A 57,671-nucleotide genomic window follows, 5' to 3' on the forward strand; every position below is an offset into this window, starting at 1 on the left:
TCTTTATTGTCTGCAATGAAGATGGCTTAGCATTAACGCAAGCACAACAGGTGTTATTGAAAAAACAACTTATCATTAAACTCGACCAACCGGAAGTGAACACAGCAATATGACTAGAACAGCTCAAGAACTAGCGCCAATAATTGAACATGCCTTTGATACGCGAGATACCTTTACCGCACAAACTGCCACTGACGACTTAAAAAATGCAGTGACTGAAACCATCGCCCTTTTAAATACCGGAGAAGCACGCGTTGCACAAAAAATAAACGGTAATTGGCAGGTGAACGAATGGTTGAAAAAGGCCGTGCTCTTATTCTTTAAACTTAATGATAATCAAGTAATGCCCGGCGCAGAATCTACTTTTTATGACAAAGTCCCATTAAAGTTCTGCGATTATGATGCCCAGCGTTTTGCTAAAGAAGGCATGCGAGTCGTGCCACCTGCGACCGTGCGTACTGGCACATATATCGGTAGCAGCGTTGTGCTTATGCCCTCTTATGTCAACATTGGCGCGTATGTAGACAGCGGCACGATGGTGGATACTTGGGCAACGGTTGGTTCGTGTGCGCAAATTGGCAAGAATGTCCATTTGTCTGGCGGCGTTGGGATTGGTGGGGTACTTGAGCCACTCCAAGCGAGTCCAACCATCATTGAAGATAACTGCTTTATTGGCGCACGCTCTGAAATAGTGGAAGGCGTGATTGTTGAGGAAGGTGCGGTAATCTCTATGGGGGTATACATAGGGCAATCGACTCGCATTTACGACCGCGAGACAGGCGAAGTACATTATGGACGAGTGCCCGCGGGCGCTGTAGTGGTCCCCGGTAACCTACCCAGTAAAGATGGAAAATACAGCCTTTATGCTGCAATTATCGTGAAAAAAGTGGACGCCAAAACACGCGCTAAAGTGGGCATAAATGCCTTATTGAGAGGCGCAGAATAGTTAATTTAATTGAGCAAAATGAACTAAGCCTTGCCATTCGCGTTAGATATGCCGAATGCGATGCGCAAGGTGTCGTCTTTAATTCACGATACGGTGAGTATGCTGATTTGGCCGGCACCGAATACATGCGCGCTTTGATTGGTGATTATGCGAAGTTAACTAAGCAAGGCTTTGAAACTCAGGTGGTGAGTTATCACATCGATTGGAAAGGCTCAGCAAAATTTGATGATGTGCTTCTGTTGAAGGTATCTACGTGTCACGTGGGCAATACATCTTTTACTTTTGGGATTCAATGCTTTAAAAGACAGCGCGATGGCGGTATCGAAAAACTTGCTGAGATGAAAGTAACTTACGTTATGGTAGACGCTGTTCATTTCAAAAAATGTACGATACCCGGCTCACTTAAACAAGCCTTTGCCAAACCGTTTAGACGGTCCGTAAATCAGGCAGGATAAACCTCCTCAACGCTGGATCGTCTAAACGTAACTTGCCTTACTCGGTAAGTTCAGAGAGCTGTGTTTTAACCCAAGGCACAACCTCTTCTTCTGGGGCAAGCGTTTCCATTGCATCAACTTCAAATAACTCACTGACTGACTTTCCTTGAAGCTCATTAAGCAGCTCGAAAAATTGCCTGCCTCCCCCACAATAAGAGTCGCCGTAGCTGCTATCGCCCAACGCGACCACTGCAAAGGGTTTTCCGTCCATCAGAGGAAAAGTATCGCGAAGCTCTGAGTGGAAAAATTCCAAGTTAGGTGGAATGTCGCCTTGTCCAGTGGTTGAGGTGATCACAAGCACCGATTCGGCCTCTTTAAAATCATCGACAGATGGGTCAGTAAACACCTCACATGAGGCGCCCTCGGCCTCAAGCATAGTTTGAACCTCTTCGGCAACGTGTTGGGCATTACCGTAAACTGAACCTGCAAAAATACTGACACTGCGCATCTTAACTTCCTTTAACGATTTCTATTTGTCTACCATTTTCAATTTGTATGACACTTTGAGGTGTGCTTACGGATGTTTGGCTTTTTTCGATTAATTCAAGCCTTAACCCGCGCTAATATTGCGTGCGTTTAATATGAATAGTGCCTGCTTAACATCCTCATCTAATTCAGTAGATAAGGTCAAAGGCTCATGGCTTAGCGGATGTTTAAAGCTTAGACTCGTTGCAACAAGCGCAAGACGGTTCAAACTTAAATGTTCTCTCGCGTAGCGGTTTTGCCTACCATCACCATGAGTAGTGTCACCGATAATTGGATGTCGAAGATGCGCCATATGTCTTCGAAGCTGATGCTTTCGACCTGTGCGTGGTTTGAGCTCAACCCATGTAAAACGACTGGTCTTATAACGAGATACAGGAAAGGGCAATTCAAAATGTTCCACCGGCTTTATACTGGTGATGGCTTGTTTCGCTGGATTAGCTTTACTGAGCTTGTCTGTCATTTTGTCCAAGTCTTCTACCAAAGGATAGTCCAGTACCTGTGCATCATGCAGATATCCACGAACGATAGCGTGATAACATTTACTGACTTCCCCTTGTTCAAATGCAAAACTTAATAGCTTAGCTACTGCCGAAGATAAAGCAAAAACGATAAGGCCTGATGTGGGTTTATCTAAACGATGAACAGAGTAAACATAGCATCCAATTTGATCACGCAATTGCTGCACCAAAAATTGGGTTTCACGCTTGTCTATTAAACTGCGGTGAACTAACAATCCAGAAGGCTTGTGGACAACCACAATGTGCTCATCCTGAAAAACGATGTGTAAATCATGTTGAGTAGACATTGAATATATACATGTTTGCCACAATTGATAGAATACAAGATGAGTCTACACGAAAAGCAATCAGCAATGTTAGCGCTTATGTGTTCAAGTTTCTGCTCACATCACACATCAACAACTAGGATCGCATCCCATTCATGAGCACGACAAAATCCTTTGGCACATTAAGCGAGTTTTTAATGCAGGCTGGCACCGAATATATTATCTATGACATTAGCCGAGCTCGCAGATTAGTTAGCAATCAAGAGTTCTTCGATTACGAATTAAATAATGAGCCCTTTCCGACTCCGCGACAGGCTCACGCTTGGTTATGTATAGTCTTTTGGAATAAACAAATCCGCAATAAAAATAATGAGCAAGAGCACTATATCTGGTTTATTAAGTTACCCATTGATGAGCGAGGTCTAATCATGCAAGCCGCCCGCGATCAATTCTTGCACATTGTTGTGGAGGCACTTGGTCAAGATATGCAGCGTGCAGATGAAAAGCAAGCCCAGCTTCCAGAGAACCCTTTCGTTTTTGCGCCAAGTCAGCAGCAGCTAGCGGATTGCAACGCGAGTATTCGGAAACAGTTGAAACTGCCTGAAAGGGAGGGATTCTCCAAAGCAAAGCATTATATAAGTGCGCCAAGCGTGCAGTCTTGGAATGACCTGTCGGTACAAGATATGTCCGACTTGGCTGTCAACATAAACGCGCCAGAGATTGCGAATGCTTTAGCGCAAAATTTTGACATTTTGCCCACACCCGTGGCCATTTGTTTATGCAGTACATTCGAAGGGATACCGCTTCCCCCGAGGGTCAGCGACAGCTTGCTTGCATATCATACAAGGTGTGAAACCTCACTTGCACCAATGGTTCTGCGCGCACTAGCGAGCACCAATACCGTTACGGTTGACAAGCACATCGAAGCGCTCATTTTAGAAAAGAACTTAGATACCGAAACGCTAATTGTTATCGCTGGACGTCATTGGCAGCGACTGATTCCCAATGGAAAGACTGATGATTTGGCAGATTCGCTTTTAGCAAGCTATTTGGAGCAACTCGCAAATGCAGACTCGAGCTACGCATTATTCAAAGGTGTATTCGCTGATTTAGTCAGGTTGCCTTCGCTTCGTACGTTTTTGCTTGCGATGATACGCCAGCCTCTTGGCAAAGACGCACTGCAACTTGCCGTGACGCATCTTCTTTCTGAAGCTGAGTCAGCTCCAAAAAACGCTCACAATTAAGGCGTAACAATATGGATATGTATAGTCTGATTATTCTTTTATGTCTGTTAATGATCGGTCTGCAGTTTTGGAGATTGCGAGGAATTGCTGAATCAACGATAAGCTTCGCACAGCGCTATTGCCAGAAGGAAGGATTGCAATATATTTCACTCGCTAGGGTTAAAACGCGTATGAGCGTAAAAAGAGGTAAGCCTGACTGGCATATTATCTACCAATTAGAATTCAGCAGCGATGGTGAAACCAATTACACTGGCAGTATCACCACACATGGACGTAAAGTAATGAAAGTTGAATTACCCGTTTACCGCCTAGCCCCCGACGCTAATTAACCTGGGCTCTGGATAATAGACAGGCACAAAAAAGCAGGCCATAAGCCTGCTTTTCTGTGAAATTTTGAGCATCCTTCTCGGCGTTCCATTGCTAAAACATCATCCCGATAAAATCCTTTACACCCCTTTCCATTTTCATCCCACTCTTCCTAAGCAGGCAACATATCCATATGCCGATCCCTTTTCCTTTCCTTTACCAGCGTTTTCCCTTTCCGCTCGCGACACATCCTGCATCTGTTTCGTCCATGTGAGTTTACATCCTGAAACTCTTGTCTTCGTCGCTTCTTGCTTTCCCTGAAGACGTGATAATCATATCGAAGACAGATTACGAAAAGTAAAATAAATTTAATATAAATCGATGTAAGACATACGTGCTGATGGGAAGAAAAGAATTAAGATTATGATTTTGTTAATTTTTATTCTAAGGCATAAGCAATTGGTGGACTAACAAAAGCACGAATACCGACGAACAGGTAGGAGATATCTTACGTAGTGCTATGACAAATAAGAAGCTCATTTCTAAAGCATCTAAGGTGCTGTTGAGCTTCACTGTATGAAATTTAAACCGATGTCGGTCGAAACATCACTTTACCAGTGATATTACCCACTTCAATATCGTCCACATGCTTGAATTGCGCGTCTTTAAAAAAGGATAAACACTTCGGCAGTGTGACTAATACACCAATCCCTTCAGATTGCATATCTTCATCTAGTAAAGATAACATTGCGCTCATTAGAACATGCCCCAGGCCAATATCTTGATGATCCGGATGCACGCCTATGAGGGAGAGCATGTAGTAGTTTTGAGCAGGGATTTTATCTCTGACCTTTTCTTCTTTTGCGATCATTTGTTTAGTGCCCAGGTACCCAGCAGTCAAAAGCATCTTTAGTCGCCAGTGCCAAAAACGACCTGCACCAAAAGAAGCATCGGGGCCTATCATACAAGAAACCGCTAACAAGCGACCGTCATCATACAATCCAATTAGGGGTTGTTCAGACTCCCAAAACGTATTGATTTCCTCTCGGATAGCGCTTCGCAGTCTTGCTTCGTAACCCTCTCGCTCAGCTTGGAAAATATCAACAAAAAGCGGATCGTCAAAGTAAGCGTTATATAATATTGACGCAGCTACTTTTAAATCATCTGCACCAAGATATGCAGGTGTGACGGCTGCCAAATCCGGTTTGTAAGCTGATACGGTCATGCGATATCTCCAAAACTTAAGTCAAGTCGCTGTGAACATAGCGATAAGTCTTAAGTGTAATGTACGCAGTAAATTTTGTAACATCTTTTTTACAAAAAATTACTGCGCGCCATGATTCCCGAGGACGTAATAGCTTTTTTGTATAGTTTGCTCCAAAGGAGCTAACTATAATGTTACTTAGAGGTGGCTAAGCGCGGTTTCACCCCAGCCAATCAGCTCATTGTTCATAAATACAAGCGGCGTGCATTCATCTTTAGTGGTGATACCATCGTTTTCCCGATGCTGCGTTCTATACCAGAGTAATTGATATTCTTTATCGCCTTGCTTTAATGCTTCGTTAAACGCTGCGGGTCCCATTTTATCAGTGATACTTTGCTTGGATGCACCTAGGCTAAGGTTAGACACATGTTCACGATTCGCCTTTTGCTCTTTTTGCCAACTTGAATAATGGTGGCCTGCGAAGTCCGAATCAAAGCCATCATCATCAATCGAAATGACACATGCGCTTAGTGAAAAAGCAGTAGCGATCACGATAGCTGACATCGCGAAATTTTTCGTTTTATTCATTTTACTCTCCCAGAGTTTTGTTAGTTTTATAGAGCTGTTTTGGCCGTATTAGGGCTTATTAACCTGAATCCGCTTGTGACTATTAGCTTGATTCCCTAGGCAGACATCGCATTTGAAAGCATCGAAATCATGGACGATTTCGCTGAGCGCCCAAGGACGGGTTCACAGCGGCTTTCAAATGCGATGTCTGCCTAGGGAATCAAGCTAATAGTCAAACTCTACGGCACTACAGGCTTAGGAACTCACTTACACATGCCGTGCCAAAGAAACAAATCCTATATAATACAGTTAGTTACACAAAATTTCGTTGGTGTGCCAAATATCGTGTTGCAATTAAATGAAGAAACAGGCTATTTATTAGGGAAATTAGCCACTCTTTTAAGCTACTATGATCGTTATTATTGTGAGGATATTTAATTTTGTAAACCATGTCCCAAAGCGCATCCGAGACGATTATACAAATTTGCCAAGCCCTATATTCAAAAGGCTTAACACCCACCACGGCGCTGATTAAGTCGAGACTGCTTGAACCTCTGCCATTACCAAGCATTATTTCAGGCTTGCGCGCGTGGCAAGCCTCTGCTCACAAAGGGGGAGCTGTTGACGCAAACGAGAACTTGGAGCGCGAAAAAAATAGGCGTGTCACAGACGAAGCAGAAAACATCGCTGACAAAGGTGAAGCTAGCTTAAGTCTCAAAGTAGAAAGGCTAGAATCACAAGTTAAAGCATTGCAGGCGACAGTTAAAGCATTACAAGCTGAGGTAGCGGCTTTAACTCGCCAATAAATGTCACTAGGTTGTCACTAATAATTTCGAGCTTAGGCTTACCAACCTGCTCAAGCACTACATTTTCGCTGTTCGGCTCCACTGAAATAATAAAGTCGTCTTCATCGGTGACTGCGAAAAACAGGGTTTCTGTTTGTTTCAATCGTCGCTTCATGAGCACATGTGCGATAAGGTTTTTTTGTAAACGCTCAAAATCTGCTTGATTGAAAGCTTGAAGCAAAGCAATCTTGCCTCTTGGATGTTCGGCATTAAAGTCCAAACTGTAGTATGTACAGAAATAGTCGCTAAGGCTTTGGGGTATATCCATCTCCAGTGCATCCGCGATATTGTTTAAATTGGCGCTGTCATTGCGTTTGTGCGGCAACCAATTCACTTCATCTCCGTTGTTTTGCCCTGTAGACAGGTTTTGTAAACATGGAGAAAGCCACTGCGAATCATATTCTGTTATCAAACCTTTGTTTTCACTCGTGGATTGCTCGATGTAGTCCATTACAAACTGCGTAAAAGTCGCGCTTAAGTCATTCATGTGTTTGCTCAGCTCAGTAGAGTATGGGTTCGCGTCATAACGACCAAGTAAAAAATACGCTTTAGCTTAGCACGCGCTGGCATTTGCACCATCATTTGTCCATAAAGTGAAACGCAGTTGGACTGATGCAAAGACATATGCGTATTATCTATAGTCAGTTCAACACATAACATGGTAATAAAAGCAACCTCAGTATGGAAAATTTATCTTTAGGAAAGACGGTCGAATATAAAGAACATTACGCTCCTGAGCTATTGCAGGGCGTGAAGCGTTCGCTTAGCCGAGACAATATCAATCTTCCAAAGACCTTGCCCTTTGACGGTATTGATATCTGGAACGGATACGAGCTTTCTTGGCTAAACCTTAAAGGCAAACCACAGATTGCAATTATGCGATGTTACGTGCCAATCCAATCACCCTTCTTGATAGAATCAAAATCGTTCAAGCTATACCTGAATAGTTTTAATCAAACCCGTTTGTCGTCGATTGATGAGGTGAAAAAACGACTATCGAATGACTTGAGTCAGTGCGCTGGCGACCCCGTACGTGTTGAACTCATTCCGTTTGATAAGTTCAGCAACATTCAGATGGGCACGCTTGACGGTACACTTTTAGATACCCTCGACATAAGCATGGAAGACTATGAAATATCTCCTTCCATATTGCGTGCAAGCGAAAGTCCACAATCCACGTCTCATATCAAAGAGCAAGATGTTAGCGAGACATTGGTCAGTCATTTGCTAAAATCAAACTGCCTAATTACTAATCAGCCGGATTGGGGCAGCGTGTTAGTTAAATATATAGGGCCACAAATTGATCATACTGCGCTTTTGAAGTATCTCATTTCATTTAGACAGCACAACGAATTTCACGAGCAGTGTGTGGAACGCATATTTTCCGATATCCTTCACCATTGCCAACCCAAGTCATTAACTGTTTACGCTAGATACACAAGACGGGGCGGATTAGATATAAATCCATTTAGAAGTAATTTTGAAGCGCCATATGCCGATATAAGGCTAGCACGTCAATAGAATTATAGACTTTAACCGACTTCTTTCCTTGCGAGACAAACGTAAATGAGTTCAGCTACGCCAAAACAACAACTAATGATTGCTCGTCAACACCTTGATAAGTTGGCTATTTTTATAAATAGCATGGTCGATTTTTTCAACGGCGCAAACCCAGCCATAGATAAAGAACTTAAATCGATCAAAACGTTACTCGCCGGCAAACCAGATTATGAGCGAGCGGCGGAATTGTCGGCAACAATTAATAGTGAAATGAAGAAACAAAGCAAGTACATGCGACAACATAATCTTGCTACTCTATCTCAACTGCAAGACTCACTGAGGAAAATAAACGACCTTGATGCAGTTGACGCAGACACAAAATCTCAAATTAAACACTTTATTCAAAGTCTCGCACCAGAAAGTAGCAACGTGACCTCTCCTATCGCGCAGTTTGAAAAAGCGCTTAGTCTTTTCAAGCAAGCGCTTTCAAATAATGTGGTAACGCGCTCACAGCAAGATTCAAAGGATCAAGAAAAGCTCCACCAAGAAATTATCCAGGAACTGCAAGAGCTTATTTCCCCATACCATGCCAGTGAATCAGAGAATAAAACCATCGCCGAACTTCGGGAAAAGCTGCAGTCGGGTCTAGCGCATCGAGAATTGCTTGAGTGCTGTCTTGTGATGATTCGTTTTGTGATGCGAGACGTGATTAAAGAAGCAAGCACGGCGAACAAGCTGATAAATGATATTCATAAAAGCTTAAGCAAAATCAATGTGGGCATTAAAACCACGATTGCAAAATCAAAAAACCGAATGCAGCAAAGAAGCGCACAAAATAAAACAATGCGTAAACAAATTGATGCGATTGAAGCGACCTTGTCCGATAGTCAGCGCATTGAAGATTTAAAACGCGAAGCGCAAACGCATTTAACAAAAATGCAAAGCTCGCTAAAGGCATCAGAGGCGGATGAGCGGGCTGAACAAGAAAAGCTCATTGTCTTACTTGAATCGATGCAAAAAAGACTTAGCGAATTAGAAGACAAAGCGCAAAACTACAAGCAGAAATTACTGGATCAGCGCATTCAGGCGATGACCGACACGCTGACCAAACTGCCAAATCGCATGGCCTATGAAGAAAAAGTTGAAGCGACTTACAAACAAAGCAAACAGTCACAAAACGAGCTTTGTATGGCGATTCTTGACATCGACCACTTTAAACAAATCAACGATAAATACGGGCATTCAGTAGGCGACAAAACGCTCCAGATCATTGCTACTCAGATTAAAAAGAATCTCAATGACGATGACTTCGTCGCGCGCTGGGGAGGCGAAGAGTTTGTAGCTTTGATGCCTAAATCTAGCCTCACAGATTGCTTTGAAAGACTCGAAGCCATGCGCGAAAAAATATCGCAACTGCCATTCATGTTCAAAGGCCAACGGGTTAGCGTCACCGTGTCAATTGGGCTCACTGACATGCTTGAATATAGCAGTATCGAAAAAGCCTTTGAGCAGGCTGACGCGCTACTTTATGAAGCGAAACAAAACGGGCGCAATCAAACAAAAATAAAGGATGCCATACATGAGTAAAAGCTACCAGCTAAGTCCTGTGGGATGGATGAGTCAGCTATCACAACTAGAAGTGGAACAGTTAGAGACATCCACATCTGCTGATCACTATAAAATGTTCAGAAATTGTTGTTTAGCGGTGCTTAACAGCGGCGTAGAGCAGGACGATTCCGAGGCCTTGTTTGAACAGTTTGCTGATTTTGACGTACGCCTTGTAAGGCGTGAGCGCGGTGTAAAAATGGAGCTTATTAATCCGCCAGAAGTGGCGTTTGTTGACGGAACACTGATTGCAGGCGTGCATGAGCATCTATTCGCAGTGCTTCGCGACATGCTCTATATGAGCAGTAAACATCAACAGTACAGTGGCGAAGGAAGGCGTCAATCAGACGCCCAAGAGGGTCCGTTTATTACCCATATGGTGTTTGACATGCTACGCCACGCAGATGCATTGAGCTCGGTTGAGCCTGCAAACATGATTGTATGCTGGGGCGGTCATTCCATTAAGCATGATGAGTATAAATACACTAAAGCAGTTGGGTATGAACTTGGTTTGCGCGGCTTTAATATCTGTACAGGCTGCGGCCCAGGTGCGATGAAAGGACCAATGAAAGGCGCCGCAATTGGACATGCGAAACAACGCACAAAAACTGGGCGCTATGTGGGCATTTCAGAACCCTCGATTATTGCGGCTGAACCGCCTAACGCAATCGTAAATGAACTCATTATCATGCCGGATATCGAAAAGCGCTTAGAAGCGTTTGTTCGCGCCTCTCACGGTATTGTTATTTTTCCTGGTGGCGTGGGCACGGCGGAAGAATTGCTATATCTCTTAGGTTTATTGTTACACGAAAAAAACCACGACCAATACATACCGCTTTTATTAACAGGTCCAGAGAACCGAAAGGAATACTTCGAAGCGCTTGACACATTCATAGGACTTACCCTAGGGGAGCAAGCGCAAAGTAAGTATCAGATTATTACAGGGGACGCAGCTACCGTGGCTAGTGAGCTTAATGCAACTAAAGAAAAACTGCATCAGTATCGCCAAGATACGGGAGATTCTATTAACTTCAATTGGCGTTTGCATATTCCTGAGGACTTTCAACGACCCTTCGAGCCAACTCATCAAAGCATGGCAAGTCTGAACCTTTACCTTGATCAGGCGCCGGGTGCGCTTGCTGCGAATTTAAGAAAGTGTTTTTCAGGGATTGTGGCGGGCAATGTGAAAGCAGAAGGAATTCAGCAAATACAGGCGCACGGCCCCTTTCAACTCAGTGGTGACCAAAAACTTATGAAAAGCATGGATGCACTTCTAACGTCATTTGTGCAGCAAGGAAGAATGAAGCTACCGGGCAGTGAGTATCATCCGTGTTATGAGCTTAAGCTTTAGGCAAACAGTTGATCTTTAGCAAAAGGCGAAAAAGCACATGAAAGGCCGAGACTTGTCATGTAGAATGCGCCGCCTAGCTATATTTCATTAGGAACGAGCATGACACAACAAGCAATTACAGTGATTCGCGGAGATGGCATTGGCCCTGATATTATTGATTCCGCTATCCAGATCTTAGATAAAGCGGGCTGCAACTTTTCTTATGATTATGCAGATGCCGGTTTAATGGCACTTGAAAATCATGGTGAGTTATTGCCTGATGAAACAAAGGCTCTTATCGCAAAAAACAAAGTGGCGCTGAAAGGTCCACTTACAACTCCGGTTGGGGAAGGCTTTACTTCTATTAATGTGAGCCTGCGCAAACAATTTGAACTTTACGCTAACCTGCGTCCAGTACTGTCCTTTAAAGGTACTAAAGCACGTTACGAAGACATAGATATCATCACCGTGCGCGAGAACACACAGGGTATGTACTCTGGCCTCGGACAGGTAACCTCTGACGACGGTCAAGAGGCTGAAGCCTTAAGCAAAATAACGCGAGAAGGTGCAGAAAAGATTGTCGTATTTGCCTATGAGCTAGCTCGCAGAGAAAATCGTAAAAAAGTCACAGCTGTGCACAAAGCGAACATTTTAAAATCTACCTCAGGTCTATTTTTAAAAGTCGCAAGAGAAGTGGGCGAACGATATCCTGACATTGAATCAACTGAGATGATTGTTGATAACTGCTGTATGCAACTGGTTATGAATCCTCATCAGTTTGATGTCATCGTCACAACCAATTTATTTGGCGATATTTTGTCAGATTTATGCGCAGGTTTGGTGGGTGGTTTAGGCATGGCACCGGGTGCGAATATCGGCAAAGATTGCGCTATTTTTGAGGCGGTGCATGGCTCTGCACCCGATATCGCTGGTAAGAATCTAGCAAACCCAACTTCAGTGATCCTTGCGTCAATTCAAATGCTTGAATACTTAGACATGGCTGATAAGGCGGATAAAATTCGCAGTGCTTTGAAAGATGTCATTGAGTCTGGTGATAGAACCACGCGTGATCTTGGCGGGGAATCTGGCACGACTGACTTTACTCAAGCCATACTGGAGCGCCTGTAAGCTTAAACGCCTAATAAGCTGAACTTTGGACAAATAGTTTTTAAAAGAGCGCACTGTGCGCTCTTTTTTATTTTACCTGAATCTTCTTTAACCTGAATCCTGTTTAAGAAACGGGATTCAGGTAAATTGACTGAAGATGGTTGGCAGTTTAAAAACCATACCGATAGACAAGTAGCAACTTAATGCAATCTCATCCTAGAATATCCACTCCCAATAAAGAGCGCACTGCGGCGTCAAGTGGGAGTGAACACTGTGCTAATTGCACATGGATTTTATTTAAGGAGAAACCTATGAAACTAAAAACATTACTTGTCACATGCCTAGCTTGTGCGTCTTTGCTCAGCATTCCAGCGCATGCTGCTTCGTCTCAAAGTGATAGCAGCTCAACGAATGGTGGCCCTGCTTTTACACTGGTTAATATTAATAAAGCGGACAGCAGCGCGCTCACTAGTCTACCCGGCATCGGACAGAAAAAAGCCGAGGCCATTGTCAGTTACCGTGAACTAAACGGTGAATTTCAATCTGTCGAAGAGTTAGGCAATGTGAAAGGCATTGGTAAACGCATGGTTGAGAGACTTGCGACTAAAGTGACTATCTAGACACACTGTGTCAGGAACATGAAAAAGGCCAGTCACTTCATCTTGACTGGCCTTTTTCACTCACTATGGCGGAGAATCCAAGGCAAATTAATTCGCCATTAAATCCTTCAAGAATTGAGTAAACTCCTCGCCAAGCTCTGGATGACGCAAAGCATACTCAATATTCGCTTTCATGTATCCAAGCTTACTGCCGCAATCATGACTATTACCTTTCATGTAATAGGCGTCGACTTGTTCATGTTCCATTAAGGCATCGATAGCGTCAGTTAGCTGCACTTCGCCACCGGCTCCCGGGGGCGTCTTGGCAAGCAGGTCCCATATTTTTTCAGACAATACGTACCGACCCACTACGGCTAAATCGGAGGGTGCATCTTCTAACGATGGTTTCTCGACCATCTTGTGCATTTTGCCGGACTCACCCTGCTTCAATTTACGCCCCTCCAAATCAACGATACCAAACTTAGGCACGTCTTCTTCTGGCACCTGTTCTACCATAACTTGACTCACTCTGCTGGTATTAAACTTAGCAACCATGTCGGCTAAGTTGTCTTTTTTAGGGTCGCTTGTGACATCATCAATGATTACGTCAGGCAGAACAACCGCGAAAGGATTGTCGCCAACTAAGGGTAAGGCACATAATACGGCGTGACCCAGTCCGCTTGCTACGCCTTGGCGAACATGCATTATGGTCACATCCTTCGGACAAATTTGCTGTACCGCTTCCAACAACTGTCGTTTTACACGCTTTTCTAATGTGGCCTCTAATTCAAAAGAGGTATCAAAATGGTTTTCAATACTGTTTTTACTGGCGTGCGTCACTAATATAATTTCTTTTAGCCCCGCTTTTACACATTCATTTACCACGTACTGGATGAGTGGTTTATCTACCACAGGCAGCATTTCTTTTGGAATCGCTTTAGTAGCAGGTAACATGCGTGTTCCAAGCCCGGCGACGGGTATAACAGCTTTTTTAACTTGACTCATATTGTACTTCTCGTCCTTATTATTTTGTTTAACTGGCTTCCTTCACGGATTTTCCACGGCCAATACCATAATAATGCAAACCGTATTCCGACATCAGCGCGGGCTCAAATAAGTTTCGCCCGTCAAATAGCACTGTATCATTTATCTCGGACTTTATAAGGTCGAAATCGGGCGCTCTAAATGCTTGCCATTCAGTACAGATTACTAAGCAGTCTGCACCAGATAAAGCCGCTTCTTTTGTTCCCATCAAGGTTAAATCTGAACGCGTACCATAAATACGCTGAGTCTCTTCCATCGCCTCGGGATCAAAGGCCTGCACGCTTGCACCCTGCTCCCACAGTTTTTCCATCAATACACGACTTGAGGCCTCACGCATATCATCAGTATTGGGTTTAAAAGAAAGCCCCCACAGTGCAATGGTTTTCCCAGTTACATTACCGTTGTAATGCTTCATGATGTAGTCGAATAATTTCTCTTTTTGACGATAGTTCACCGCCTCAACTGCTTCTAGCACTTTTGCTTGATAACCCACTGCCGTTGCACTACGAACGAGCGCTTGCACATCTTTGGGGAAACACGAGCCGCCGTAACCGCATCCAGGGTAAATAAATTGATAACCAATACGCGAATCGCTGCCGATGCCCTTACGGACGTTCTCTACGTCTGCACCAAAACGCTCAGCTAAATTGGCAATTTCATTCATAAAGCTGATTTTGGTCGCCAACATACAATTAGCAGCATACTTGGTTAACTCTGCACTACGTACGTCCATCACAATTATTTTATCGTGATTGCGGTTAAAAGGCGCGTACAGCTCCTTAAGCTTCTTTTCAGACAGCTCACTCTGGGTGCCAAGTATAATGCGATCTGGTCGCATACAATCGCTTACCGCTGCCCCTTCTTTCAAAAACTCAGGATTTGAGACGACATCAAAGGAAACCTCTTTATTCAAATCTGCTAAAACTTCGGACACTCTCGCGCTGACTTTGTCGGCAGTGCCTACCGGAACCGTAGACTTATTAATAATAATCTTGTGTGCCTGCATGTGCGTCGCAATCGTTTTTGCAACGGCAAGGACATATTTTAGGTCTGCAGAGCCGTCTTCATCTGGAGGAGTACCCACGGCAATAAAAATAAGGTCACCGTGCGTGATACCTTTTTCCGCATCAGTGGTAAAAGTCACTCGGCCCGCTTCGTGATTAGACTGGACAAGTGGCGTCAATCCAGGCTCATAAATTGGAATAATGCCCTTTTTTAAATCATCGACTTTGTTTTGGTCTACATCAACACATACTACGTCATGCCCGACTTCCGCTAAAACGGCGGCCTGCACCAGTCCTACGTAGCCAATTCCAAATACTGTTACCTTCATTTACGCTTCCTTTTGTGTGCCGAATGTTCTATTTTCAAACGCGCCGAGACGCGATCTTGATATTTTGAGTGAGCCTGAATATACCACAGCCAACTTAGACGAGAAATACCGAAAACGAGTTTGGATACACTTCGATATGCTTGGTATCACCGCAATGGACCTGCGACACCTTTGAGGCCATCCTTTAAACCACGAAGCATAAAACGGCATCTTGCTTTTCCAGATGTTTCCAGCAGAGCATTGATTAAAAAACGAGGAGCAATTGCGCTTAAATTTCTCAACTTCCAATATCGCGGCACATAGTCTCGTTTTGAAAGCAGAATAATGTTTCGAAACTGATAATACAGGCGGCGTTCCGAGGTTTGCTTATAGGGGATCCCAAAAATGCGTTTTCGACCGTCACCCAAATAATGCTGCATATGAATTTGCTTCGCGATCCCAACGTGAAAGCCTTTTAAGGCTGCTCTCCAACACCACTCGTGATCAACCCCATCGATAAATAAGCGTTCATCTTTCAATCCAACTTCAGGCAGGCAAGTCAAAGATAAAAACATACCAGAAGAAATAATTTGACTCACTACAGTAACATCCACGTGGTCTCTGATTGGTCGTTGCAGAAGCGGCTTGACTTTTTTTTCGGTATAGCGGCAAATGATCTGTGGACCGATGGCAATGATAGATGCCTCTTCTTGTTTTATTGATTGGAAGCTCTCCCACATCATGCGACCGTAGTTTGGAGCAACCGCAGAGTCTTGGTCAAATAAACAAGCCCATTCACATCCTCTTTCAAGCAAATACTTCAAACCCGCGTTTTGAGCAACCGCGACTCCGACATTTTCGGCAAAGTGTATATATTTAAAATCTTGGGCTGATTGACTGTCAATAAAACTCAGTAGCCAGTCATCTTTGCGTGGAGAGTTATCTACGATAACCAGAGGAGCACACTGATGCGCTAAGCATTCTAAGAGTGGTTTTGAAATCGCTTCGCTTGGATTAAAGAGAACAACAATTGCTGCAACGTTCATTCAACGCTCTGGACACTAACGATTGAGCACATATCGGTCAAACTTGTAGGCAAGTTTTACCAAGGGTGCAGGCATACAGCGAACACAAAGCACACCACAAGCATAAACCACGTATCGAATCCGCATTCGTTTTAATGATTTCATAGCAAAAATTCGAGCTTTAAATTCATTCACCGATTTGCCTAAACCACGCCGCTTATAAAAGTCATTCACCCGTCTGAATTTCAACAGCGGCTCCTGCAGATTGTGAAACTTTATGCCGTCAGCAATCAGCTCTATCCAGAAAAAATAATCTTGCGTATTGCGCAATTGCTCTTGGAAGCGGTAGCCCTTTTCTATTACTGAGTAGCGCATTGCAACGGTGGGATGATTTATGGAGCATCTGCGCGTGAGCATCTTTTTTATTTTTTTATGCGACGCTGGCAAGGTTCTAAAGCCTACTTTTTCTCCCAACTCGTTTATTTCAACCAGCGCGCTTCCAAGTATGTCGATATCTTCGTGGGATTTAAAATAATCTACTTGCGTCGCAAATCGATGTGGCATGGATACGTCATCTGCGTCCATACGAAAAAAGTATTTGGGATGATAGGGCAAGCACCAGTCCATCACGAAATTCATACATCGACTTAAACCCACGTTGGCATCAGATTTGGCCAATACGATTCGCGGATCACGCTTCGCGGCATATTCAACAATCGCCGATATATCTTGATCTACTGGTCCATCTACCACAATGACAAAAACAAAATCAGAATAATCCTGCTGTAGCACACTGTCGATGGCATCAGCAAGCCACAATGGATTGTCATCAGCAAAGGTTGCCATCGCGACCACACTCTCGAAATTGTAGTCTATTGAAACCGCTTCTGTGAAATAAAAAGACTTTGGCAAAAAATCTCCAAACTAAGGCATACAGGCCAAAAAAGACGCCAAGTTAAATTATGAAAACTATAGCATTATTAAAGTGAAATTGGCTTTAAATTCTCGTCAATTGAGAAATTTTCATACTGTAAGGTTAGGTTTGGATTGTAGGCTGGATCATGTTTTATATATGCATCCCACTTAGTTTGCAGGTACGTCACTTCCGCTTGAAAGCGTTTTTGCTTTTCGACGGTATCTTCGTGTCCCCTAGATATAGACTCATGATGATAAAGCAGAGCCTCTGCAACCCATACATTGCGCTTTCCGAGCCCGCATATACTTAGGCAAAAATCGACATCATTGAACGCGACCGTTAAGTCGGTCTCGTTTAATCCACCTACTGCATCATAGTCTGCGCGTGTCACTAGCAAACAGGCTGCTGTGACTGCACTGAAATTCTGAGTCGCTACTGCCCGTTGCATATAACCGCTGCGATGACATGGTAAATACTTGTGTGCGTGACCTGCTCCTCCACCATAGCCCATGACGACTCCTGCATGCTGAACAAGATCGTTGGAATATAGAAGTTTGGCGCCTACACAGCCGACATCTTCCCTACAAACGTGATTAACCATTTTTTGAAGCCAATTAGGGGTGATAACTTCAATATCATTATTTATTAGCCCAATAATTTCTCCGCTTACGCGTTTAACAGCAAAATTATTGATAGCGGAATAGTTAAAAGGATATGGAAAATCCAGCACTTCCACCTTCGTATGTAATGCAATCTCTGACAAGTACTCAAGCGTCTCTGGATCGTCTGAATTGTTATTTACAATACAAATTTCATAATTGGCGTAAGTTGTTTTCTTTATTATTGAGTCAACACAGTCTTTTAATATTTTAACCCCGTTATAAGTAGGAATTATGAGACTTACTAAGGGTTTATGTTCATTTTCAAACATGATGCTGGTATCAATAGGGGCCAGTCTCGGAGTGGATTCTGACGATACGTGTACCAATATGAAGGGAATATGGTCAATGTCGCAGTATATGTTATTCAAGTATGTACTTTTGATGTATTCAGAAACTGAATTATTGCAGTTAATTAGTTCATTTAATTGCAGCATTGGATTGAGCAACAAAACCGCACGATTAATGTAAGCAGTTGAAAGCAACAAGTCCGGATTCCAATCGGGCATAAAAGCGGGATCATAGCGTTGGCCATCATCAATCCTATCGACATCTGTATAGGCCATATCTGCCGTTAGCGTAGCTCTATTTAATGCTATCAACGCTAGAGGATGAAGCAGGTCACCGTGACAAATCACAAAAACGGCCTGAGCATCTTGCTCCAATAGCGCCGAAAATCCTGCAGGCAGTCTTCGGCTGCGAACATCATTACGATCAATGATTTTGACTTGTTTATAGCGACGGTTGATCCGCCCCAGCTTTTTCTTTTCACCTGCACTAAAGCACAACACAATTATATGTTCGACAGATTCCTCTGCCTGAGTAACACTGTTAATGGAATTCTCAAGCTCATCGTCGCTTCTTGAACTATCAAACAAGATGACAACAGCGCTAACATGGCGTTTGTGAGCTTTTTCTGCTTTAGCCATTTCTAAGAGGGAATAATGATGTTTTTGACAAGCTTGGTAAAGGCTATCTCCTTTAGCAACAAATTGATGTGTATTAGCTATCTTTGGATTAACACTAGGATGCAGTTTAACTCTGCAAAGCCACGCAGTATAGAGTGCCGAAAGCGACATGTTTGTACGTAAACGGTGGCGAAAGTTTTGGGGCATGAGTTTTACGATTAACTGCACGACCCTCATAAACATTCTGAGCATGGCTATACTACACTTCGTGTTGTTTATCAGGTACCGATATGTACTCAGAAAGTTGGTGAGCTAGGCGCTCTAAACAAGCATGAACCTCAAAATCCAATAACCAATCAGTCGCTGGAAACGCTGCCTCTTGATTTTTGGTGTTAGGCTCATAATTTATGAGCTGCTCACTGTACTGTTGTACCATTATTTTTTCAGCGCGAACATCTACTGCATAGTTACCAACCCGCTCAGGACTAATATACTCTTTGATGCGATTATGAACATACAACAAGTCTTCTTGCGATAGAGCTTTGATATGCTGTTGATAAAATGAGCGCACAGTGCCGTCTGAGGCTTTGTCGCTCAAGATATAATTAAGTGCTCTAACCGTTTCTACGTCCTCTACACTCATGCTTTGGTTGCGAACGTTGCTTTGAACAGTTTGGCTATTTAATGCAGATACTAGCTCTGAATCGCTTGAATCAAGACAAATAGCAGTGAGAAAATCTTCGAGCAAACGTTTATGTTTGGCACTTGCGTCATAGTCGATGACAATAATGTTTTCTTTACCGAACACAGTCGCGAACATAGAGAGCTTCAAATCTGGAGATAGCATTTGACTCATAGCCGGTCTTGCTAAATGCTCATGATAATACGCGAAAAAATCTTGCGTTCCACCATGTTTAATTACCTCTTGCCAAATAGAATAAAGCTTGAAGCTTGCGCGCCTCCAAGAGTAAATAACGCGCACCTGCAAAAATGGCAAACTTTGTTTTAGATAGGTGAAGTCTGATTTGTTTAAGGAAATTAAGTCTTCGCTGGATATAACGAAGTCACATTCACTATCTTTGAAAAAGGCAATGTCCTCTTCATCAAGAGTGCGCTGAGATAATTTATCTCTGAATAAGTGCTGTCCAAATATCCGCATATACCTTTTGGGGTATAGAATTCCCTTTTTAAATATGACAGATTGATTATCCAGCATGAATTTTTGAATGGCAGTCGTGCCGGTTTTATGTGGCCCTACGTGTAAATATAGATATTTCATCTCAATTTCCAAAGAAAGGATATCGACCAAACTTACTCATCAGCGCACCCCACTTCATATTCTCACGCTTCACATTTTCTCCTTGTGTCACTGCATTTGGCCCTAACCCAGCGGCCAACCATTTATCTTTTGGATGCAAAATATGCATGTTAACAAGACCAAAGTCGCCACATAACTGCGCATCCGACCGAACGTTATCACCAATATGAATAAATGACTTCCCACTCTCATCAACTAAACGACGAATCTCTTTCCACATGGATGTATTATCTTTTCTAAGCCCAAGTTCTGATGAAACAAATAGACGAAAGCTGACCGCCAAGCCGCAGTGACGTAATATCGTGGATATTTGCTCTTCGCTATAGTACGTATCCGTCACCAACCATATTTCTCTTTGCATATCAGATAAGCGATTGACAATTTGTATTATGTCCGTCTTGCCATTCATTGAATGTAAATCGTATTGAAATTCTAACTCTTCCCACTCTCTCGCTTGTTCAATATCGCAACCTAATTGTTGTGCCAAAGCGTCATACACTTCACAGAGTTTCACATCACCTACATGGTTTCGTGAGATGCGAATATCGGTCTCTGTATCGTTCCTTAGTCCAACAAATACCTCAGGGCTTGCAACTACATCTAGCTGAGTTAAGTATTCCCCTAAAAGATATTTGGCGTGATCAGGCGCGACATATTGTCTAGTGATTAAGGTATCAAACACGTCAAACGAAACAATTTCAAAGTTACTAATCTCACTTAAAAACTGTCCGGGTGATTTCATGTAATTGATGTAAATGTAAGTCTTGTCGCATGTAAACTTTGACTCAGGTGGGTAATAAAAAAACTGCTTAAACCCCTGTTTTTCCGTTAAAACACCCAGAATACGTTCAAGCGCATGCAAGTAAGAACCATCGTTTGGCAAAGGTTCCTCTGGAAAGTCTTCATACTGATAGCTTGCTTCAAGCAAAGGGGCAAGTGCTTTTGGCCTTGCCCAAAACATACCACCTACAGGATAGTTTACAAAATCACTGTCAATGTCTAGACCAAAACTCTCTACAAAAGGAGCAGCGTGCACCTTATTACATGTCCAATGGTTGACCCAGCTTGGCATCATCCAAAATGATGTAGGATAGTACATGCCCAAGTCTTGATGTTCGTCGAACAAACGCAGTAGACATGATATTGTATGGGTATCTTTCATGAGGTATTGATGCAGGTAGTCAAACCACTGAGTTTGCTCCCGCCCTGAGTATAACGATTTTTTTGAGTGAATATGACAAAATAGATCGTATTCGAGCAGTTCATCTGAAAACTCAACTAAAAACGGTCCGAAATTGCGTCCCCTGTTAGGTACAGATACCACCCTTAGCTTATTGCACTGCTCAACGCTTTCAAACGCTATTTCAGCCTTTTTTGCAATCTCCTCACTTGCCGCAGTAATGAACACGTCGACTGAAATTGGCATTAGGCGAGTGGAGACAATTAATTTCTCAATCGCATCCTCATAAAAAATATGGAAAACCAAGGCAATTCTTTGCTCTTGCCAAGTTTGCGTTTCCTTCGCCAAAAGCACATCTTTTGGCCGCCATCTCACAATCTCATTATTAATAGTACGATTATCGTCCTTACCATGGTGCAAGTAATGCATTAAGGGTGACGTTTGGCTGTGATACACATCGAGATTTCGTCGCAAGTACGACTCAGAATCAAAAGCAGCACTTGGATTAATGTTGGCAAACGATGATTTGTCAATATAGTCGGCAAATGCTGCTAAATCTGATTCAAAGCGTCCGTAGCGCTCTTGATAATACTCAGGGTCAAATAATGCCTCTGCGATTGCCAACTTAAAGTGCTTAACATAATTTTTAAGATAGGGGGTGATCACCGTCGCCTCTAAGGGATCGGAGCCAATCTTGGCCAATCTATCAACATCTTCGTTTTCAGTTGCCTGATTTAGTGTGCCTTTACCTTCGGAAGCTGAGCGTTGTCTTTTTTTAAATAGTCCAAAGCGAGAGGGTTTCTTCATAATTTGTTCTTACAACCTAAACAAGTGCAGCGGATTGACATTTCCATTCCCCGATATAGCATCATCAACGTCAAACAATGGGTGAGTGCACGCAGGCATCATGTGCCGATGTTCAGTATATGCTTGAAATAAACACTCTATCTCGTCAGAAGTATATTCAATGCCGTTTTTGATATTGTGCACTACAGCCTCTATTGCGCCTTTATGAACCGAAGCGAGCTCAAGAAAGTGGGTTTGCGCATAAGACTCTCTGCCATATACAAACTGATATTTTCCGCTCAAGCCAAGTGCATGATGACGTGCGTAAATATCAAGAAATTGACCATTTGGTGATGTCAGCAATGACTCCAAAAATAGGGACTTATCCAATAAAGCGTATCCATCGCCCATGTTAACTTGATTTTTGAACACAAAATCCATTTGCGCTTTGGCTCCGTTATAATCGTACACTTTGGCATCAGTTGTCATGAAATAAAGTGCACGAGTATCACGACCGAGCAGTATGGTAAGTAATTTTTGTATCGTCCCTGAATATCCCAAGTCAATCATAAATGGTTTCATAGCAGTTTGAGATTTATTGAGACCAAGTTCGCGAAGATAATTCGTATAATCCGTCATGCTTTGAAGCGTTAACGCATTAAGTGCTTTCAAATTATCTTGAAAATAATGTTTAATCTTTTCGATATCGCTCGGTAAAACCACCTCTTCCTCTAGCAAGGTATGATCAAAAAGTTGACGTGCTTGATTTCCAGAAAAACCAAATCGATGCGTTAACAAAGACTCAAGCGTTCCTTTATACTTATGCCCTAAGCTTATATCCCACGTTCGTTCATCCCCAATGCAAATGCGAAACAAAAAGGTTCTTGAAACTCTCAAATAGACGCGTTCAATGTTTGGCATTAAGTCTTGCTGAACTAGGGCATCAAATGCCTGCTTAAAAAAATATCCTTCCCGGGCAAGAAATACTAAAAACGGTGGGGGCTCATGGTTGGTTTCACAGTCTTTAATCATCTCACGTAAAGCGTAAAAGTACTGCGTACACATTGGACCTAGAAACTGATATCCAAAATCCTCAAGAGTGATAAGTTTACTGTCCATAAGTGTAGGCTGCGCTTTGCTTGTATAAAATCATTACTTCCGTGATCATAGCATAGTGTTTGATCTTCGTTCTTCAAAATTATCGCGATAAGTAGTTTTTATCCGGGTGTGCTGCCACCTCCTGCCGCCATAAAAGTGATAACGAATACGACATTTATAAGCTATAGCAAAGGGCGCCACCACTGCTCATTACTTAAGTACCAGTTTATCGTTTTTTCGATTCCGGTTTCAAACGACTCAACTGGTCTGTAATGGAGTTGACTTGAAGATTTTGTTGCATCGATGGCATAGCGACGATCATGACCTGGTCTGTCAGTAACATAACTTATTAAGGCTTGCGCATTGTTTTGAGCTGCGTGTGAAGCAAGAGGAAAACGATTGCTTAACTCAGCGTCACGCTGAAATGCTTCATTTACCAACTTACAAACCAAATTAACGATATCGATATTTGCCCATTCATTGTGCCCGCCAATATTGTAGTTCTCACCAACCACGCCATTTTCGATTACCCGATCGATACCGCGAGCATGATCTTCCACATATAGCCAATCCCTGATTTGCTGACCATCTCCATATATTGGAAGCGCTTTGTCGTGAAGGATATTAGTGATCACTAAAGGAATCAGCTTTTCAGGGAAATGATAAGGCCCATAATTATTAGAACAGTTGCTCGTGGTTACCTCCAAGCCGTAAGTGTGGTGATAGGCACGAACCAAATGGTCGCTTGCTGCCTTACTAGCAGAGTACGGTGAGTTTGGCGCGTAGGCCGTTTCTTCTGTAAATGCAGGGTCGTTTATTTCCAGGGTGCCATATACTTCGTCCGTGCTGACATGGTGAAAACGGTGCGCCAAGGGCTCCTTACCCGCTTGTTTCGGCTCATCAATCCATATTTGCTTCGCCGCTTTGAGCAAAGAGTAGGTGCCTAGGATATTCGTTTCAATAAAGGCATCTGGGCCAGTAATTGACCGGTCTACATGCGATTCAGCGGCAAAATGCACAATAGTATCGGTGTAGTGCTGGCGTATCAAAGAAAGGACCAAATCGGTATCATTAATGTCACCTTTTACAAAATAGAAATTTGCATGAGGTTTTAATGAATCTAAACTAGAGAGATTACCCGCATAAGTCAGTGCATCGAGCACCACAACGCGATCATCTGGATATTTGTCGCACCAATAATGCACAAAATTTGCGCCAATAAAACCCGCGCCACCTGTTACTAAAATGCTCTTCATACCTGATCCATTATGATTGTTGTTTAATCTGCTTCAAAACCGCGGAGAGAGCGTCCTGCCAATAAGGAAGCTCTAGCTTTGGTAGTGATTCTTTTAACGACAGTTTGCTCATCACACTATATGCCGGTCGCGTCGCCAATGTTTTAAATGCACTAGAGTCAACTGGATTGATAGGTACTGCCTTTTCGAGCAAACCCTGTTCCATTGCCATAGTTTGAATCGCTTTTGCAAAATCATACCAACTTGCGACACCTTCGTCGGTGCAGTGATGAATACCAGTAAGCTTGCTATTCGCTGCCATTACACATGCCATGGCTAAAGTATCGGCACAAGTAGGAGAACCAATTTGATCATCCACTACAGTAAGCGCGGGCTTAGATGCCATAAGCATCAGCATTGTTTTAACAAAGTTATTACCCGTTGCCGAGTACACCCAGCTTGTGCGAAGGATGCAGCTGTTCGTCGCAAATTCAGATTGAATGAATTGCTCGCCCTCTGCTTTGCTTTTGCCATATGCGTTAATGGGATTTATTTGATCATTGGGCAAGTAAGGGCTGCCCTTATCACCGGAAAACACATAATCGGTAGAGACGTGCACAAAGTGCGCGCCCACTTCTTTCGCTGCTTTGGCTAAATTTGCGACTGCCATAGCATTAATCGCATGCGCATTGTCATAATCGCTTTCGGCTTTATCTACGGCAGTGTAGGCAGAGGCGTTAATAAGCGCACTCAATGAATACTGTGACAATGATTCTAAAATGTTCTCATACGACATAATGTCAATATCATCACGTCCCAAGCAAACAATTTCCGTGTCGAGCGAAGCAAGCGAATGCGCTAACTGCCCTTTTTTACCAATTACCAGAATCATTTATGCTTACTCAAAGGTGGGCGCTTCGTTGAAAGAAAAACCACTGGCGTCTTTGTCCGACGTGCTTGGCTTTGCGAATTGATTAGCATTATTACTGGCAGAAGAGAATGGCCACGTGATATTCAAGCTCGTATCATCGTAGGCTAAGGATACTTCCGACTGAGGGTGGTAGTAATCGGTGCACTTATACACAAATTCAGCACTCTCACTCATAACATAAAAACCATGTGCAAAACCCGCGGGCACCCAGAGTTGTCTCGCATTTTCAGCGGAAAGCTCGTATCCGACCCATTGCCCGAAAGTATTACTGGATTTACGCATATCGACTGCTACATCGAACACCTTTCCTGCCGTCACTCTGACGAGTTTCCCTTGCGTATGCTCAAGCTGATAATGTAAACCTCTTAAGATGCCATGGCTCGACTTACTGTGATTATCTTGTACAAAATCTACATTAGCACAGTGCTGTTTAAACCAATCTGTGCGAAAGGTTTCCATAAAAAATCCACGCTGGTCGCCAAATACCTTGGGTTCAATGAGTTTTACGTCGGGTATCGCAGTTTCTACTAGCTTCATTTGATAATACGTCCTTGTCTATTTAATCTTTTCGTCTAAAATTTTTGCTAGATATTTGCCGTAACCACTTTTAAAAAGCAATTGCGCTTGTTTAGACAGTGCCTCTGCATCGATATACCCTTTACGATATGCAATTTCTTCAGGACAGCATATTTTTAAGCCCTGACGTTTTTCTATGTTAGCTATGAAGTTAGATGCATCAAGTAAACTATCAATAGTACCGGTATCAAGCCACGCAGAGCCTCGCCCTAGTAGCTCCACTTTTAGCGTGTTTTGCTCAAGATATAGATTGTTCAGGTCAGTAATTTCAAGCTCCCCACGGCCTGAAGGTTTCACCGCCTTCGCGTAGTCTACAACTTGATTGTCATAGAAATACAGGCCGGTAACCGCGTAATTGGACTTAGGTTGGATAGGCTTTTCTTCAATCGATAATGCTCGCCATTGCTCGTCAAAATCTACGACACCGTAGCGCTCAGGATCAACCACGTGATAGCCAAACACAGTGGCACCCTCTTCCTGCTTGCTGGTATTAACCAATGAGTCTTGCAGTTCATGCCCGTAAAAAAGATTATCCCCCAAAATCAGCGTGCAAGCATCGTTTCCTATGAACTTTTCGCCAATGAGAAATGCTTGCGCAAGCCCATCTGGCGAGGGCTGCTCTGCGTAACTTAAACTAATGCCCCATTTACTACCGTCACCAAGTAAAGCACTAAACCGAGGAAGTTCTTCAGGCGTCGAAATAATCAAAATATCGCTTATGTCAGCTAACATTAAAGTTGACAGTGGGTAGTAAATCATCGGCTTGTCGTAAACGGGCATTAACTGTTTACTGACTACCTGCGTCAAAGGGTGAAGGCGCGTACCAGAGCCTCCTGCGAGAATAATCCCTTTACGTTTTTTGGTCATGTTGTATCACTCTTATTTAAGTTTATGTCTACTTTAACTCATCTGCGGTAGCAATAATCAGCTTCGCTATACCAAACACAATGACCAAGCACACGAAAAGTAGCGCGAGATTATACAGCACTCGAGGATATTTTGAATCTTCCGGTAAAGTGGGTGTTTCTACCATCACCAAATATTTAAGCTGCTGGTAAGCTTCTACCCGGGTGGTCTCAAGAATGACTTTAGACGCGGTGTAGGCTTGAAGCGCAAACTCTAAGTCGATTTTGTAGTCACTAAATTTAGCAACTATGTCATTAACACCAAGGTCTGCGTTGTTGTGAGCAGAGTCTGGACTACCGTTTCCTGCATTGGTTAATCTATCTCGCTCCGAAATGAGCTGCCGACGCAGACTCGTCAGTTCTTCTTGCACTTTTACGACCAACGGGGCTTGTTCACTCATGCTGCTTTTGAGCGCATTTAATTGAGCGGATTTTGATGCAATTTCTGATTCAAGCGCGAATGTTATTTGCTGCAAAGCCATACCTTCCGCTTCAGGGTCAAGCAGGTTGTATTCTCGTTGAAAACTCAATAGACGCGTTTGCGCATCTTGAAAACGCTGCTCTACTCTGGCGTGTTCAGACTCCATAAATGCAACCTGTGCCTTCGCCAAATTCTGACCAATTTCATTTATGAACCACTCTGCTCGATTGGTAATTGCCATGTTTAGCTGTTGAGCAAAATCAGGCGTAAATGCTTGAACGTTGATAGTCAGAATCGTTGAAGTTGGATCGATGCTAACCTCCACATGATCCTGAAAATACGAGACTCGATCATCCAAGGTTGCATCACTTTCTAGCCGACTAAAATAGTCATATTCGTCATTCATGTAATGTTCAGTGAATTCAAGTGATTGCTCTAGATAAATCAACATATCTGACGAATTAATATAAGCCTTTACTAACTCAACGTCGTTACGCTCGGCGCCTCCTGCGATGCCGGACAACAGGGCTAGACTCGGCTCAAACGAAGGAGCTTGTTTGCTTTGTTGAACAAGTAGCTGGGCTTGACTTTCATAACGTGGGCTGGCTAATACGATCAAATATATCGCAAATAAAACGACGGGAGCAATGACAAAACTAACAAAGGCGTTTCGCTTTACCGATTCCAGCCATCTTTTCTGTTGTGCAGTTAAATGAAGTTTGCGAGGCTGGTCATTACCTTCCATTGCCGGATTAGAGTCAGTTGTTTGGTCGTGTTCTTTCTTCGATTTCTGTATAAGGTTTGTCGGTGCCGTGTTCTCTAATTCCCATTTAAGGCGAAGCCCACGTATGCTATTTAACTCTTGTTGGTTGTCTCTATTTAGCGCGCCCAAGCGCACAAAAAGGCGTTCGACAATAACGGGGTCGGTTTTTAATAATCTCTCCACCTCCGATTTTAGAAACGCAGTGTCGTCGAACTGACCGGGTTCCAGCGAACGGATGTAAGCCTGCTGTATGTCCTTTTTTTCTTTTTCTTTTTGTGCCTTGTCAGAAATACTCACAGTCCCTCATACCTTTCTATGGCTTCATCTACATCGTCGAAGAACTGTAGTTTACCGTTTTCTAGCAAAATCGCACTATCACAGAACAGCTTAAGTTCAGACGTTTGATGACTAATCATAATTACATTTGAATCTTGCGCTCTGTCATAAAGCGCTCTTTGTGCTTTACGTTTAAATTGACTGTCTCCTACCGACGTCACTTCATCGATAAGATAAACATCAAAGTCGATTGCAATTGTGCAGGCAAAGGCGAGTCTCGAACGCATGCCGCTAGAATAGGTATTCACGGGTAAGTCATACTTTATCCCAAGCTCGGCAAAGTCAATAACGCGCTCCTCGTACTCTTTAACATCATAAACGCCATTGATTCGCGCGATGGTTCTCGCATTTTCTCGTCCAGTCATTTGCGGGTGAATACCTGTTGCAAGCGCAACTGGCCATGATAAATGTTTGTCAGTTCTAATTTTCCCTTTGTCAGGATATTCGCTCTTGGCAAGCAGCCTAAATAGCGTTGATTTTCCCGCTCCATTTTTTCCAAGTAGCGCAATATTGTGGCCGCTTGGAATCGTAAAGGATAAGTCTTGGAAAACATATTGCTTGCCGAGGTCGCTTGGATAGAACTTGGTGACATTTTGCAGGCTTATCATTGACTAAGCCCTCGTTTCCATGTTGCTCGGTAAAAAATTAACGATAAGAACACCGTAATAACCGTGACCTCAACAACATAGATTTGGCTTACGCCAAGCTCACCGTAAGACGAATATGCGGAACCCCTGCTTATCTCGATGGCGTGCAAAATTGGATTCCAGTCTAACAACCACCAAAGCTCTGGCGGGAAGTCTCTTAGTGAGAAAAACACACCTGATATAAAAAACATCGGCCTAGTTAAAAGGCTGATAACCTTACTCACTTCTGGAATAAATAGCCCAATCATGCCAAATAGTAAGCCTAATGATAGAGCAAACACGGCAATCAAGACGAAATTTAAAATAATGCTTAGAGGTTCATCAAGTCTTATATCCATGTCCATGAAGTACATGATTAACAGCAGGCAAAAAATCACAAATACTTTTATCACTGCTTCAAAAAGGCCAATTGCAATAACTGGACTAATGGGTTGTACTTGACGAAAAGCAAAAAGGGGTTTGCTTTGACGAATAGCCGACGTTCCCGATTGAAACACCTGCATCCACAGCTGAATCATCAATAAACCATAGGCCATAAATACAAAGGTAGGAATGGTGTAGGTCTCGCCACCATCCAAACGACCACGCATAAAGGACAAAATAAAAATAAATGCGGCTGGTTGAATAACCGCCCAACTTAAGCCAAGTTTATCACTAAATGCGGTTCTCACCTGACGCAACATCAATGAGAAGATAACATCCTTCCAGATTTGCCAGTGCGTTCGGCGTGCAACTGAACTCATATTTAGTCTCTTGTAGCCACATTAGCCGCCACTGCTATTTGGAAGATGATTTGTGTCACATCTTTTATCGTTTGCATCAATTTGTTGTCGACTTTTGGCAAAATGAGTACTTGATCGCCAGGCTTAAGCATGTTTTTGCCACCGCCACCAAACCAAGCGTTACCATCGTCGACTAAGGTCGTCGCGCCATTGGCATGCACTATTAAATAGGTTTCAGTGTTGGCTCTGTCAGTAAAACCACCGGCCAAATTGACGTATTCATGGATACTTCTAGCATCGTCAAATACTAGCGCTTGCGGCAGCATGACTTCACCCGCAATGTTGATGAGGTCACTAAATTGAGGAATAACGATTTCGTCGCCTTGCTCCAATCGCACATTTGCTACTTGACCATTTGGCGACACTACCACCTTTCCTAAAGGCTCAATTTCTTTTGCGCGAGCTATAAACTGTGAGACGAGCTCAGCTTCTTGTGCTCGTAAGCGCGCTTCACCGTCTGATGAAGCAGGCGCTGTGAATATGTTTCTTTCAAGTCTTGCAAGGGAGTCGTCAAGTAACTTTTGTTGTTCCTGTTTAACTGACTCGCGGAGAATATAGACTGAACCAATATTAGCTTGGTCGGGCTCAACTTCAATAGTTGCTAGTAGGTCATGCAATCTTGTTTCGCTGTCAACCGCATAAATAGACGGCCCCAAAAAACTACCGGAGATTTTTACACTGATTTCCTGCGCTCTTAAGTCATCATTAAAAAACAAGTTATCCCCATCCCGAACAGTGAATTCCCTAAATTGCTCTAAAGTAAAGTAGCGGGCTATGGGCTTATTGTCTCTAACACCCGTTACCGATACATGAGTCACTTCTATGTGGGGTCGTACAAGTTCAATCACTTCATTACCCGATACAAAGCTTTGCATCAGCTCGTAGCTTTTACCTTCAGCCTCAATACCTTCGGCTATGATTCGAGGTCCCAAGGCATCTACCAAAATAACGTCACCATCTTTGAAAGCATGCGAAGGTAAGCGACCTTCATTTAAAAATTCATACAAATCCACCGACTGTAGGATTTGACTGTCTCGGATCACCTTGATGCTTCTAAAACTGCCTCGCTCATGCAAAATACCGCCGGCTTGCTGCAAATAAAATAACAGCGTGTCAGAGGCAGACCCTGCATATTGGCCTGGACGTTCCACATTGCCTGTCACGAAAACCCCTACCGGCGTAGATGCGAGCAGATTCACGTAAATATTGACATTGTCGGTGTATATTTGCTTGATTTTATCCGTAACGATTTGATTAACATCGCTAGCCTGAGCCCCCATGACATTGACTGGACCAACATTGGGAATAAATATGTTGCCTTGATTATCTACAATCAAAACGCTTGCGGAGGTTACCGCCCCCCACAACTGAACAGATATTTTGTCGCCCGGAGCAATCAAATACTGAGGATTTATGGCATTTCGCTGGCGAACCAGCGGACCGCTATCAAACAGGTTTGCACCAAAGGGAAGAATTTCTTGGAAAATCCCATCATCAGCCATAAATAATGGATTACTGATCGTGGTTTCGTTTTTAATGAAATTTTCAAGCGGAACTGAGGATGCTTCTTGTTCTTCGGCGGCTTGTCTTGCCTCTTCAACTTGCGCTTGAGTTTGAGCGAAAGTGTTGCCGCAAAAAAATAGCATTGATATAAGCGCTAAAGAAACATTGTTTGACCAAAAAGAAAGTACCATGATCAATCCTCAATAAGGGATTTTAGTCGCACTAGAGATTGACTTTGACTGTCATAACAAAAACGACTGCTCGCTTTATGCTCAGTGAACGCTGCTTGTTGGCTGGATGCCTTGAGTTTGACCGGAAGTGCCACAGCACATTGCTGTCCAAGTGCAGAAAAATAAGTAGACACAACATTAAATTGCTCACCATTTTCCGAAACAGTGCTAGCAAAAGTGTAGTCGCTCGTCGTTAGCTCAGCGCTCTGTATAAAGCCTCGTTCTAATTGACCGGCACAAGACTGCAAAAATGTTGCAACCAAAGCGACTGGAATTACAAAATACAGTCTCAAGCTTATAACAACCCCAAGCGCCTAACAAATCGCAAGATTTTCCATATGTGCATGATAATAGCGGTATATATGACTTGCAACACCAAGAAAGAATAAAACATCAAAGACTCACTGACTTGATACACTTCTGACAAGATACCAACAATTGCGAATAAAGAACCTAAAAACAACAAACCAATTAGTGATTTGAAGGGACTTAATCCAGCACGCATAAAAATATTGTGAAGGTGCTGGCGATCAGCCTTTAACATTGATTGACCTTTACGAGCACGTCGATACATGATCGCGGCCATGTCCATTAACGGCAGACCAATCAACCAGACTGCGGTGATGGGTCTGATTGAAGCGTCAACGCTATTGGTATGCTCAACGAGTAACCAAACAATCGCCAGGCCGATAAACATACTTCCTGCATCGCCCATGAAGATCTTATTACTCTTAAATCCTTTAATACTTAGGTTAAATGCTAGGAATGGGACAAGCACAGCGATAATGGTTAGCGGCGCGATTAGACTATTGGTCGCGCCCGCATTTAACAGTAAAAAAACGACGCAAAGGAGCACAATAAGACTCATCCCACCTGCTAGGCCGTCAATTCCATCTATCATGTTAAATGCATTGATTACGCCAACTACGCATACCATCGTGAACATGTAACCCAAAATGGGAAGATGCACATCTCCTATTCCAAATCCTAAAATGGCGCCTAGGTTGTAAATATAGTTGTCCGCTATCCACACCATAATAGCGGCCACAATAAATTGACAAAAAAGGCGTCCCTTCGCACTTAAGTCAAAACGGTCGTCTAACATACCAAGCAACACTATCATTGCAGCAGCAGTGAGAAACATTGGATTATTCTTAAACACGACATCCGCCGCTAAACTACCAAACACAACACCAACAAACATAGCAAGTCCGCCTGTCAGAGGAACCGTTTCACGGTGCTGTTTTCGATAATCGGGCACATCGACAAGCCCGAGGAAGTGGGCCACAGGTGTCATAATCACGAGAAGAACTGATGTGATAAAAGCAGCAATTATGATGGGCACATATTCAGTATATGTCATTAACTATCATTATCCTTTTGCGCAACTCTATCCGCGGTTTGCGTTTTCATTTTTATTATTGTGAGTTTTAGGTGTCTAAGCACCAAACTCGCACGGCGTGAGACAATCCCTACTCACTTGCTTTGTACTTGTTAAAGTTACCAGCAATTAGCGTTCCAATACGGCCGGAGCCACTAATGCTATGATTAATATATATTTTTAGTTTGAAAAAGTCGACAATGTGTCGCAAAAAACATACGGTGTTCACTAATTTGATGCACACGCATTATGCTAGTGCATCTATTGTCCTAGTTCTGCATTTAACTTGCAAGCGACTTATCATTGAGAGCATAATGATTTTGCATAAACGCACTGTCGTGATAACAATAATAAAAGGGAATGTGATGCAAATTGATAGAGCAAAAGACCGCCGCTTTTTCGGTCATCCAATGGGATTGGTAACGGTATCTGTGACTGAGATGTGGGAACGTATGAGCTACTACGGTATGCGCGCCCTGCTTGTTTTATTTATGACGGCATCACTGCAGGAGGGCGGACTCGGGCTCACCGTCGCAGCAGCCGGCGCAATCTATGGCCTTTATACTGGCTCAGTATACTTTTTTGGTCTACCAGGCGGATGGCTTGCCGATAGAGTAATCGGTAGCCAACGAGCCATATGGTATGGCGGTATAATTAAAACGATCCACCACATTACCCACGAAACCGCGCGTATCTCTTGGGCCAAAAAACGGCAACATTAAATAAGGCCCGGAATCTATTCCATGAGCCCCTAATACTTGCGCAAATTCCTCTTCTTGTTGTTCAATGCCCATTTTACTGGCAACGTCAAAAATCCCTAAGATCCCGACCGTAGAATTAATTAAAAATCGGCTGAAACTTGCAAATGAGTCCTCAGGTTTGCCCTGCAGTAAATTGTTGATGCTGTTTGCCGGCTCTTCAATATTCGTCGCGGCATTTAGCAGACCTGTGCGGACTGGCTGCGGCGTAATGTATACATAACCTTGGGCAACCGGTTTAAGAATAAACTTATCAAGCACATCACGGTTAAAATCCCACATAAGACGATTGATTGGCTCAAGCGGATCTGATACGTTTTCCAAGTCTTCTTTAGCTTGATTAATTTTTGCTTGTTCAATTGCCTGTCGATGATTTGCAGTGCAGCCGCTTAAGCTCACAATGGCGCATACAACACCTAAAATCACGCAGCGTTTTATTCTTTGCACTTCGATTGTCCTTATCATTTGATATTAATTAGAGCTGAGCATCAATCAATAGCTTTTTTGCTACCGAGTTGCCCTTGATTAACTCTAGTCGCATAATCTCACCTTGCAACTCACCCGGCGTAATTGCAACATCAGCGTCTTTTGAAATCCGCGCGGTGAGAACCACAGCCGATGCATTGTCTAAATTCATCTGCGGCATCATAGCGTCTTCAAGAGACAAACGTAATTCATAGGGGAAGCTCGGGATGGCCATGCGTCTTACTGCTAAAGGAAGCTTTGAATCAGTATCTGCGTTTTGCGCAAAAACAATCAAAAAACCGGAATCAGGTAGACGATTGACTAACTCAGGGGCTATATCAATCGATACATCAATTGATGTGCCTTTTTGCACATCATTGAGCTGATCCTGACGGTCAATAGGCTGACCACTTGCCAGCATTCTAGGACTTGCTGTTTGGGTATTATCAAGCTCAAACAAAGACTCCGGAGCCCCCATACTAATTAATTGACCAACCAAGGACTGATAAAACGTGCTTGAGGGAGACAACTGACTCTTAATGATGTCAAAGTTCTGCAATGCTGTGTCCAAATCACCCAGTTGACTAGCCACCACCGTCAGTAGTAATCGATAGTCTCGATTTTCTGGCGCGATACTGACTAGGTAATTGACCTGTCGGCTGGCATTTTCCAGAGACTCCTCAGTCCCTGTTGCCATGAGCGCTTGAGCATACTTTTCCCGAATTTCAGTATTACTAGGTTCTAAATCGAGCGCCTTTTCAAACGCCGCAATGGACTCTTCCATTCGACCGATTGCCATTTGAACTTGTCCCAGCAATCGCCAGCCTTCAGTGTCTTGAGGCGTTTCGCGTAAACGCTTTCGGATCACCAAGGCAAATTTTGCATAATCGTTAGGCGTAATTTGCGCAGTAGCGCTTGGTGGACCTTGTGCAGCAGCGCCGCCAATTATACGTTGAGTTAATTCCGCAGCTTGTGATTGGGCGAATGTATACTCTTGCAAACCTGCAAGCTGATTAGCGTCAAAGTAAACCCAAGCGCCAATAAGCAAGCCTGGTAATGACAATCCTGCAATTAAGCGCCAGCTTACTGAATCTACTGGGCTATACTTGGCATCGTTTGCTTCGCTGATTTCACTTTCGTCAACCAAGGCCAGCTTGAGTTCTTTGACAGCGGAATGTTTATCCTTTTCAGATATCAAACCCTCTTCGAGCTCTTGTTCCAATTCGGCCATTCGCTGTTTAACCACATTCGCATTACTGACTTCTAAACGATGTTTCTTGGCTTTTCTCAAGGCAGGTAACACAACAAACAGCGATGCTACGACTACCAGTAAAGCCGATAATATATAAAAACTAGTCACTAACCTTCCCGTTCTTCTAACAATGCTTCCGCTTTAGCCAAACGAGACTCAATGTCGATTTCGTCAACTGCTTTACGACGTTTGATAAATACCATGAGCATAATCAAGGCAAATAGCACTGGCGTTAACCATAACCACAATGTCACTGCATTGAGCGGAGGCTGATAATGCACGAAATCTCCATAACGCTGCTTCATCCAGCCCACCACCTCAGATTCACCTTTACCTTCCTGCATCAATTCATATACCTTGCGACGCATATCATGCGCAATAGGTGCATCTGAATCTGCAATATTCTGATTTTGACACTTCGGACAACGAAGTTCAGCCGTCAGCTTGAGGAAGGTTTTTCTATCATTTGGGTCTGAAAATACATAATTTTCCGCATATTGTCTTTCAGAAACTTGCGCAGAACTGACTTGCCCAAAATCGTCTTTAGAATTTAAACCTTGGTCAATTTCTTGCGCGTTCGCGCTCATAAACAACCCAAGCCATGCTAATGCCCACAAGGTACAAATGCGCTGAGCGTTTTGATTCAAAAAAAAGCTCGCAAAAGATCGTAATCGTTTTTGTAAACCGCCATGCCGTTGCAAGCCATTATACCTTTGAAAACCGCTACGGCGCATGCTCGACTCCAACATCAATTTTGCTTAGGTCCACCGCGCTTTGCTCGCTTTCTTGCATCAATGCATCATAGATAGGCGCAAATTTATTTCGCCACACCCTCTCGTTCACGTCACCTAAATGATGCACGCGAATAATACCTTGCTGGTCGACCAAAAATGTCTCGGGAGCCCCAGTTACCCCGAGGTCAAGCGCTGTGTTTCTGTATACGTCAAAAATGTTAAATTGATAGGGATTACCGTAGCGCGATAGCGTTTCGTTTACCTCAGTGCGTACTCGATTAATCGTTTTGCTGCCAAAATCAGGATCTAAGTCTTGATCATAGTACAAACCCACAAAACGAACGCCGTCATTACGCAATTGTGTTAAATAGGGCAACTCAATTGCACACGTTACGCACCATACCCCCCAAACGTTTATGACCGTTATTTTACCTTGAAATATCTGGTTGTCGTAAATCACACTTTCATCCATCAAATCAGGTAGCGAAAACTCGGGAAAGGCTTCAGACAAAACTTCAGACTCTCGCTGCATTGGATCGGAAAATAACCCTTTAAACAAAAAGAAACAAAGACCCAAGAATAGAAAAAAGGGAATAAGAAACCACGCTAAACGATTCATGTACGTGCCTCACTAGCTTCGCCATGGGTTTTGGTGTGTATTGGTTCAAGACCTTGCGTCCCATCCCCTGTGTTCGACGCTTTCGCCTTAAATACAGACTTAACTTTAGCAATTTTTTTAATACGATAACGTTTGTCAGCAATCGAAAATGCACCACCAATGCACATTATCACTGCACCACCCCAAATCCATACAACAAACGGTTTATAGTATAGGCGCACGGCCCACGCGTCGTTCTCGAGGGGCTCTCCCAAGGCGACAAAGAGATCTCGAGTGAATGTGGTGTGAATACCGGCTTCCGTCATGCCCATGCGCTGCACGGTATAAAATCGCTTTTCCGGTTCTAAGTGAGACACTTTTTCGCCATTTTTATACACATCAAAAATGCCTTTATCCGATAAGTAATTCGGACCCTCTACTGCAACCACACCCGTAAATTCCACATCGTAGTCAGCAATACTCACCACCTGTCCAGGTTCCATACGCAGGTCGCGCTCCAGTTCATAATTGCTAACCAAGGTGATGCCAATGAGGGTTACGGCAAATCCAACATGTCCTAAAATCATGCCCCAATGACTGCGTGTCAACTTGCGCAAGGAGATAATTAGTGACTCTTCACGAGTTTGCGAAACGACTCGCTGGCGAACCTCTAATGCCGTTCCAAGCAATATCCAAAAGCTCATAACAAGCCCTAACAAGCCCATATAAGTTCGCTCGCTGTAAGTAGCATTGACTAAGAGCCCCGCACTTACTGCAAGAATGAAGGCAAATATGAGTTGGTTTCTCAGCGCGATTGGTGCCTGACGCTTCCAGCGTGATAAGGGACCAATCGCCATGAATAACACAAAAGGCACTATCAAAAGCGTGAACATTTGATTAAAGAATGGTGCGCCGATGCTAATTGTGCCTAAACCGATTTCTTTGTGGACTAGCGGAAACAAGGTACCAAGCAGCACCACAATAGTGGCCGCAACCAGCAACACGTTGTTGCCCATCAGCATCATTTCGCGCGAGAACATATCATAACGACCCACACTTTTTAGCTGAGAAGCCCTGATTGCGTAAAGCAACAGCGAGCCTCCAATTACCACCACCAGCAGGCCTAAGATGAATAAACCTCTAGAGGGGTCGCTGGCAAATGAATGGACTGACACTAGTACGCCAGAGCGCACTAAAAATGTACCTAGTAAGCTTAATGAAAATGCCGAAATTGCAAGTAATACCGTCCAAGACTTAAACACCTTGCGTTTTTCAGTCACTGCAAGTGAATGCATTAGGGCTGTGCCCACTAACCATGGCATAAAGGACGCGTTTTCGACCGGATCCCAAAACCACCAGCCCCCCCAACCAAGCTCGTAATAGGCCCACCAACTGCCTAACGCAATGCCTAAGGTCAAAAAAGACCATGCAGCAATTGTCCAGGGTCTGGACCAACGCGCCCAGGTTGAGTCAAGCTGTCCGCCAATAAGCGCCGCTATCGCGAATGCAAATGCAACTGAAAAACCCACATAACCCATGTACAACATGGGAGGGTGGATAATCATGCCAAAGTCTTGAAGCAGTGGATTGAGGTCGCGTCCATCTACTGGAAAGAAAGGCAACATGCTGTCGAAAGGATTTGATGTCAACAACATAAACAAGTAGAAGGAAATACTCACCATACCAAGCACCGACAGTACTCGCGCCACCATCGCTTGCGGAATACCCTTTGAAAATGCGGCTACAGCCACCGTCCAAACTGCAAAAATCAGCACCCATAATAAAAACGAGCCTTCATGCCCACCCCATACTGCCGTAATTTTATAATAAATAGGCAGTTTACTGTTTGAGTTTTGAGCCACGTAATTCACGCTAAAATCGTCTGTCACAAAAGCGTAAGTTAGACAAACGTACGCAATGAGCGTGAATGCAAAGAGCCCCCATGCAAGCGGCCTTGCCATTTGCATCAAGGTTTGATTATTGGTTTGCGCTCCCCACAAAGGATACACCGCGAGGAGGATAGAGAGCACCAGCGCAATAACAAGCGTCACATTTCCTAACTCAGGTATCATTGATACGCACCATCATCAGGCTTTTTGTGATGAACGCCAAGCTTTTCAGCAAGCTCAGGAGGCATATATTCTTCGTCATGTTTTGCAAGGACTTCATGCGCCACAATCAAGGTCCCTGTTTCTAAGGTTCCTGTAGCAACAATGCCCTGTCCTTCTCTAAACAAATCCGGCAAGATCCCGCTGTATCGAACCGTTACAGTTGGACCTACATCCATTAAATCGAAGCTAACGGCTAAAGTATCATTGTCGCGTTTAACTGAGCCTGGTACTACCAAGCCACCAATTCGAATACGTTGGCCAAGTTGTGGCATCACTCCGGTTTTATCCTTTCCATTGTGGATTTCACTGGGAGTATAGAATACGTCGATGCTGTCGTTGAGTGTATACAACATCACGCCAATAGCAGCTGATAGGAGAATCAACACACTTGAGACTGCAAAAAGCCTTTGTTTACGTCTTGAGTTCATGGATTATATTGCGCCTTCATCTTTTTCTATAGTGGATTATTAGTGGGAAGCACAGCACCCGTTCTTGTTTTTTGTTTTCTCTTTTCGCGTGCTTCGATAATTCGTTTCGCTCTGTCTTGCTGTTGCTTGACGTAAGTCTCGACCGCTTTGCTAAGCCAGTGACTTTGCAAATACAATATTGTCATGGCCAATATACTTACTCCAAAAGACAACCATACGAACAACGCTCGGTTGCCCATACTTAAAAAGTCCTCGCTTCCCTCAAACTTAAACCCTGACTGATACATAAAATACAGCCCAAATGCTCCCAAAGTCAGACCAAGCATTGTAGCAATAGTTCTGCCTTGTATGCGGCGCAAAGGATGTTCACTATTGCTTAACATTTCACTGACCCATGGGCGATGCGCGTCGCGCTTTATTAACTCAGCGCGCAACCGTATGAGCACAGTTGCGCCAATGAAACCAATCATCCCAACAATGCATACTACCAAAGGTATTGCCATATCTGCGGGCATGGAAGGTTTGTCAATTTTACTAATGCTGGCGGGTTGATGAAGCGTGTTCCACCACTCTACAGAATATTTAATGATGGGGATGTTTATAACGCCAACCATTGCCATAATTGCAGCGGCTTTCGAACCTTGTTGTTTATCCTCAAACGAAACGTAGAGTGCAATAACGCCTAAATACAAAAACAGTAAAATGAGCTGAGACGTAAGACGCGCATCCCAAATCCACCATGTACCCCAGGTTGGTTTACCCCACACTGCGCCGGTAAATAAGGAGATAAAGGTGATAACTGCACCCACAGGCGCAATCGCTATCATCACTGAGAAAGCCGTTCTCCATTGCCAGACAACACCGACAAATGCTGCTACTGCCATGGCTATATATGCCGTCATCGACTGGGTTGCACTTGGAACATGTATGTAAATGATGCGGTAAACATCAAACTGTTGATAATCTGTGGGAGCAAATGCTAATCCCCATACTGTGCCAAGGCTTAAGCCCACAAGACCAAGCATTGCAAACCAGGGAAACAGCTGATTACACAGCAAGTAAGCTTTGTCCGGTTTAGCGTATGAGTTAATCCACTTCCACATTAATTTTGACTCACTTTTAAAGAATAGGCGATGGCCGCTGGCGCACATGCAAGCGAGCCCAAAGCTAGTGCGAGCATAATACCAAGTTGGAAGCCATAAGGTAATTGTAAAGATGCTGAATCCACCGCTGAGGTGGCAAAAATAAGCAACGGAATAAACAGTGGAATAAGCAGCAGAGCCACCAGCACACCACTTCGCTGCAAACCTACAGTAAGCGCAACGCCAATCGCGCCAACTAGAGAGATTACAGGCGTTCCCACAACAAGCGTTGCCAGAAGCGCTATGTACATGTCAAAGGTCATGTTTAAAAACAGTGCCAAAAGAGGTGATAAAACCAGCAAGGGGACGATATGAATGAGCCAGTGACAAAGCACCTTGACCAAAACAATTAAATATAACGATGTTGATGACAAGGTATACTGCTCAAGCGTTCCATCGTTAAAATCGTCTCGAAACATGCGTTCCATTCCAAGCAGTAATGAAAGTATCGCCGCCACCCAAATTACGGCGCCACTCACACGCTGCAATATTTCAGGCGAGGGGCCGATAGCAAGTGGAAATAATGTAATGACCATCACAAAAAACATCAGTGGCTGCATTAACTCTGCACGCTGACGATAAGCAAGCGCGATATCTCGTTTAAAAAATGATACCAGTATCATTGCCACTACCAGCGATACTCCAAGCTAAACTCCCTTTGCTCATATGCAAGGTTCACGGCTTGATGTGAGGTCATAATCACACATCCACCGCTTTGTAGAAAATTGAGTATCTTTGCCTCAACCATAGCTACCATAGAGACATCAAGCGCTGTAAAAGGCTCATCTAAGACCCATAATTTTGGCTGATAAAGAGAGGAATCACCACTTTGCGTTATCCATAATTTTGCGAGAGCAACTTTACGTTGCTGTCCCTGCGACAGATACTTCACCGCAAGTGTTTCCAGGCCCTCCAAGCCTAAGGTTTCTAAAACCAAAAGGATTTCATCATGGCGAAGCTTAAGGCCGTGTTGCTGGCACCAAAACGCGATATTTTCGATGGGATTTAGCAAACCGCTGACCCCGAGTTTATGACCAAAATAGATGAAATGCAGGCTGGCTTGATTTAGATCACGATGAACATCATGCCCGCATATCACGACGTTTCCAGACTGCGCTTCACTCAAACCAACTAAAATCCGCAAAAGACTCGTTTTTCCTGCTCCATTTTCTCCGCGCAATAAAACGAGATCTCCAGCATTAATGTGAAGACTAAGATCTTCAAACAAAATGCGGTCTTGCTTTTCGCAAGTGAGTCCAGTTGCAGATAAAACGTTCAAATGCAGATTAGCCTTACAAATTAAAGTGCGCCGGCGCCGAAAATGAAGACACCCATAAAAACGAAATAATACATGAAAACAAAGGATTAACCTAGGGCGCGTTGCTCATAAAGCACTTATATGATCGATCGGAAATACCTGTTTATTATTTGGGTTCAATAGCTTAGGTCAATATACTTTAGTAAGCATGTATTTTGCCGATATTAAGATATGACTAATCAAGCGATTGCCGCGATCAAAGCGCTTGCTGCCGCATCACATGGAGCATCTTCTTATGGCTCCTTGCCGCAGCATACTGCTTCACAAAATGCTCTATTAAGCACCATGGCAGGGTCAACTCAGGCTACTAAGGAAGCTGGGGTGAGCTTCTCTGTGGTGTCCAGCGCATCCAATCGCATCGTAATTCAAGATAGCGTTAGCAAGCAGCGCTTCTCAATCAGCAGTGAAGCCTTTACAGATCAAACATCGAAACAAAGCACAAACCTTGCAAACAACTATATTCCCAAAACAGGCGATACACTTCTACTGGTTAACACATCTAAAGCGTCTATTACATTTCGAGTAATACAAGCATCCGACCAAAACCCTTTGCCTGCGAAACTGTCGCGCACACTTGCCAATTCATGGCCGGATGTATCATCGAGCGTAATCAGCAAAGCGCCGCTGAATATCATTGCGCAATCATCTATGAAAAACGATGATGCAAGTGCTAAAGCGCTTTCAAAATTGATTGTACAAACCTCGATGCAAAGCGGTTTGCCTAATATTTCAATTCCTTTGGCTGGAAAAATTGTAGCGATTGCAGGTCAGCACAACTCCGGTTTGGTGCAAGCTATTGCTGCTTTACATTTACCCACTGGTGATTCTGGTTTGTCTACTGAGCAACTGCGCACCTTGAAACCACTAAGCAAGCTCATTGTCCCCTTGCAAGCAAAAATAGCTAATTCGGTGGGAATTGGCACTAAAGTTCGCATAGAGCTGTCTTTAGGTAATGCCCTGTCGAAGCAAAAACAAAGTCTTGGACCGGATACGCTATCCAACAACAATACGAATTCTGGGATTATTAAGACTGTCTCTTTTCAAGAGGCTCAGAAAAGTCCAGCGTTGAGCTTAGATAAACTTGGTATCGCTCACATCAATAAGGCAAACCCCATAATCAATGCAAAGGGCATTAGTCTGTTGCAGGCTTTAGTGCTTCTACCAAGAGTTCCTGCTTCCCCATTATCACAACAGTTAACTTCTGCGTCGCAAAGGTCTGCAAATCAAAGCGGCACAGCTGATAACTTAATTGCATTACCACTTGATAAAAAGAACATTGACGCATTACCGAAAACCCTATTATTAGGCGTTTCAAACACCTCTGGCAAAGACCTAAGCAATCTACTGCAGGGTCGTTTGCTGGTCAGTCATCAGGCAGCAAATATCGGTATCGCTAAAAATACTGGCCTGAGTGTCCTTGCGGTCGCTAAACCAATTTCTGTAACAATAGATGCCAGCTATCTTTCAGATGGCAAGACAAAAAATGAATCATCGCTTAAGACTTCAAAAACTGAAATTCCCACGAACAAGATCCCGACCGGCCTTGAATCTGGAAGATTGAATCCGAACGACTTAAAGCTGACAAATTCTGCTCAGCGAGATAGCTTATTACAGAGTTTAAAAAATACGCTTACACCTCAGCAGATATTGCAACTGCCGCCCAAACTAAGCGCAGCACTCAATCATACGATGGCACATACAGAATCAGGTGGAAGTGCATTTAGTCAAATTAAAACCGTACTGGAAAGCATTGATAAGAATGGCAGTAGTGATACGAAGCAAAACTTATCTGAACTGTTGCATGCAATGCGAGCACTGAAAGCTGAACCAACTGCAGCTGTAAATAGTGGGCAAAACAAACTTGAACTAGCCGAACTTCTGCAAAGCATCATGAGCGCACCTGCGGTTACTCAAATTGTTAATCACTCAGGCACTAGTTTTCCAAAGAGCAATAGTTTTATAGAAGGCTTGGTAAGCGTTTTGCGTTTAAGCCTTGTAGCCAATCTGAGTGCCGCCCAAAACAGAATCACGTCAACGCCGAGCCCCCAAGCTAATAATACGGCGGGACTATCGAATCTGCTTACAAGCTTTATTAAGCCCAATACACAAGCGGATATGCCGTCTCAAAACTTGCGAACGCGCGCCACAAGACTGACTACAGACATTATGCAGGCGGATCCTCGCGCAAGTTTAATTGGTGAAATTGGTAAACTGCTCAGCAATCATAATAGCTATAAACTGAGAAGTGCTGATGCTTCACTTCAAGGACAAGATACCTATTACTATGCGCTACCCAACCTTATGAATAAAAATGGGAAAGATATTGAGTTCAAAATTCAGCGTGAACAGCAAGGTGAGAGTCACAAAGATCACATCGAACAGTCAGACATTTGGAAGCTGGATATGCGCATGGACGTTGGATCGCTCGGCACCTTGCTTGCAAAAATTAGTCTAAAAATTCCACCACCTTCGGATGCAAGTCAGAGCTCGAAGGAATTGGACTTGCACCTGTACACCTCAAACTCCGAACTCAAAGACAAGGTTATTGGACTTTTGCCAAACCTTCATTCAAAGCTTAATGCAGCCGGAATTTCGGTCAAATCACAAAAATGCGACCTTGGGAAAATTGACGAATCTATCATCAAAACTAATTTAAATGTGATGCACGCATATGCATAGAGATAAACATAGGAGTAAGCAAAACAAAGCAGTCGCGCTCTCATACCAACAAAATTCAGGTGAGGCGGCAAGCACCTCACCTAAAATTACGGCCAAAGGAAGTGGTTCAGTAGCAGATGAAATACTCAAATTAGCAGAGCACCACGGCATTTTCATTCATCAGGACGAGCATTTAAGCGATGCCCTTACCCAACTTGATTTAGGCCAAGAAATACCGCCTGCACTATATACCGTCATCGCCGAGCTGATTGCTTTCTCCTACATACTAGAGGGCAAATTCCCGAAGAACTGGAACAATATTCATCAAAAAGTCGACTTCAATGAATAAGTGTTAAGCGCTCGCTATTTTACTACTTCTTCAACCGCCTCTTTAGGAGTGTCTGATTTTTTCAGCAGCAACTCAGCGCGAATTCTGCTTTCAATCTCGTTAGCGATTTCTGGGTTTTCTTTTAAATATTTAACCACGTTAGCCTTACCTTGGCCGATGCGATTGCCGCTGTAGCTATACCATGCACCGGCTTTTTCAACAAACTTTTGCTTTACGCCCAAATCAATGAGTTCAGCTTCTTTGCAGATACCAGCACCGTACATAATTTGAAACTCTGCCTGCTTGAAGGGCGGAGCCACTTTGTTTTTTACGACTTTTACACGAGTCTCATTGCCAACGACTTCGTCGCCATCTTTGATTGCGCCAATGCGGCGAATATCCAAACGCACTGAGGAATAAAATTTCAAGGCATTACCACCGGTGGTAGTTTCTGGAGAACCAAACATCACACCAATTTTCATTCGTATCTGATTAATGAAAATGCACAGTGTGTTGGAGCGTTTAATATTAGCTGTTAACTTACGAAGCGCTTGCGACATTAAACGTGCCTGAAGGCCAACGTGAGAGTCCCCCATATCACCTTCAATTTCGGCTCTTGGCGTAAGCGCTGCAACGGAGTCAACTATCACCACATCCACCGCGTTAGAGCGCACCAGCATGTCGCAAATTTCTAGCGCTTGCTCACCCGTATCAGGCTGAGAGACTAATAAATCCTGAATATTTACACCCAATTTTTCGGCATAAATAGGGTCTAAGGCATGTTCAGCATCAACAAAAGCGCAGGTTTTCCCTTTCTTTTGCGCCTCTGCAATCACCTGTAAGGTCAGGGTAGTTTTACCGGATGATTCCGGACCGTAGATTTCCACTACTCGCCCGCAAGGCAAGCCACCTATGCCTAAAGCAATATCGATGCTCAATGAACCCGTTGAAATCGCTTCGATGTCCATAGCTTGATTATCACCCAAACGCATTATCGCGCCCTTGCCAAACTGCTTTTCAATTTGACCTAGTGCTGCTGCTAGGGCTTGGTTTTTGTTATCGCTCACGGTATCTATCCTTTTGGTTTGAAGCGCTATCATGTACTCGTAAAACATAGCGCCAGTATCTTTTATTCGGTGTGTCAATTTGCCTGATATACTCGATTGCCTGCGCCTACAATAGCGCTAAAGGCTTATCAATTTAACACCTGTATTTACTTACAGATGCAATCATTTATATCGGAAGTATACTGTACAGTTATACAGTTTCAACACTTATTTTATAATTATTACTAAGTTATTGAATCTACTACTATTACAATGGGTCGTGTTTGTCTTTGTTCATTATTAATACTGAAAAAGACAGACAATTCATTCGCCGCTCCACATAAATTCGCCTTTCTCTCCTAAGACTATTACAGTCTGGTCTTCGATAAGGCGCACAGTCAGTATTTCAAACATTACAGATGCTTTAAACTAGACAAGCGTTCAGTTTTTCAAGCGCGTGTATGATCGCTTTATCCCTGATTTCTTGCCTGTTGCCCGAAAAAATGCGCTTAAAATGAATCACCGATTCTTCGCTTGCAATTGCAAAATGCACTAAGCCCACAGGCTTATCAGCGCTACCTCCACTTGGACCTGCAATTCCGCTTACGGCCACACTGTAATCAGCATGCGCAGCTTTTCTTCCGCCTTCAGCCATTTCACGAACGACTTCTTCTGATACTGCGCCATGCTGCTCGAGCGTTTGCATATTCACGCCAACTAAATCATGTTTGGCATGATTGGAATAGGTTACCCAAGACTGATTTATCCAAGCCGAAGAGCCGGCGACATCAGTAATGGCGAAGGCTATACCACCACCAGTACACGACTCAACCGTGCATACCGTTGCGTTTTTTGCTAGCAAAGCGTTACCGAGCGCGCGCGCTAAAGCATATTTTTTATTGACCGCATATTCTGACACTATTGCCTACTCAAATTCATATATTTTGCTGAAACTTTAGCGTACCCTGTAACGCGAAATGTGTCTCGATTTCTACCCACTAAACAAGCAGAAAGTTTACTAAACAATGCCCGAAGTAAAAGACAAGCAAAAGCATACGCCAATGATGGCGCAATACCTTAAGATCAAAGCCGAACATCCCGACATTCTATTGTTTTACCGAATGGGCGATTTTTACGAGCTTTTTTTCGACGATGCAAAAAAAGCAGCGAATTTGCTCAACATATCGCTTACCGCTCGCGGTAAATCTGGCGGTGAACCCATTCCAATGGCGGGCGTTCCGTATCATGCTGCGGAAAACTACCTCGCCAAGCTCGTAAAAATGGGCGAATCCGTTGCTATTTGTGAACAAATTGGCGACCCGGCCACCAGCAAAGGTCCTGTTGAACGGAAGGTGTTGCGTGTAGTTACCCCAGGCACCCTCACGGATGAAGCCTTATTAGATGATAAACGCGATTCTGTATTGGCAGCAGTACAAGAGCACAAAGGCGTGTTTGGTATTTCCTACATCGACTTGGCCAGCGCACGTTTTCACGTGCTTGACTGCATTGGTGAAGACGCCTTTTTAGCAGCATTGGAGAGAATTCAAGTTGCCGAACTATTATATAACGAGGACTTTGCATATCCCCACCTGATTGAACGATTTAAGGGTAAACGCCGGCGCCCTGCTTGGGAATTTGATACCCAAACGTCTTTGAGTAAGCTAAACGCACAGTTTTCTACGCTAAATTTAGACGGTTTCGGTATCGATTCGGATATGCTTGCGCTAGGGTCTGCCGGTTGTGTTCTGCAATATGTACAAGAAACACAACGTACTCAACTTGCGCACATTCAAACTATAAAACACGATAATCAACAAGACATCTTGTACATGGATGCTGCAACACAGCGAAACCTTGAACTCACAAGAAATTTAGCAGGTGGTGCTGAAAATACCTTGATGTCAGTGATAGACAGAACAGCCACCACAATGGGCTCTCGCCTGTTACAGCGTTATTTGCATCAACCTACTCGAAATCTGGATGAAATTAAGCGTCGGCATCTCATTATTAATGCCTTGCATGCACATGGCTACGAAAGCTTATCCAATATATTAAAAGAGATTGGCGATATTGAACGCATTCTTGCTCGAGTAGCCCTTCGAAGCGCACGTCCTAGAGACTTCAGCCGACTAAGTCAGGCCTTAAATCAATGGCCAAGACTACATGGTGAACTTGATGCGCTCACCGAAGCAATGCCGAGCGCAGATAAAGTAATCGGTGAGTGCCGAGCCCTTATTTCAGAGTTTCCTCAAATTTGCGACCTCCTAAATCGAGCCATTATAGAGAACCCACCTGTGGTGTTGAGAGATGGCGGCGTCATCGCACCCAATTTCAATGCAGAGCTTGATGAGTTACGAGCGCTTGCGCAAGGAGCAACTTCGTTTTTAGACGACCTAGAAATGCGAGAACGAGAGCGAACCGGTATTTCGACCTTAAAAGTCAATTACAACAAAGTTCATGGCTTTTTTATTGAAGTTAGTCGTGCACAAAGTGATTTAGTACCTGCGAATTACATCCGACGACAAACATTGAAAAACAACGAACGCTACATCATTGATGAGCTCAAAGCACATGAAGACAAAGTGCTCACTAGTCAAAGTCGCGCTCTAGCCTTGGAAAAGAGACTGTTCGAAGCCTTGTTTGACGAGATTATGCCAAGCTTAAACGCGCTTATCGAGAGTGCCGCTGCGATAGCTCAACTTGACGTGCTGACGAATTTTGCGGAACGCGCGACTGAGCTCGATTTACACTCCCCATCACTCTGTAATGAAGACATATTGGCTTTTAATGACGGTCGACATCTGGTGGTTGAAGATGTTATGAGCACCCCCTTTATTCCCAATCCGATATTTATGTCGCCGGACGCTAAAATGCTCATGATAACCGGTCCTAATATGGGAGGAAAATCCACCTACATGCGACAAACAGCACTGATTGTTGTGCTTGCGTATGTTGGGAGCTTTGTTCCTGCCCGAGAAGCCAAAATTGGTCAGATAGATCGTGTATTTACGCGCATTGGCGCAGCGGATGATTTAGCCTCTGGCCGCTCAACCTTTATGGTTGAGATGTCAGAAACAGCCAATATTTTGAATAATGCCAGTGCTCACTCCTTAGTATTAATGGATGAAATTGGCAGGGGGACATCAACATACGATGGACTGTCTCTTGCTTGGGCATGTGCACAATACCTTGCCAACAATATCGGTTGCTACACCTTATTTGCGACGCATTACTTTGAATTAACGCAGCTTGCACAAAAATATGCGCAGATTCACAATGTTCACCTAAACGCAATTGAACATGATGACGATATAAAGTTTATGCATCAGGTACAACAGGGTGCGGCCAGCAAGAGCTATGGCTTGCAAGTTGCTAAACTGGCGGGGGTACCAAACGCCGTACTCAATGATGCCAAGCGAAAGCTTCGGGCATTGGAAAAACAAGCTAGCAATAAGAAATCGAGCGCGGAGACTTTGGCTGACAACAATACAAAAAGCGAAAACATGCTTAATCAACATCAGAATACAAAGCACGAGCAAGTACAAATCGATATGCTCCTTGACACCCCGCACTGGTTAGAACAAAAGCTCATGCAAGTTGATTTGGACGAACTTTCGCCTCGTGAAGCACAAACGCTATTATATGAGTGGCGACGCGAGCTTAAACGCGCAAGCGAGTCTTAAATCGAGGCTGCGAGTTTAAGCAAATAAAAACACGTTAGTGTTTTACTCTGAAGTACTTCTCTAGGTATACTATGGCTCCAGCAAAGGTGAGCTTTCTATTCATCTAATCTAGTCAAAATTGCCAATGTATTTACGCCCTCTTTCTGGGCGCATGCGAATATTTGTGCTTTGGAGGCTAGCGACTCTTTTACCGCACAGCCTGCTGTGCTTACGACTTTTTGCGCTAGGTTAAACATGACTAATTATATTTTCGTCACCGGTGGGGTGGTCTCATCTCTTGGTAAAGGTATTGCCGCTGCATCATTAGCCGCGATTTTAGAAGCGCGCGGGCTCAAAGTAACCATGCTAAAGCTGGACCCCTATATCAACGTTGATCCGGGCACAATGAGCCCTATTCAACATGGAGAAGTGTTCGTTACCGATGATGGTGCGGAAACCGATTTAGACCTCGGTCACTATGAACGTTTTATTCGCACAAGAATGACGCAGAGAAACAATTTCACGACCGGTAGAGTCTACGAAGAGGTGCTTAAACGTGAGCGACGAGGCGACTACCTTGGCGCAACAATTCAGGTCATTCCTCACATCACCAATGAGATAAAGCGCAGAATTGTTGCGGGCGCCGAGGGCAATGATGTCGCAATCGTTGAAATTGGCGGCACGGTGGGTGACATTGAATCACAACCCTTTATTGAAGCTATTCGTCAACTGGGAACTGAGATTGGACGAGAGCACGCAATGTATATGCATCTTACCTTGGTCCCATTTCTTGCTGCTTCAGGCGAAGTAAAAACAAAACCAACACAGCACTCAGTAAAAGAGTTACGTTCAGTTGGTATTCAACCTGATATTCTTGTTTGCCGCTCTGAATGTGCACTACCTAACAATGAGCGCGCTAAAATAGCCCTTTTCACCAATGTTAATGAAAAAGCAGTTATTTCGCTTCGCGACGCCGACAGCATTTATCGCATACCTGCGGCTCTCAAAGCTCAAGGCATGGATGAGCTTGTCGTAAAACGATTCGGTTTTGACTGTCCTGAAGCAGATCTGACTGAATGGGAACAAGTGTTATACGCTGAGTCAAATCCAACTGGTGAAGTAAACATTGGCATGGTAGGTAAATACGTAGAACTCCCAGATGCCTACAAGTCTGTTAACGAAGCACTGAAGCATGCTGGCCTTAAAAATCGAAAAACGGTGAATATCCATTATGTTGATTCTCAAGACATCGAAAGCAAAGGGCCACATATTCTTCATGAACTAGACGCTATACTCGTCCCAGGCGGGTTTGGCGAACGTGGTATAGAGGGGAAAATAGCGGCAGCGAAATACGCACGCGAAAACGATGTGCCATTTTTAGGCATATGTTTGGGTATGCAGATTGCTTACATCGAGTTTGCCCGCAATGTTGCAGGAATGGAGAACGCCAATAGTACGGAGTTTGACCCCGATACCCCCTTTCCCGTGGTAGGTTTGATTACAGAATGGCTTGATGCGGCAGGCAGCAAAGAGATCCGAGATGTTTCAACCGACCTTGGTGGTACTATGCGCTTGGGGAGTCAGCTTTGTCATTTAAGCAAAGGCAGTAAAGTTGAGCAACTTTACGGTGATGTTGAAATATACGAGCGTCACCGACATCGTTATGAAGTAAACAATAATTTGCGCGACAAAGTGGTTGAGGCCGGCTTAAGCGTAAGCGGTTTGTCAACCGATAAACAGCTTGTTGAAGTGATCGAGTTGGAAGATCATCCGTGGTTTATTGCTGGGCAATTTCACCCAGAATTTAACTCAACGCCACGAGACGGACACCCTTTATTTACTGGTTTTGTCGCAGCAGCAGCGACTTACAAAGATAAAAATCACTAAATCACATTAGAATAATAGAGCTTCACGAAGCACTAAAGCATAACCATCATAGGAGAAACAATGGCCACAATTAGCCGAATAGTTGGACGAGAAATATTGGACTCACGCGGAAACCCAACGGTAGAAGCCGATGTGTATTTAAGCTGCGGTGCAATGGGCAGAGCCGCCGCCCCATCCGGAGCATCAACCGGCTCGCGTGAGGCATTAGAGCTTCGTGATGGAGACAAAAACCGTTATTTAGGCAAAGGCGTCGAAAAAGCCGTTAGTGCTATTAATGACAAGATTGCCAGCACCTTAATCGGCCAAGAAGCTCAAGATCAAGCGGCTATTGACCAGCTGATGATTGATTTAGATGGTACTGAAAACAAAGAAAACTTGGGTGCAAATGCCATATTGGCCGTATCGCTTGCGGTGGCAAAAGCACAAGCGATCTCAGCAGGCATTCCGCTTTACGCTCATATCGCACAGCTAAATGGCACGCCTGGAGAATACTCCATGCCAGTGCCAATGATGAATATCATTAATGGTGGCGAACACGCCGACAACAACGTCGATATTCAAGAGTTTATGGTGCAGCCCGTCGGTGCTAAAAGCTTCAAAGAAGCGCTACGCATGGGCGCTGAAATATTTCACGCACTGAAAAAAGTATTATCTGCTAAAGGATTAAACACGGCGGTGGGTGATGAGGGTGGATTTGCTCCCAACTTAACATCAAATGCAGAAGCACTTTCGGTTATTGTAGAGGCGGTTGAAAACGCAGGTTATAAAATGAATGAAGACATTACACTCGCTTTGGATTGTGCGGCGTCTGAGTTCTATAAAGATGGAAAATACGTGCTCAGCGGGGAATCTAAGTCTTTCGATTCTGAAGGTTTTAGCGACTACTTGGCTGATTTGACTGCTCAGTATCCTATCGTTTCAATTGAAGATGGATTAGATGAATCTGATTGGGATGGTTGGGCATATTTAACCAAAATTTTGGGAGCTAAAGCGCAGCTTGTGGGTGACGATTTGTTTGTAACCAATACAAAAATCCTTAAACGCGGTATTGATAACGGCGTAGGCAACTCCATTTTGATCAAGTTTAATCAGATTGGCTCTCTCACTGAAACGCTTAATGCTATTAGAATGGCAAAAGAAGCTGGGTTTACAGCGGTTATTTCTCACCGCAGCGGCGAAACAGAAGACGCGACCATTGCTGATTTAGCCGTGGGTACCGCAGCAGGTCAGATTAAGACTGGATCGCTTTGTCGTTCTGATCGCGTTGCAAAGTATAATCAGTTGCTTCGAATTGAAGCTGAACTAGGCGAAGGGGCAAGCTACAAAGGCCGCGCAGAGATAAAAGGTCAATAAAGCTCAGCGAAATGAACGGGGCATTGGATATTCAAGATCAAACCGATATCTTTCACTTAACGGCCAAATACCCTAATTTTGCCGAATTAAGCAATGCCTTGTATGAACGCGAGCTACAACTGCTCGCTAATAGCAATATTAGTGACCCAGCTTTGCTCAAGCGCAAAATTAAAGGTTTGAGCTACCATGTTAGAAACGCCGCTATGCATTTACTCAGCGGCGACTCTCCCATAGACGTTGACGTTCACAATGGCAGTTGGCAGGCAAAGCAAGCTGCAAAGTGCCCTATCAATACACAAGATACCGATAAAACCATCAAGTGGTACATAGAAAACGCTCGCTACGGCGCTGTCGTAGCGGTATACGTGGAACATCTGGGTGAGGAGCATATTGAGTTAGACAGCATTGATATGATGGCATCCGATCGCCTTCACCTAAATAAGTTTGGTTGGTTTTCAAAAAGTGGTGAGTACTTTGAGATTGTGCCTAAGCAAACCCGTTACTTGCTGCTCAAACCTACCAAAGCAATACTGATCGCTGCATGCTCAGGACACAGATGGACGCCTAAAGGTCGGGCAATTCCAAGAGCATTATCTTTGCGTGAATTGCTACTTTCTACTGATATAGATTGGAAAACATACAAGTAGCCCATATTTAAACCGTCAAGGCAGCGACGAACTTACCTTAACAGGCACAGCTATCAAAAATAAGTATTCAAGCGCACATATTGTTAAATGGTTATTCTCTCATCTCATTCATTATAAGTGGCAGGTAATCGGTGCCCTAGGTGCTTTGGGCATTAGTTCTTTAACATGGTTATTGCTTGGTCAAGGCATTCGTTATGTCGTCGACCAAGGCTTCGTTGCACAAAACCAAGCCTTGCTAACACAAGCTTTGTGGGTCGTTCTTTCGGTGATCGTGATTGGCAGTATTGCGACTTATGTTCGCTTTTACTTAATGGTATGGCTGGGAGAACGCGTATCTGCGGATATACGAAAATCACTGTTTAATCATCTGATCACGCTCTCTCCAGGGTTTTACGCACGCGAACGCACCGGCGAAATTATTTCTCGATTTACTGCAGATACCACCCTACTCCAAAGTATTGTAGGTACGGGAGTGTCGATGGCGCTGCGGTCTACCGTCATGTTTGTCGGTGCCCTTGTGTTGATGGCCTTTACAAGCTTAAAGCTTACTCTGTTCGTATTTGTTTCTGTACCCTTTATCCTTGTTCCTATCCGCTTGTTAGGTGCAAAAGTTCGCAATTATTCTAAACAGAGTCAAGATAAGGTTGCAGACATTGGCGGCATTGTGGATGAATCTTTACATGAGATCCAAACCGTTCAGGCCTTCAATCATGAGTCGCGCTCAACGCTTAATTTTGCAGATAAAATCGATGCTGTTATGAGCACTGCTTCAAAGCGCATCCACTATCGGGCCCTCTTGATAGCAAGCGTCATGGTGATTAGCTTGAGCGCAATCTTCATTGTCGGATACTTAGGGACGATTGCCGTCATCGAGGGCAGCATTACAGAAGGTCAGCTCGTCGCGTTTGTGTTTTATGCGGTGCTCGCGGGAGGCGCGATTGCGACCATAAGCGAAGTCATTGGTGAGCTGCAAAAAGCGGCGGGCGCCTCCGAACGGATACTCGATTTAATGGCTCAAACATCAGACATATCAGACACAAGCGTAATTACTAAGCCCCAACTAAATGGAAGCAAAACGCTCTCAGACAATACGCCCGTCATAGAACTAAATGACATTCAGTTTGCCTACGATGATGCCCTGATAATTAAAGACCTAAGCTTCAAAGTCAGACGAGGTGAAAAAGTAGCGATTGTTGGGCACAGCGGTGCAGGTAAATCCACGCTGTTTGATTTATTGATGCGTTTTTACGAAATAAATGCTGGCAAGATACTGATAAACGGGCAGGCGCATAATGCGTTTGCGGTATCAGATTTGCGCAAACACTTTGCTTTGGTATCACAATATCCGGTAATTTTCGCCAGCTCGGTGCGCGAAAACATCGCTTTTGCTGATGCTAATGTAAGTCATAAGGACGTCGAACATGCGGCACAACTGGCCCACGCGGACGCGTTTATTCAAGCACTTCCAAAAGCATACGAAACTAATTTAGGTGAACGAGGTGTTAAACTCTCAGGCGGGCAAAAGCAACGAATTGCCATTGCGCGTGCGATTTTAGCAAAACGCCCTATTTTGCTGCTCGACGAGGCGACAAGTGCCTTAGATGCGAGCAGCGAGAGACTGGTTAAACAAGCAATAGATGGTTTAATGCAAAGTACCACTACGCTTATCATCGCGCATCGCTTGTCAACGGTGCTCAATGCAGACAAAATCATTGTGCTTGAGAAAGGTCAATGTATTGCCAGCGGTACGCATCAGCAACTTTACGATAATAACGATGTGTACAGAGAGTTCGTTGATTTACAGCTAAGTTAGGCCCGTCTTAAGGCCAGATATTTGCTTTGCGTCTATTTTGAAGTCTCTTGTTGATAATAGGCCTGATACCAATCTACGAAAGCTGAAATACCCACTTCTAAATTAGTAGTGGCTTTATAGCCTACATCCTTGCTCAAAGATGCAACATCTGCATAGGTCGCTTCAACATCGCCCGGCTGCATCGGCAGCATGTTTTTTTTAGCCGTTTTTCCAAGTGCTTTTTCGATAGTTTCGATGAAGCTGAGCAAATGCACAGGCGTTTGAGCGCCGATGTTGTATATCCGCCATGGAACTTTACTCGTGCTTGGGTTGGGCGCTTTGCCATCCCACGTAGGATCTGCGGTAGCGATATGCATGGTAGCTTGGATCACGCCAGTGACAATATCATCGATATATGTAAAGTCACGCTGGTGATTGCCGTAGTTATATACATCTATTGGCGTCTCTTCGCTTATCGCTTTGGTAAACTTAAATGGCGCCATATCGGGCCTTCCCCAAGGACCGTAAACCGTAAAGAATCGCAAACCAGTTGTGGGCAGACCATATAGGTTGCTATAAGTGTGAGCCATCAACTCATTCGCTTTTTTACTCGCTGCATAAAGTGATACGGGATGATCAACATTATTCGTCACTGAAAATGGCATTGACTCATTGGCGCCATATACAGATGAACTCGATGCATACACTAAATGGTCAATGTTGTGATGCCTACAACCCTCTAGAATATTCATAAAGCCAATTATGTTAGCGTCAATATAGGCATGAGGATTTTCAATTGAATAGCGCACCCCAGCCTGCGCTGCCAAGTGAATAACTCGGTCAAACGCATGGTCTTTAAACAATGCTTCCATCGATTCACGGTCTGCAATATCCATTTTGATAAAGCGAAACAAACCTGCGTTTTCACTTTCATTTATCCAATCAAGACGTGCATGTTTAAGTGAGACATCGTAATAATCGTTAATATTATCTATGCCAACAATGTCTATGTTGTCCCTCAATAACGCTTTTACAGTGTGCGCGCCGATAAATCCAGCGGCGCCGGTCACCAGTATTTTCACTTATCGTTTCCCTGTTGATTGGCTTGAAAAGGTGGATTGGTGTCTTTGGGCGTAAAAATATGCTCGCCAAAGATAAGCTCTAGGATACCCCGAATACTCTTCACGCTTAAATGATAAATGAGAATATGAAGCGGCATTTTCAGAACATGCCCTCGAAGCATTGCAAGCGTATGTCTAAAAGGCGTGTCCGAATTTGGAATCAGATTGTGCTGCGGTAAAAGTACACTATCAAAAACGAAGTCATTGTATAACATCCGCCATTTTGGTAAAGCAGATATGCTTTGAATGATTTTGTCGGGCAAGTTTAGACCTAAGTGTCTATCGGTGTATCTAAACCCAAATAAAACTTCTTCAATCAGTCCAATTCGCTCTGCAATATCTAGACAAGCAAAATAAAATTCATCGCTTTTGTGTTCACACATGAGGTATAAATCCGTTAGGTCACGAAAGCTTCCTTTATAATCCTCATTACGAAAAAGATGGATAGAAGCGTGCACAAATTGAGCTGGCTCACTTAATACTGCATTGCCATCTGGCAATTCAACCTTATACTTCAAAAGTGCATCGACATTCACTTTGGCTTTAGAAATGAGAGGAATGATATTGTGATGAATGTCAATAATCGTGCCTCGCTTTGAGTGCTGCATAGGTGGGATCTCGTGCGCCCATTTGCGATAATATCGATCATCATAGTCATTTAATGGCTGTCCAACCCACCCCTGAATACTCAGTCTTTGTTCGCACTTTTGAATATCTCGCTTTGGCACTAATACGTCAATATCACTGAATATACGGCCGCTGCCCACCTCTGAACCACAGAGCGAGTAAGCTGCGCCTTTTAAGAACACAAAATACTCACATAGCTGTGTCAAAGTATCTGTTAATTCCGATGCTTCAAACTTAATTTGTTCGTTCTGTCGAGTCGCAATTTGTTTAGCGTTTTTTAGATGGCGCTGTGAGCGTTCATCTAAGCGCGACAATACACCGGTTTTTTCAAGTCGATATGCGATGCGCGCCAAAAGCTTCTGCTGACGAAATACAATTAACGCATGTGACAAGCGAACGTTGTCTAAGTCCAAAAATGCTTCCGGCACTTTAAACAGCGCTATAATATCTTCTTTGGTCAGCGGTATTTGCTCAGGCATCTTAAATAATCTCTTCTAGCAAAAAATCGACGACTTCATCTAATTGACTGTAACAAATTTCAAATTTTGCAATTTCCTCTATTAACTGAGTCACTGTATCGAACCCGTCTTTTCCAATTGCAGTAAAATTAAATGCATTTTCTGCAAGCTTGGTAAAGGCCTCCATCATATCTAGTTGATATATTTCAAGCGCTGTACCTGCTTGAAACCTTGGGAACACCACGCCAACTATCTTAGCCTGTATACCTGCTTGCTCGAAGTGCTCAGGCTTTGGTGCTAAGTGAATAACATC

General features: G+C 43.7%; 55 protein-coding genes and 2 pseudogenes (2 of these 57 cut by a window edge). 19 read left to right on the top strand and 38 right to left on the bottom strand.

Annotated elements, in window-relative coordinates; all coding sequences use genetic code 11:
• The 3 genes in view from glnD to PN836_RS07080 are tightly spaced (at most 35 nt apart) and all read left to right on the top strand, a layout consistent with a single transcriptional unit that may run on beyond the window.
• On the top strand, window positions 1-113 hold the 3' portion of the coding sequence (gene glnD / locus PN836_RS07070) for a [protein-PII] uridylyltransferase (protein WP_395344545.1). The gene continues 2,521 nt to the left of window position 1, outside the view; the window shows 113 of its 2,634 coding nt (coding positions 2,522-2,634); its start codon lies off the left edge, out of view; it ends in the stop codon at window positions 111-113.
• A complete protein-coding gene (dapD, locus tag PN836_RS07075) occupies window positions 110-946 on the top strand; it encodes a 2,3,4,5-tetrahydropyridine-2,6-dicarboxylate N-succinyltransferase (RefSeq protein WP_395344546.1) in 837 nt (278 codons plus the stop codon). The genes glnD and dapD overlap by 4 nt, the downstream gene beginning before the upstream one ends.
• A gap of 35 nt (window positions 947-981) precedes the next feature.
• On the top strand, window positions 982-1,401 hold the full coding sequence (locus PN836_RS07080) for an acyl-CoA thioesterase (RefSeq protein ID WP_395345518.1): 420 nt from the start codon (window positions 982-984) through the stop codon (window positions 1,399-1,401).
• Between the two features lie 37 nt (window positions 1,402-1,438).
• Here PN836_RS07080 and PN836_RS07085 read toward each other — a convergent pair whose 3' ends face one another.
• Both PN836_RS07085 and truC read right to left on the bottom strand, forming a co-directional pair.
• Complete coding sequence (locus tag PN836_RS07085; RefSeq protein WP_395344547.1) at window positions 1,439-1,888, bottom strand: flavodoxin; 450 nt, start codon at window positions 1,886-1,888, stop codon at window positions 1,439-1,441.
• 102 nt (window positions 1,889-1,990) lie between these two features.
• Window positions 1,991-2,731 carry a tRNA pseudouridine(65) synthase TruC gene (truC, locus tag PN836_RS07090; RefSeq protein ID WP_395344548.1) on the bottom strand — a complete coding sequence of 247 codons (741 nt, stop codon included), beginning with the start codon at window positions 2,729-2,731 and terminating at the stop codon, window positions 1,991-1,993.
• A gap of 134 nt (window positions 2,732-2,865) precedes the next feature.
• Between truC and PN836_RS07095 the strand changes: the two genes are divergently transcribed.
• Together PN836_RS07095 and PN836_RS07100 are read left to right on the top strand one after the other, a co-directional pair.
• Entirely contained in the window at window positions 2,866-3,954 is a 1,089-nt protein-coding gene (locus tag PN836_RS07095) for a DUF3549 family protein (RefSeq protein ID WP_395344549.1), read from the top strand.
• 11 nt (window positions 3,955-3,965) lie between these two features.
• Window positions 3,966-4,283, top strand: coding sequence for a DUF3301 domain-containing protein (locus PN836_RS07100; protein WP_395344550.1), 318 nt, complete (start codon window positions 3,966-3,968; stop codon window positions 4,281-4,283).
• Window positions 4,284-4,843: 560 nt separating this feature from the next.
• Here the strand turns inward: PN836_RS07100 and PN836_RS07105 are convergent.
• Both PN836_RS07105 and PN836_RS07110 read right to left on the bottom strand, forming a co-directional pair.
• Window positions 4,844-5,485, bottom strand: coding sequence for a GNAT family N-acetyltransferase (locus PN836_RS07105; protein ID WP_395344551.1), 642 nt, complete (start codon window positions 5,483-5,485; stop codon window positions 4,844-4,846).
• 177 nt (window positions 5,486-5,662) lie between these two features.
• Window positions 5,663-6,052: a DUF3192 domain-containing protein gene (locus PN836_RS07110; protein ID WP_395344552.1), complete on the bottom strand. Its 390-nt coding sequence runs from the start codon at window positions 6,050-6,052 to the stop codon at window positions 5,663-5,665.
• Window positions 6,053-6,480: 428 nt separating this feature from the next.
• Between PN836_RS07110 and PN836_RS07115 the strand changes: the two genes are divergently transcribed.
• A complete protein-coding gene (locus tag PN836_RS07115) occupies window positions 6,481-6,837 on the top strand; it encodes a hypothetical protein (protein WP_395344553.1) in 357 nt (118 codons plus the stop codon).
• On the opposite strand, the gene syd is transcribed toward PN836_RS07115, so the two are convergent.
• Complete coding sequence (syd, locus tag PN836_RS07120; protein ID WP_395344554.1) at window positions 6,794-7,363, bottom strand: SecY-interacting protein; 570 nt, start codon at window positions 7,361-7,363, stop codon at window positions 6,794-6,796. The genes PN836_RS07115 and syd overlap by 44 nt on opposite strands.
• A gap of 194 nt (window positions 7,364-7,557) precedes the next feature.
• Between syd and queF the strand changes: the two genes are divergently transcribed.
• The 5 genes from queF to PN836_RS07145 all read left to right on the top strand — a co-directional run bounded on the left by queF (window position 7,558) and on the right by PN836_RS07145 (window position 13,038).
• Window positions 7,558-8,397 carry an NADPH-dependent 7-cyano-7-deazaguanine reductase QueF gene (queF, locus tag PN836_RS07125; RefSeq protein ID WP_395344555.1) on the top strand — a complete coding sequence of 280 codons (840 nt, stop codon included), beginning with the start codon at window positions 7,558-7,560 and terminating at the stop codon, window positions 8,395-8,397.
• 45 nt (window positions 8,398-8,442) lie between these two features.
• Window positions 8,443-9,963 (top strand): diguanylate cyclase, encoded by a 1,521-nt coding sequence (locus PN836_RS07130; RefSeq protein WP_395344556.1) that lies wholly within the window; start codon window positions 8,443-8,445, stop codon window positions 9,961-9,963.
• The gene (gene ppnN, locus PN836_RS07135; protein ID WP_395344557.1) at window positions 9,956-11,332 is read left to right on the top strand and encodes a nucleotide 5'-monophosphate nucleosidase PpnN; all 1,377 of its coding nucleotides are present in this window, start codon (window positions 9,956-9,958) and stop codon (window positions 11,330-11,332) included. The genes PN836_RS07130 and ppnN overlap by 8 nt, the downstream gene beginning before the upstream one ends.
• Before the next feature lie 99 nt (window positions 11,333-11,431).
• A complete protein-coding gene (locus tag PN836_RS07140; RefSeq protein WP_395344558.1) occupies window positions 11,432-12,439 on the top strand; it encodes an isocitrate dehydrogenase in 1,008 nt (335 codons plus the stop codon).
• 290 nt (window positions 12,440-12,729) lie between these two features.
• Window positions 12,730-13,038: a ComEA family DNA-binding protein gene (locus tag PN836_RS07145; RefSeq protein WP_395344559.1), complete on the top strand. Its 309-nt coding sequence runs from the start codon at window positions 12,730-12,732 to the stop codon at window positions 13,036-13,038.
• A gap of 87 nt (window positions 13,039-13,125) precedes the next feature.
• Here the strand turns inward: PN836_RS07145 and galU are convergent, their stop codons facing one another.
• The 18 genes from galU to wecA form a co-directional block, all read right to left on the bottom strand.
• Window positions 13,126-14,022 carry a UTP--glucose-1-phosphate uridylyltransferase GalU gene (galU, locus tag PN836_RS07150; protein ID WP_395344560.1) on the bottom strand — a complete coding sequence of 299 codons (897 nt, stop codon included), beginning with the start codon at window positions 14,020-14,022 and terminating at the stop codon, window positions 13,126-13,128.
• A gap of 28 nt (window positions 14,023-14,050) precedes the next feature.
• A complete protein-coding gene (locus PN836_RS07155; protein ID WP_395344561.1) occupies window positions 14,051-15,394 on the bottom strand; it encodes a UDP-glucose dehydrogenase family protein in 1,344 nt (447 codons plus the stop codon).
• A 146-nt stretch (window positions 15,395-15,540) separates the two neighbouring features.
• Window positions 15,541-16,419 (bottom strand): glycosyltransferase family 2 protein, encoded by an 879-nt coding sequence (locus PN836_RS07160; protein ID WP_395344562.1) that lies wholly within the window; start codon window positions 16,417-16,419, stop codon window positions 15,541-15,543.
• Between the two features lie 15 nt (window positions 16,420-16,434).
• Entirely contained in the window at window positions 16,435-17,310 is an 876-nt protein-coding gene (locus tag PN836_RS07165; protein ID WP_395344563.1) for a glycosyltransferase, read from the bottom strand.
• Between the two features lie 68 nt (window positions 17,311-17,378).
• A complete protein-coding gene (locus PN836_RS07170; protein ID WP_395344564.1) occupies window positions 17,379-19,109 on the bottom strand; it encodes a glycosyltransferase family 2 protein in 1,731 nt (576 codons plus the stop codon).
• 31 nt (window positions 19,110-19,140) lie between these two features.
• Entirely contained in the window at window positions 19,141-20,160 is a 1,020-nt protein-coding gene (locus PN836_RS07175; RefSeq protein WP_395344565.1) for a hypothetical protein, read from the bottom strand.
• Window position 20,161: 1 nt separating this feature from the next.
• Entirely contained in the window at window positions 20,162-22,186 is a 2,025-nt protein-coding gene (locus PN836_RS07180; RefSeq protein ID WP_395344566.1) for a rhamnan synthesis F family protein, read from the bottom strand.
• A 9-nt stretch (window positions 22,187-22,195) separates the two neighbouring features.
• Window positions 22,196-23,284, bottom strand: coding sequence for an HAD family hydrolase (locus tag PN836_RS07185; protein WP_395344567.1), 1,089 nt, complete (start codon window positions 23,282-23,284; stop codon window positions 22,196-22,198).
• A 161-nt stretch (window positions 23,285-23,445) separates the two neighbouring features.
• Window positions 23,446-24,519 (bottom strand): dTDP-glucose 4,6-dehydratase, encoded by a 1,074-nt coding sequence (gene rfbB / locus PN836_RS07190; RefSeq protein WP_395344568.1) that lies wholly within the window; start codon window positions 24,517-24,519, stop codon window positions 23,446-23,448.
• Window positions 24,520-24,529: 10 nt separating this feature from the next.
• On the bottom strand, window positions 24,530-25,390 hold the full coding sequence (gene rfbD / locus PN836_RS07195; RefSeq protein ID WP_395344569.1) for a dTDP-4-dehydrorhamnose reductase: 861 nt from the start codon (window positions 25,388-25,390) through the stop codon (window positions 24,530-24,532).
• A gap of 6 nt (window positions 25,391-25,396) precedes the next feature.
• Window positions 25,397-25,966, bottom strand: coding sequence for a dTDP-4-dehydrorhamnose 3,5-epimerase (rfbC, locus tag PN836_RS07200; RefSeq protein WP_395344570.1), 570 nt, complete (start codon window positions 25,964-25,966; stop codon window positions 25,397-25,399).
• Window positions 25,967-25,984: 18 nt separating this feature from the next.
• Entirely contained in the window at window positions 25,985-26,872 is an 888-nt protein-coding gene (rfbA, locus tag PN836_RS07205; protein ID WP_395344571.1) for a glucose-1-phosphate thymidylyltransferase RfbA, read from the bottom strand.
• A 28-nt stretch (window positions 26,873-26,900) separates the two neighbouring features.
• Window positions 26,901-28,391, bottom strand: coding sequence for a lipopolysaccharide biosynthesis protein (locus PN836_RS07210; RefSeq protein ID WP_395344572.1), 1,491 nt, complete (start codon window positions 28,389-28,391; stop codon window positions 26,901-26,903).
• Entirely contained in the window at window positions 28,388-29,038 is a 651-nt protein-coding gene (locus tag PN836_RS07215; protein ID WP_395344573.1) for an ABC transporter ATP-binding protein, read from the bottom strand. Before PN836_RS07215 ends, PN836_RS07210 begins: the two co-directional genes overlap by 4 nt.
• Entirely contained in the window at window positions 29,035-29,820 is a 786-nt protein-coding gene (locus PN836_RS07220; protein ID WP_395344574.1) for an ABC transporter permease, read from the bottom strand. Before PN836_RS07220 ends, PN836_RS07215 begins: the two co-directional genes overlap by 4 nt.
• Window positions 29,821-29,822: 2 nt before the next feature.
• Window positions 29,823-31,553, bottom strand: coding sequence for a polysaccharide biosynthesis/export family protein (locus PN836_RS07225; RefSeq protein WP_395344575.1), 1,731 nt, complete (start codon window positions 31,551-31,553; stop codon window positions 29,823-29,825).
• Window positions 31,554-31,555: 2 nt separating this feature from the next.
• Window positions 31,556-31,885: a hypothetical protein gene (locus PN836_RS07230; protein ID WP_395344576.1), complete on the bottom strand. Its 330-nt coding sequence runs from the start codon at window positions 31,883-31,885 to the stop codon at window positions 31,556-31,558.
• A gap of 2 nt (window positions 31,886-31,887) precedes the next feature.
• Window positions 31,888-32,955, bottom strand: a complete 1,068-nt coding sequence (gene wecA / locus PN836_RS07235) for a UDP-N-acetylglucosamine--undecaprenyl-phosphate N-acetylglucosaminephosphotransferase (RefSeq protein WP_395344577.1) — start codon at window positions 32,953-32,955, stop codon at window positions 31,888-31,890.
• A gap of 383 nt (window positions 32,956-33,338) precedes the next feature.
• Here wecA and PN836_RS07240 point away from each other — a divergent pair.
• Window positions 33,339-33,647: pseudogene (locus tag PN836_RS07240) on the top strand (MFS transporter); the annotation flags it as partial.
• Here PN836_RS07240 and PN836_RS07245 read toward each other — a convergent pair.
• From PN836_RS07245 to ccmA, 10 genes and pseudogenes are all read right to left on the bottom strand, one after another.
• Window positions 33,561-34,196, bottom strand: coding sequence for a VacJ family lipoprotein (locus PN836_RS07245; RefSeq protein WP_395344578.1), 636 nt, complete (start codon window positions 34,194-34,196; stop codon window positions 33,561-33,563). The pseudogene PN836_RS07240 and the gene PN836_RS07245 sit on opposite strands and share 87 nt — an antisense overlap.
• Before the next feature lie 10 nt (window positions 34,197-34,206).
• A complete protein-coding gene (gene ccmI / locus PN836_RS07250) occupies window positions 34,207-35,556 on the bottom strand; it encodes a c-type cytochrome biogenesis protein CcmI (protein WP_395344579.1) in 1,350 nt (449 codons plus the stop codon).
• Entirely contained in the window at window positions 35,556-36,035 is a 480-nt protein-coding gene (locus PN836_RS07255; protein ID WP_395344580.1) for a cytochrome c-type biogenesis protein, read from the bottom strand. Before PN836_RS07255 ends, ccmI begins: the two co-directional genes overlap by 1 nt.
• A gap of 136 nt (window positions 36,036-36,171) precedes the next feature.
• Window positions 36,172-36,801, bottom strand: a complete 630-nt coding sequence (locus PN836_RS07260; protein ID WP_395344581.1) for a redoxin family protein — start codon at window positions 36,799-36,801, stop codon at window positions 36,172-36,174.
• Window positions 36,798-38,852 carry a heme lyase CcmF/NrfE family subunit gene (locus PN836_RS07265; protein ID WP_395344582.1) on the bottom strand — a complete coding sequence of 685 codons (2,055 nt, stop codon included), beginning with the start codon at window positions 38,850-38,852 and terminating at the stop codon, window positions 36,798-36,800. Before PN836_RS07265 ends, PN836_RS07260 begins: the two co-directional genes overlap by 4 nt.
• On the bottom strand, window positions 38,849-39,319 hold the full coding sequence (gene ccmE, locus PN836_RS07270) for a cytochrome c maturation protein CcmE (RefSeq protein ID WP_395344583.1): 471 nt from the start codon (window positions 39,317-39,319) through the stop codon (window positions 38,849-38,851). Before ccmE ends, PN836_RS07265 begins: the two co-directional genes overlap by 4 nt.
• Before the next feature lie 26 nt (window positions 39,320-39,345).
• Window positions 39,346-39,702, bottom strand: a complete 357-nt coding sequence (ccmD, locus tag PN836_RS07275) for a heme exporter protein CcmD (protein ID WP_395345521.1) — start codon at window positions 39,700-39,702, stop codon at window positions 39,346-39,348.
• Window positions 39,691-40,422, bottom strand: a pseudogene (locus tag PN836_RS07280) (heme ABC transporter permease); the annotation flags it as partial. The pseudogene PN836_RS07280 and the gene ccmD, both read right to left, overlap by 12 nt.
• Window positions 40,422-41,084 (bottom strand): heme exporter protein CcmB, encoded by a 663-nt coding sequence (gene ccmB / locus PN836_RS07285; protein WP_395344584.1) that lies wholly within the window; start codon window positions 41,082-41,084, stop codon window positions 40,422-40,424. The pseudogene PN836_RS07280 and the gene ccmB, both read right to left, overlap by 1 nt.
• Window positions 41,085-41,089: 5 nt before the next feature.
• Window positions 41,090-41,740 (bottom strand): cytochrome c biogenesis heme-transporting ATPase CcmA, encoded by a 651-nt coding sequence (gene ccmA, locus PN836_RS07290; RefSeq protein ID WP_395344585.1) that lies wholly within the window; start codon window positions 41,738-41,740, stop codon window positions 41,090-41,092.
• Between the two features lie 210 nt (window positions 41,741-41,950).
• Here ccmA and PN836_RS07295 point away from each other — a divergent pair, with 210 nt between their 5' ends.
• Together PN836_RS07295 and PN836_RS07300 are read left to right on the top strand one after the other, a co-directional pair.
• Window positions 41,951-44,458, top strand: a complete 2,508-nt coding sequence (locus PN836_RS07295) for a hypothetical protein (RefSeq protein WP_395344586.1) — start codon at window positions 41,951-41,953, stop codon at window positions 44,456-44,458.
• Window positions 44,451-44,786 carry an EscU/YscU/HrcU family type III secretion system export apparatus switch protein gene (locus tag PN836_RS07300; protein WP_395344587.1) on the top strand — a complete coding sequence of 112 codons (336 nt, stop codon included), beginning with the start codon at window positions 44,451-44,453 and terminating at the stop codon, window positions 44,784-44,786. The genes PN836_RS07295 and PN836_RS07300 overlap by 8 nt, the downstream gene beginning before the upstream one ends.
• Before the next feature lie 14 nt (window positions 44,787-44,800).
• Here the strand turns inward: PN836_RS07300 and recA are convergent, their stop codons facing one another.
• Entirely contained in the window at window positions 44,801-45,832 is a 1,032-nt protein-coding gene (gene recA / locus PN836_RS07305; RefSeq protein WP_395344588.1) for a recombinase RecA, read from the bottom strand.
• A gap of 403 nt (window positions 45,833-46,235) precedes the next feature.
• Complete coding sequence (locus PN836_RS07310; RefSeq protein ID WP_395344589.1) at window positions 46,236-46,730, bottom strand: CinA family protein; 495 nt, start codon at window positions 46,728-46,730, stop codon at window positions 46,236-46,238.
• 106 nt (window positions 46,731-46,836) lie between these two features.
• Here PN836_RS07310 and mutS point away from each other — a divergent pair, with 106 nt between their 5' ends.
• The 5 genes from mutS (at window position 46,837) to PN836_RS07335 (ending at window position 55,173) form a co-directional block, all read left to right on the top strand.
• Window positions 46,837-49,494: a DNA mismatch repair protein MutS gene (mutS, locus tag PN836_RS07315; protein ID WP_395344590.1), complete on the top strand. Its 2,658-nt coding sequence runs from the start codon at window positions 46,837-46,839 to the stop codon at window positions 49,492-49,494.
• A gap of 234 nt (window positions 49,495-49,728) precedes the next feature.
• A complete protein-coding gene (locus PN836_RS07320; RefSeq protein WP_395344591.1) occupies window positions 49,729-51,360 on the top strand; it encodes a CTP synthase in 1,632 nt (543 codons plus the stop codon).
• A 60-nt stretch (window positions 51,361-51,420) separates the two neighbouring features.
• Window positions 51,421-52,713, top strand: coding sequence for a phosphopyruvate hydratase (gene eno / locus PN836_RS07325; protein WP_395344592.1), 1,293 nt, complete (start codon window positions 51,421-51,423; stop codon window positions 52,711-52,713).
• 23 nt (window positions 52,714-52,736) lie between these two features.
• The gene (locus PN836_RS07330) at window positions 52,737-53,360 is read left to right on the top strand and encodes a hypothetical protein (RefSeq protein WP_395344593.1); all 624 of its coding nucleotides are present in this window, start codon (window positions 52,737-52,739) and stop codon (window positions 53,358-53,360) included.
• A 52-nt stretch (window positions 53,361-53,412) separates the two neighbouring features.
• Window positions 53,413-55,173 carry an ABC transporter transmembrane domain-containing protein gene (locus PN836_RS07335; RefSeq protein WP_395345524.1) on the top strand — a complete coding sequence of 587 codons (1,761 nt, stop codon included), beginning with the start codon at window positions 53,413-53,415 and terminating at the stop codon, window positions 55,171-55,173.
• Between the two features lie 32 nt (window positions 55,174-55,205).
• Here PN836_RS07335 and PN836_RS07340 read toward each other — a convergent pair whose 3' ends face one another.
• The 3 genes in view from PN836_RS07340 to PN836_RS07350 are tightly spaced (at most 1 nt apart) and all read right to left on the bottom strand, a layout consistent with a single transcriptional unit that may run on beyond the window.
• Window positions 55,206-56,234 (bottom strand): NAD-dependent epimerase, encoded by a 1,029-nt coding sequence (locus PN836_RS07340; protein ID WP_395344594.1) that lies wholly within the window; start codon window positions 56,232-56,234, stop codon window positions 55,206-55,208.
• A complete protein-coding gene (locus PN836_RS07345; protein WP_395344595.1) occupies window positions 56,231-57,379 on the bottom strand; it encodes a nucleotidyltransferase family protein in 1,149 nt (382 codons plus the stop codon). The genes PN836_RS07340 and PN836_RS07345 overlap by 4 nt, the downstream gene beginning before the upstream one ends.
• Before the next feature lies 1 nt (window position 57,380).
• Window positions 57,381-57,671, bottom strand: partial view of an HprK-related kinase A gene (locus PN836_RS07350; RefSeq protein WP_395344596.1) — the final stretch only. The gene runs 579 nt beyond the window's last position; only the last 291 of its 870 coding nucleotides appear in the window; its start codon lies off the right edge, out of view; its stop codon occupies window positions 57,381-57,383.

The sequence above is a fragment of the Ningiella algicola genome, from assembly GCF_028401415.2.
GTDB lineage: Bacteria > Pseudomonadota > Gammaproteobacteria > Enterobacterales > Alteromonadaceae > Glaciecola.

Bases quoted from the DNA above. Each gene is read 5' to 3' on its own strand.
- dapD (WP_395344546.1), top strand. From the start codon at position 110: ATGACTAGAACAGCTCAAGAACTAGCGCCAATAATTGAACATGCCTTT.
- PN836_RS07085 (WP_395344547.1), bottom strand. From the start codon at position 1,888: ATGCGCAGTGTCAGTATTTTTGCAGGTTCAGTTTACGGTAATGCCCAA.
- truC (WP_395344548.1), bottom strand. From the start codon at position 2,731: ATGTCTACTCAACATGATTTACACATCGTTTTTCAGGATGAGCACATT.
- PN836_RS07095 (WP_395344549.1), top strand. From the start codon at position 2,866: ATGAGCACGACAAAATCCTTTGGCACATTAAGCGAGTTTTTAATGCAG.
- PN836_RS07100 (WP_395344550.1), top strand. From the start codon at position 3,966: ATGGATATGTATAGTCTGATTATTCTTTTATGTCTGTTAATGATCGGT.
- PN836_RS07105 (WP_395344551.1), bottom strand. From the start codon at position 5,485: ATGACCGTATCAGCTTACAAACCGGATTTGGCAGCCGTCACACCTGCA.
- PN836_RS07110 (WP_395344552.1), bottom strand. From the start codon at position 6,052: ATGAATAAAACGAAAAATTTCGCGATGTCAGCTATCGTGATCGCTACT.
- PN836_RS07115 (WP_395344553.1), top strand. From the start codon at position 6,481: ATGTCCCAAAGCGCATCCGAGACGATTATACAAATTTGCCAAGCCCTA.
- syd (WP_395344554.1), bottom strand. From the start codon at position 7,363: ATGAATGACTTAAGCGCGACTTTTACGCAGTTTGTAATGGACTACATC.
- queF (WP_395344555.1), top strand. From the start codon at position 7,558: ATGGAAAATTTATCTTTAGGAAAGACGGTCGAATATAAAGAACATTAC.
- PN836_RS07130 (WP_395344556.1), top strand. From the start codon at position 8,443: ATGAGTTCAGCTACGCCAAAACAACAACTAATGATTGCTCGTCAACAC.
- ppnN (WP_395344557.1), top strand. From the start codon at position 9,956: ATGAGTAAAAGCTACCAGCTAAGTCCTGTGGGATGGATGAGTCAGCTA.
- PN836_RS07140 (WP_395344558.1), top strand. From the start codon at position 11,432: ATGACACAACAAGCAATTACAGTGATTCGCGGAGATGGCATTGGCCCT.
- PN836_RS07145 (WP_395344559.1), top strand. From the start codon at position 12,730: ATGAAACTAAAAACATTACTTGTCACATGCCTAGCTTGTGCGTCTTTG.
- galU (WP_395344560.1), bottom strand. From the start codon at position 14,022: ATGAGTCAAGTTAAAAAAGCTGTTATACCCGTCGCCGGGCTTGGAACA.
- PN836_RS07155 (WP_395344561.1), bottom strand. From the start codon at position 15,394: ATGAAGGTAACAGTATTTGGAATTGGCTACGTAGGACTGGTGCAGGCC.
- PN836_RS07160 (WP_395344562.1), bottom strand. From the start codon at position 16,419: ATGAACGTTGCAGCAATTGTTGTTCTCTTTAATCCAAGCGAAGCGATT.
- PN836_RS07175 (WP_395344565.1), bottom strand. From the start codon at position 20,160: ATGAAATATCTATATTTACACGTAGGGCCACATAAAACCGGCACGACT.
- PN836_RS07180 (WP_395344566.1), bottom strand. From the start codon at position 22,186: ATGAAGAAACCCTCTCGCTTTGGACTATTTAAAAAAAGACAACGCTCA.
- PN836_RS07185 (WP_395344567.1), bottom strand. From the start codon at position 23,284: ATGGACAGTAAACTTATCACTCTTGAGGATTTTGGATATCAGTTTCTA.
- rfbB (WP_395344568.1), bottom strand. From the start codon at position 24,519: ATGAAGAGCATTTTAGTAACAGGTGGCGCGGGTTTTATTGGCGCAAAT.
- rfbD (WP_395344569.1), bottom strand. From the start codon at position 25,390: ATGATTCTGGTAATTGGTAAAAAAGGGCAGTTAGCGCATTCGCTTGCT.
- rfbC (WP_395344570.1), bottom strand. From the start codon at position 25,966: ATGAAGCTAGTAGAAACTGCGATACCCGACGTAAAACTCATTGAACCC.
- rfbA (WP_395344571.1), bottom strand. From the start codon at position 26,872: ATGACCAAAAAACGTAAAGGGATTATTCTCGCAGGAGGCTCTGGTACG.
- PN836_RS07215 (WP_395344573.1), bottom strand. From the start codon at position 29,038: ATGATAAGCCTGCAAAATGTCACCAAGTTCTATCCAAGCGACCTCGGC.
- PN836_RS07220 (WP_395344574.1), bottom strand. From the start codon at position 29,820: ATGAGTTCAGTTGCACGCCGAACGCACTGGCAAATCTGGAAGGATGTT.
- PN836_RS07225 (WP_395344575.1), bottom strand. From the start codon at position 31,553: ATGGTACTTTCTTTTTGGTCAAACAATGTTTCTTTAGCGCTTATATCA.
- wecA (WP_395344577.1), bottom strand. From the start codon at position 32,955: ATGACATATACTGAATATGTGCCCATCATAATTGCTGCTTTTATCACA.
- PN836_RS07245 (WP_395344578.1), bottom strand. From the start codon at position 34,196: ATGATAAGGACAATCGAAGTGCAAAGAATAAAACGCTGCGTGATTTTA.
- PN836_RS07255 (WP_395344580.1), bottom strand. From the start codon at position 36,035: ATGAGCGCGAACGCGCAAGAAATTGACCAAGGTTTAAATTCTAAAGAC.
- PN836_RS07260 (WP_395344581.1), bottom strand. From the start codon at position 36,801: ATGAATCGTTTAGCGTGGTTTCTTATTCCCTTTTTTCTATTCTTGGGT.
- PN836_RS07265 (WP_395344582.1), bottom strand. From the start codon at position 38,852: ATGATACCTGAGTTAGGAAATGTGACGCTTGTTATTGCGCTGGTGCTC.
- ccmE (WP_395344583.1), bottom strand. From the start codon at position 39,319: ATGAACTCAAGACGTAAACAAAGGCTTTTTGCAGTCTCAAGTGTGTTG.
- ccmD (WP_395345521.1), bottom strand. From the start codon at position 39,702: ATGTTAAGCAATAGTGAACATCCTTTGCGCCGCATACAAGGCAGAACT.
- ccmB (WP_395344584.1), bottom strand. From the start codon at position 41,084: ATGATACTGGTATCATTTTTTAAACGAGATATCGCGCTTGCTTATCGT.
- PN836_RS07295 (WP_395344586.1), top strand. From the start codon at position 41,951: ATGACTAATCAAGCGATTGCCGCGATCAAAGCGCTTGCTGCCGCATCA.
- PN836_RS07300 (WP_395344587.1), top strand. From the start codon at position 44,451: ATGCATAGAGATAAACATAGGAGTAAGCAAAACAAAGCAGTCGCGCTC.
- mutS (WP_395344590.1), top strand. From the start codon at position 46,837: ATGCCCGAAGTAAAAGACAAGCAAAAGCATACGCCAATGATGGCGCAA.
- PN836_RS07320 (WP_395344591.1), top strand. From the start codon at position 49,729: ATGACTAATTATATTTTCGTCACCGGTGGGGTGGTCTCATCTCTTGGT.
- eno (WP_395344592.1), top strand. From the start codon at position 51,421: ATGGCCACAATTAGCCGAATAGTTGGACGAGAAATATTGGACTCACGC.
- PN836_RS07345 (WP_395344595.1), bottom strand. From the start codon at position 57,379: ATGCCTGAGCAAATACCGCTGACCAAAGAAGATATTATAGCGCTGTTT.